36 protein-coding genes, 1 tRNA gene and 2 pseudogenes are annotated in these 46,029 nt (G+C 43.5%); 18 read left to right on the top strand and 21 right to left on the bottom strand.

The window, feature by feature from the left end:
* Nucleotides 1–20 precede the first annotated feature (20 nt).
* Nucleotides 21–1,097 carry a FecR family protein gene (locus tag WS34_RS06325; RefSeq protein ID WP_046403809.1) on the bottom strand — a complete coding sequence of 359 codons (1,077 nt, stop codon included), beginning with the start codon at nucleotides 1,095–1,097 and terminating at the stop codon, nucleotides 21–23.
* Nucleotides 1,098–1,229: 132 nt separating this feature from the next.
* Here WS34_RS06325 and WS34_RS06320 point away from each other — a divergent pair, with 132 nt between their 5' ends.
* On the top strand, nucleotides 1,230–2,264 hold the full coding sequence (locus WS34_RS06320; protein ID WP_286693656.1) for a BF3164 family lipoprotein: 1,035 nt from the start codon (nucleotides 1,230–1,232) through the stop codon (nucleotides 2,262–2,264).
* A 491-nt stretch (nucleotides 2,265–2,755) separates the two neighbouring features.
* On the opposite strand, the gene WS34_RS06315 is transcribed toward WS34_RS06320, so the two are convergent.
* The 4 genes from WS34_RS06315 to WS34_RS06300 form a co-directional block, all read right to left on the bottom strand.
* A complete protein-coding gene (locus WS34_RS06315; protein ID WP_046403804.1) occupies nucleotides 2,756–5,974 on the bottom strand; it encodes a S41 family peptidase in 3,219 nt (1,072 codons plus the stop codon).
* A gap of 452 nt (nucleotides 5,975–6,426) precedes the next feature.
* Nucleotides 6,427–7,251: a hypothetical protein gene (locus WS34_RS06310; RefSeq protein WP_046403801.1), complete on the bottom strand. Its 825-nt coding sequence runs from the start codon at nucleotides 7,249–7,251 to the stop codon at nucleotides 6,427–6,429.
* Between the two features lie 117 nt (nucleotides 7,252–7,368).
* The gene (locus tag WS34_RS06305; RefSeq protein WP_022159786.1) at nucleotides 7,369–8,097 is read right to left on the bottom strand and encodes a head GIN domain-containing protein; all 729 of its coding nucleotides are present in this window, start codon (nucleotides 8,095–8,097) and stop codon (nucleotides 7,369–7,371) included.
* A gap of 122 nt (nucleotides 8,098–8,219) precedes the next feature.
* The gene (locus tag WS34_RS06300) at nucleotides 8,220–9,725 is read right to left on the bottom strand and encodes a glutamine synthetase family protein (protein WP_013612976.1); all 1,506 of its coding nucleotides are present in this window, start codon (nucleotides 9,723–9,725) and stop codon (nucleotides 8,220–8,222) included.
* Between the two features lie 366 nt (nucleotides 9,726–10,091).
* Between WS34_RS06300 and WS34_RS06295 the strand changes: the two genes are divergently transcribed.
* The 8 genes from WS34_RS06295 (at nucleotide 10,092) to WS34_RS06260 (ending at nucleotide 17,937) form a co-directional block, all read left to right on the top strand.
* A complete protein-coding gene (locus WS34_RS06295) occupies nucleotides 10,092–10,703 on the top strand; it encodes a GNAT family N-acetyltransferase (RefSeq protein ID WP_046403798.1) in 612 nt (203 codons plus the stop codon).
* Nucleotides 10,704–10,719: 16 nt separating this feature from the next.
* A complete protein-coding gene (locus WS34_RS06290) occupies nucleotides 10,720–11,907 on the top strand; it encodes an argininosuccinate synthase (protein WP_046403796.1) in 1,188 nt (395 codons plus the stop codon).
* An 18-nt stretch (nucleotides 11,908–11,925) separates the two neighbouring features.
* Nucleotides 11,926–12,885: an N-acetyl-gamma-glutamyl-phosphate reductase gene (gene argC, locus WS34_RS06285; RefSeq protein ID WP_046403793.1), complete on the top strand. Its 960-nt coding sequence runs from the start codon at nucleotides 11,926–11,928 to the stop codon at nucleotides 12,883–12,885.
* Nucleotides 12,886–12,947: 62 nt separating this feature from the next.
* The gene (locus tag WS34_RS06280; protein WP_013612980.1) at nucleotides 12,948–14,120 is read left to right on the top strand and encodes an aspartate aminotransferase family protein; all 1,173 of its coding nucleotides are present in this window, start codon (nucleotides 12,948–12,950) and stop codon (nucleotides 14,118–14,120) included.
* A 63-nt stretch (nucleotides 14,121–14,183) separates the two neighbouring features.
* Complete coding sequence (gene argB, locus WS34_RS06275; RefSeq protein ID WP_046403791.1) at nucleotides 14,184–14,939, top strand: acetylglutamate kinase; 756 nt, start codon at nucleotides 14,184–14,186, stop codon at nucleotides 14,937–14,939.
* Nucleotides 14,940–14,949: 10 nt separating this feature from the next.
* Complete coding sequence (locus tag WS34_RS06270; RefSeq protein WP_046403790.1) at nucleotides 14,950–15,990, top strand: M20 family metallo-hydrolase; 1,041 nt, start codon at nucleotides 14,950–14,952, stop codon at nucleotides 15,988–15,990.
* 98 nt (nucleotides 15,991–16,088) lie between these two features.
* Nucleotides 16,089–17,426: an argininosuccinate lyase gene (argH, locus tag WS34_RS06265; RefSeq protein ID WP_013612983.1), complete on the top strand. Its 1,338-nt coding sequence runs from the start codon at nucleotides 16,089–16,091 to the stop codon at nucleotides 17,424–17,426.
* A 175-nt stretch (nucleotides 17,427–17,601) separates the two neighbouring features.
* Nucleotides 17,602–17,937 (top strand): hypothetical protein, encoded by a 336-nt coding sequence (locus tag WS34_RS06260; RefSeq protein WP_013612984.1) that lies wholly within the window; start codon nucleotides 17,602–17,604, stop codon nucleotides 17,935–17,937.
* Nucleotides 17,938–18,168: 231 nt separating this feature from the next.
* Here the strand turns inward: WS34_RS06260 and creD are convergent, their stop codons facing one another.
* The 3 genes from creD to WS34_RS06245 form a co-directional block, all read right to left on the bottom strand.
* Complete coding sequence (gene creD, locus WS34_RS06255; protein ID WP_013612985.1) at nucleotides 18,169–19,545, bottom strand: cell envelope integrity protein CreD; 1,377 nt, start codon at nucleotides 19,543–19,545, stop codon at nucleotides 18,169–18,171.
* A gap of 73 nt (nucleotides 19,546–19,618) precedes the next feature.
* Nucleotides 19,619–19,921, bottom strand: coding sequence for a winged helix-turn-helix domain-containing protein (locus WS34_RS06250; protein ID WP_013612986.1), 303 nt, complete (start codon nucleotides 19,919–19,921; stop codon nucleotides 19,619–19,621).
* Nucleotides 19,918–20,541, bottom strand: a complete 624-nt coding sequence (locus WS34_RS06245; protein WP_013612987.1) for a hypothetical protein — start codon at nucleotides 20,539–20,541, stop codon at nucleotides 19,918–19,920. Before WS34_RS06245 ends, WS34_RS06250 begins: the two co-directional genes overlap by 4 nt.
* Nucleotides 20,542–20,702: 161 nt before the next feature.
* Here WS34_RS06245 and WS34_RS06240 point away from each other — a divergent pair, with 161 nt between their 5' ends.
* Nucleotides 20,703–22,031: a sigma-54-dependent transcriptional regulator gene (locus WS34_RS06240; protein WP_013612988.1), complete on the top strand. Its 1,329-nt coding sequence runs from the start codon at nucleotides 20,703–20,705 to the stop codon at nucleotides 22,029–22,031.
* Nucleotides 22,032–22,081: 50 nt separating this feature from the next.
* Here the strand turns inward: WS34_RS06240 and WS34_RS15900 are convergent.
* From WS34_RS15900 to dprA, 12 genes and pseudogenes are all read right to left on the bottom strand, one after another.
* A pseudogene (locus WS34_RS15900) lies at nucleotides 22,082–23,644 on the bottom strand (beta-galactosidase small subunit-related protein); the annotation flags it as partial.
* A gap of 90 nt (nucleotides 23,645–23,734) precedes the next feature.
* Nucleotides 23,735–26,131, bottom strand: a pseudogene (locus WS34_RS15895) (glycoside hydrolase family 2 TIM barrel-domain containing protein); the annotation flags it as partial.
* 182 nt (nucleotides 26,132–26,313) lie between these two features.
* Nucleotides 26,314–28,815, bottom strand: coding sequence for a hybrid sensor histidine kinase/response regulator (locus WS34_RS06230; RefSeq protein ID WP_046403786.1), 2,502 nt, complete (start codon nucleotides 28,813–28,815; stop codon nucleotides 26,314–26,316).
* Between the two features lie 145 nt (nucleotides 28,816–28,960).
* Nucleotides 28,961–29,032: transfer RNA gene (locus tag WS34_RS06225), tRNA-Arg, on the bottom strand.
* Nucleotides 29,033–29,100: 68 nt separating this feature from the next.
* Nucleotides 29,101–29,568 carry an ExbD/TolR family protein gene (locus WS34_RS06220; protein WP_013612991.1) on the bottom strand — a complete coding sequence of 156 codons (468 nt, stop codon included), beginning with the start codon at nucleotides 29,566–29,568 and terminating at the stop codon, nucleotides 29,101–29,103.
* Nucleotides 29,568–30,140 (bottom strand): ExbD/TolR family protein, encoded by a 573-nt coding sequence (locus WS34_RS06215; RefSeq protein ID WP_013612992.1) that lies wholly within the window; start codon nucleotides 30,138–30,140, stop codon nucleotides 29,568–29,570. The genes WS34_RS06220 and WS34_RS06215 overlap by 1 nt, the downstream gene beginning before the upstream one ends.
* Before the next feature lie 39 nt (nucleotides 30,141–30,179).
* The gene (locus WS34_RS06210; RefSeq protein ID WP_046403784.1) at nucleotides 30,180–30,623 is read right to left on the bottom strand and encodes a hypothetical protein; all 444 of its coding nucleotides are present in this window, start codon (nucleotides 30,621–30,623) and stop codon (nucleotides 30,180–30,182) included.
* Between the two features lie 3 nt (nucleotides 30,624–30,626).
* A complete protein-coding gene (locus WS34_RS06205; protein WP_013612994.1) occupies nucleotides 30,627–31,409 on the bottom strand; it encodes a MotA/TolQ/ExbB proton channel family protein in 783 nt (260 codons plus the stop codon).
* Between the two features lie 127 nt (nucleotides 31,410–31,536).
* Nucleotides 31,537–32,577 carry an asparaginase gene (locus WS34_RS06200; RefSeq protein ID WP_118102553.1) on the bottom strand — a complete coding sequence of 347 codons (1,041 nt, stop codon included), beginning with the start codon at nucleotides 32,575–32,577 and terminating at the stop codon, nucleotides 31,537–31,539.
* Nucleotides 32,578–32,605: 28 nt separating this feature from the next.
* The gene (locus tag WS34_RS06195; RefSeq protein WP_046403782.1) at nucleotides 32,606–33,379 is read right to left on the bottom strand and encodes a TatD family hydrolase; all 774 of its coding nucleotides are present in this window, start codon (nucleotides 33,377–33,379) and stop codon (nucleotides 32,606–32,608) included.
* Between the two features lie 142 nt (nucleotides 33,380–33,521).
* The gene (gdhA, locus tag WS34_RS06190; RefSeq protein WP_013612997.1) at nucleotides 33,522–34,856 is read right to left on the bottom strand and encodes an NADP-specific glutamate dehydrogenase; all 1,335 of its coding nucleotides are present in this window, start codon (nucleotides 34,854–34,856) and stop codon (nucleotides 33,522–33,524) included.
* Nucleotides 34,857–35,064: 208 nt separating this feature from the next.
* Entirely contained in the window at nucleotides 35,065–36,180 is a 1,116-nt protein-coding gene (gene dprA / locus WS34_RS06185; protein WP_046403778.1) for a DNA-processing protein DprA, read from the bottom strand.
* A gap of 193 nt (nucleotides 36,181–36,373) precedes the next feature.
* Here dprA and aroB point away from each other — a divergent pair, with 193 nt between their 5' ends.
* Together aroB and WS34_RS06175 are read left to right on the top strand one after the other, a co-directional pair.
* Entirely contained in the window at nucleotides 36,374–37,405 is a 1,032-nt protein-coding gene (gene aroB / locus WS34_RS06180; RefSeq protein ID WP_022160422.1) for a 3-dehydroquinate synthase, read from the top strand.
* Nucleotides 37,406–37,416: 11 nt separating this feature from the next.
* Nucleotides 37,417–38,652, top strand: coding sequence for a 3-phosphoshikimate 1-carboxyvinyltransferase (locus WS34_RS06175; RefSeq protein WP_013613000.1), 1,236 nt, complete (start codon nucleotides 37,417–37,419; stop codon nucleotides 38,650–38,652).
* Here the strand turns inward: WS34_RS06175 and WS34_RS06170 are convergent.
* Complete coding sequence (locus WS34_RS06170; RefSeq protein ID WP_013613001.1) at nucleotides 38,649–39,086, bottom strand: nucleoside deaminase; 438 nt, start codon at nucleotides 39,084–39,086, stop codon at nucleotides 38,649–38,651. The genes WS34_RS06175 and WS34_RS06170 overlap by 4 nt on opposite strands.
* Nucleotides 39,087–39,328: 242 nt before the next feature.
* On the opposite strand from WS34_RS06170, the gene WS34_RS06165 reads away from it, so the two are divergent.
* The 6 genes from WS34_RS06165 to WS34_RS06140 form a co-directional block, all read left to right on the top strand.
* Nucleotides 39,329–40,588 (top strand): phosphoglycerate kinase, encoded by a 1,260-nt coding sequence (locus WS34_RS06165; RefSeq protein ID WP_013613002.1) that lies wholly within the window; start codon nucleotides 39,329–39,331, stop codon nucleotides 40,586–40,588.
* A 119-nt stretch (nucleotides 40,589–40,707) separates the two neighbouring features.
* Nucleotides 40,708–41,808, top strand: coding sequence for an alanine racemase (locus WS34_RS06160; RefSeq protein ID WP_013613003.1), 1,101 nt, complete (start codon nucleotides 40,708–40,710; stop codon nucleotides 41,806–41,808).
* A gap of 6 nt (nucleotides 41,809–41,814) precedes the next feature.
* Nucleotides 41,815–42,396: a Crp/Fnr family transcriptional regulator gene (locus tag WS34_RS06155; RefSeq protein WP_022160423.1), complete on the top strand. Its 582-nt coding sequence runs from the start codon at nucleotides 41,815–41,817 to the stop codon at nucleotides 42,394–42,396.
* Between the two features lie 100 nt (nucleotides 42,397–42,496).
* Entirely contained in the window at nucleotides 42,497–44,833 is a 2,337-nt protein-coding gene (locus WS34_RS06150) for a beta-glucosidase (protein ID WP_286693655.1), read from the top strand.
* Between the two features lie 65 nt (nucleotides 44,834–44,898).
* Nucleotides 44,899–45,486 (top strand): RNA polymerase sigma-70 factor, encoded by a 588-nt coding sequence (locus WS34_RS06145; RefSeq protein WP_147350605.1) that lies wholly within the window; start codon nucleotides 44,899–44,901, stop codon nucleotides 45,484–45,486.
* Between the two features lie 66 nt (nucleotides 45,487–45,552).
* Nucleotides 45,553–46,029, top strand: a 477-nt coding sequence (locus WS34_RS06140; RefSeq protein WP_046403774.1) for a hypothetical protein, incomplete at its 3' end; no start/stop codon positions are given.

Genomic DNA, 46,029 nt, shown 5'->3' with positions numbered 1-46,029 from the left:
GTTAGGTTATTAATTAAACATCATTTCATTCTTTCTTTTTTTATAATAACAGGCGAAGCTCCTTCTGCATTATCGAAAGAAATTTTCCCGGTTGCTTCAAGTGCCCGGAAAAGATCTTCTATCGGTTTTTCCCTCCGCATACGCACATAGACTTTCATTTCCTTTAACTCCTCCTCTGCAAACTTAAATTCTACCTGATACCATCGTCCGACAGTTTTCAGTACAACATCAAGGGGCTGGTCTTCGAAAAAGAAAAAACCATCCATCCAGGCCATTACTTCTTCCGGATTAAAGACGGATTTCTTCATTTCCTGTATCCCTGTAATTACTGTCACCTGTTCTCCGGGCATCAATTCCATCTGCTGTCCCATCGCTATAGTCTCTACACATCCTTCCAACAGAGAAACGGTTTCTTGTTCATCACCGGCATAAGCAGCAACATTGAACTGTGTACCTACCACACAAACTGTACTATTTTCAGTAGTCACTACAAAAGGACAGGCTGTATCACGGGCTACATCAAAAAATGCCTCTCCGGTGAGTTCAACCGACCGCTTATCGCCAACAAACTCCGAAGGAAAACGTAACTCACTCATTGAATTTAGCCGAACCACCGTTCCGTCACAAAGCCGGACAGAAAATACTTTACCACGAGGCACAATCAAACGATTAAATTGCTGATGATCACTTGGTACGATTTGTAGTAATTGTTGTTGCTCAACCACCTTTTCTGTCGCCGAATCAGCAGTAATTGTATAAGTCAGCCCAGCAGATATTAACCTGATTTCATCCTCTGCCGTTGCTACGGTCGAAACTCTATCATTTTCCCGTCCAATTAACGTATATAATCCCCATATCGCCAAAGAAAATCCGATACAGGCTGCAGCTATCCTCCACCATTCCCTGTGACGAGCCCTCGATACAGCCTTCTTGGCATTCAACGCTACCGTCAATGCCTGTACATCACGGACTGCTGCATACATTCGTTTATGATCATCATTCTCATCCAGCCACACCAATAATTCTATTTTCTCTTCTTTGGTCAATTCTTCTGTCAAAGATTTCTGAATAAGTCGGTCTATTTCTATCTGATTCATAATCTCTCCATTTATTTAATATATTTATAATACGCATCAATCTCTTTCAACCCTACAGAAATTGCTTATGAAAATTTTGATTTTAAGGGGTGTCAAATTTTTTTGATCACCCCCTTATTTATTTGTATCTCTATGAGAAATCTGTTTTGTCTGTTTTTGGGTGTGGTGCTGGTCATAGCTTGTACGCATAAAGAGTTTTATTCTTTTACAAATGAGAAGAATTTAGAAATGATATCGGTTAAGATCGACGAGATTCTTTTGGCCGATTTTATGATAAAGAAAGGGGATTATTTGTTCATGATCAGTACCCGATCGGATTCTATGGTTTATTTGTATGCTTTATCTGATTTGCAGCACTGTAAAAGTTTTGGGATAAAAGGAAAAGGTCCCGGTGAGTTTATCTTGCCTATGTTTGTAGAAGCTCCGGGAAATGATGTTTATATATGGGGATATTCCGACGTTAGATTGATTCGTTGTTTTTCAGTAGATTCTAATGCACATATTACTGTAAAGCAAGATTATCATTTGGATAAATACGAAACTTTTAATTTTATGCATTTGATCCGGGATTCTATATGTGTATATAGTTTAATGCCTACACAGCCTTTGGTAAAATTATACGATTTGAAAAATGGGAAAAATATGGGGGAATTGAAAATTGGATCTAAAAATAGGGTAAATTCCTATTTGTCCGATGGAGATGGGGTGATGGCTGCCAATGATTCGGTGATTATTGTCGCTTATCATTATAAAAAGCAGATCGATATTTATGATGTCAGTACTTTGAAACTGAAAAAGCGATTGATCGGGGATTACCGCCCTCAAAAATTAACAGACGATTTTACAGAAAATGAATATCATTATGTAGATATAGTTGCCGGAAAGAAAAGATTCTATGCTCTATACCGGGGATGCAGAAATAAAGATGCCAAAGAAAATAGTGATATTCTGGAGTCTTTTGATTATGATGGAAATCCTGTTATTAAATATAAATTCAATGATTTAAGTCCCGATATTTTTTATGTAGATGATGAAGCTGCTGTTTTATATGGTTATAAGTCCGCATACCCGGACTTAATGCTAAAATATGAATTAGAAGAAAGACTTCCGACTTATCAGGTCGATATTGATGAAAAACAAAGCTTTCGTTCCGTGTGCCGAAACTGACGTTTGGCGATTACTGGTTGGAACTGCCCACGCGCTTCAGTAAAGGGCAGTTGACTTATTTACTATATGGCAAAGAACTGTCTTCCTCAGGCTCTTACCTGAAGCTGTGGGTGAAAAAAACGATTAAAAATAAGTTTTGACGGCAAAAAAACTAGAGAATTTCGATGTCCTGGGACATGTCAATAAGTTCTGTCGGCTCAAAATTAGCAATTATTTATGAAGGGGGTACTTTAAACCTAACCGGATGTATGGATAGCTGAATTACTTGATCGGAATAGTTTTCTGTAAGAAATTGATTTTAAATCTGATTCTAATATAAGAGATCAGGAAACCTTCTTTCATTGAAATTTATGGTTTTCAGCTCCGGTTTAGCTTGCCATGCAATGATAACACCGGAGACGAATAGGTACAAAAATCTCCTGCAGAGTTCTGTATTTGAGGGGGATAAATAGAACATCTGCAGGAGATATTTTAATTTGAAATCCGATGTTTTATTTTACGGGAAATTCCGGTATTGCCGGGACTTCTTTCTTTTCGGTTTTCAGTTTTTCCAGGATCACTTCGATGGCTTTGTTCAATTGTTGGTCTTCGCCGTTGAACTCCAGGTAAGGATCGTTTTCCAACAGAATATCCGGATCTACCCCGTGACCTTCGATGATAAAGCCGCTACCGTCAGCTGCAAAAGGAGCATAGGAGGGGGTGACGATAGAACCTCCGTCGACTACCGGAATGGTGCCGCTGTAACCGACTACTCCTCCCCATGTCCGGTGGCCGATGACCGTACCCAGTTTATTGAATTTAAAACGATAGGGGAACAGGTCTCCGTCGGATGCCGAGTATTCGTTTACCAATAACACTTTCGGTCCGAGGAAAGTGCCTACCGGACTTACCGAACCCGAAGTCTGGTTGGTATGCATCGTATAAAAATGAGGGGTACGCATCAGGCGCTCGGTAATCATCGGAGATACATTTCCGCCGCCATTGCCCCGATCGTCGATGATCAGGGCTTTTTTACCCAATTGCGGGTAATAATGCTTGACGAATTCGTTCAGCCCGTCGACACCCATGTCCGGAATATGGATGTAACCTACTTCTCCGTTGGTGGCTTCACTCACTTTCCTGATGTTATTTTGTACCCAATTGTAATAATAAAGTTGCGATTCGTCGCTGAGTGGGGTTACTAATACCTGGCGGGCCCCTGCTGTTTCAGGCCGGGTATTCACTGTGAGTTCTACCGTTTTGCCAGCTTTGCCGATCAGTTCGCTAAAGAGATTCTCGGTTTCTTTCAGCGATTTGCCGTTGATGGCCAAAATATAATGACCTTCTTTTACCTCCACGCCGGGCATAGTCAGGGGCGAACGAGTCGCTTCGTTCCAGTTGGCTCCTTCTATGATTTTGGTCACTTTAAAATAACCCGAAGGATCTTTTTTGAAACGGGCGCCTAACAAGCCCATCGGGATTCTTGCGGGTGTCGGATGTTCACCGTTGGCAGAATAAGCATGGCCGACACTCAGTTCTCCGATCATTTCTCCGATGACATAAGTGAGGTCTGTCCGGTGATTGACATGAGGAATCAGGACTTTGTATTTTTCATACACTCCTTGCCAATCTACTCCATGCATATTTTTAGCGTAGAAGAAATCTCGCATTTGCCGCCAACTTTCATTGTAGATTTGCATCCATTCCTGATGATAGTCGATGTATTTTTTCAGGTCCGAAGTAGAAATCGGGTGATTTACACTTACCGGGGCATTAGGGATGTCGATGACCTGAAAAGCCCTGCCTGATTGTGCAATTGCTTTTTCATAACCCGGACCGAAAATGATCCGGCTATTCAGATCTGTTTCCTTCCGGTCTTTCAGGTTATATATACTGGTATTACCATAACGGTTGAAATAAACCTGATTACCGATCATATGCAGATCGTGGTAATTTCCTGCTGAGACTGGTAGTTCGATAATCCGGTTGGCGATATTCGTATAGTCGTATTCATTTTTCGGATGCTCTTTCGTTGCTTCGGATTTCTTGGTCTCCCTGGTGGTCGGTGTTTGTTGGGGAGCTTTCGGATTGTCGTTTTCCGGAGCAAAGGGAATGGTGGCATCTTGGGTAAGAGGCAAAATGTATATTTTATTCATATTGTTGTACACATGGTTCCATTCCGTACTACTGTAGGTCGGGTTGAAGGTACGGGCAGATACGAAAACCAGGTATTTACCGTCTTTACTGAAATTCGGTGAACTGACATTATACCAACCGTCGGTCATTTGATGTTTTTCTTTGCTATTCCGGTCATAAATGATGATATTATCCATCTCTTTTTCCGGTTGGATGTAGGTGATATACCGGCTATCTTGTGACCAGTTGAACGAGTTGATCGGTCCGACACCGGAACTGGCGATAACTTCGGTTTTCCCATCGCTTACCTGAGTCAGATTAAGGGTATTCTTTTTTTCACTCCAAAGAATGGAGCGGGAATCGGGAGCCCATTTCAGATCGAAGATATAGGTTTTCAAATCTTTCGTCAGCATTTTTTCTTCTCCGGTAAAAGCATCTCTCAGCCAGATATTGAATTCTCCGTTTTTGTCCGAGATATAGGCGATCCATTTTCCATCCGGCGACCATTGCGGATTGCGGTCGTTGGCATTTGAGGAATTGGTCAGATTATAGGTAATACCGGATTTTGCCGGTAGGGTGAAAATATCTCCCCGGGCGGCGACGACAACCCGTTCTCCGTTGGGGGCAACGTCCATTCTGCTGATTTGTCCGCTGACATCCTTCCATTCCGGTCGCGCCCAATTTTGGTCGTTATCGATCTCGACAGGAATCGGGGAAGCCTTTTCGGTCCGGGTGTCGAATTTATAGAGGATACCGCCTTGTTCATATACGATCTGATCTCCTCCCAGGGCTGGGAATTTGATGTCGTAGTCTTTGTTGAAGGTTAATTGGCGGGTAGTCTTATCCGATAAGTTATAAACATAGAGATTCATGATATCGTCCCGGTCGGAAATGAAGTATATTTTATTCCCGTCTGCGGACCACATGGGAATGATATCCTGGCGGATTTCGTCTGTTATTTTCTGTGATTGGTGTGTGTCGAAATCATAAATCCGAATGTCGTCGGCCATACCTCCCTGATATCTTTTCCAGGTACGGAATTCTCTGAATACATAATTGTAAGCCAGTTTTTTCCCATCCGGGGAATAAGATGCGAAGCCTCCGTTTTTGAGGGGGATTTCGACAGCTTCTCCTCCCTCGGCGGGAACAGTCATTAATTGTCCGGTAAAGTCGTTGAAAGTGAATTGCCGGGTGCGGAACAGGATATGTTTGCTGTCCGGGGTCCAGCCGATGACGATGTTGTTAGGGCCCATCCGGTCGCCTAAATCATCCCGGTTCAGGGTTGCGGTATAGGTCAGACGCCGGGGAATACCACCTGCCGAAGGGATCACAAATACTTCTGTATTTCCGTCGTATTGCCCGGTGAATGCAATGTATTTTCCATCCGGTGAAATACGTGGAAACATTTCGTATCCGATATCCGAAGTTAATTTGCGGGCTGTTCCTCCTTGATCGCTTACCGTGTATAAATCGCCGGCATACGAAAAAACGATCTGTTTACCGTTGATATGGGGAAAGCGGATTAAACGTGCTTCTTCTGCTTTGCCGATCGATACGATCAGAAAACAAATGAATGTGAATATAAAAGTTCTCATGTGTGATGAATTATAGGTTTGAACACAAAGATAACAATGAATATTTAATATAAAGAAATAAAAACTGCAGAGTCATAATAAATAATTACAAAGAGAAAAAAAAGCTTGGTGAGAATATCCCTGTAATTTTATGCTCTGCAGAAAACGAAAGGTTCGTTTTTTGGTCGGTTTACGACTTGGGAGGGTCAACCGACAAATCCTATGATTATGATCGTTCGATAACTAAATTTTTGTTGTATCCGTAGAATGGTTTGTAACCTGACAAAGGTAAGGTGAAATCTATTTTTTTTTGAATATCGGTTTCGGACATTGTGGTGGACAAATAGAGAAATAATGTTTAGTTAAATAATTGATAAATATGTGTTTGATGTTTTTGAAATGGGTGGACACTCCATTTCAATTTGCTTTTTGTCTACCCAATTTTAATCTTTTTATCGGTTAGAAAATCCAGTTTATAAATTTTTCAGAAACTCATCCAGATCGATTTCTTTTTGAAGTTTCGTCGAGATTTTATGCGCCAGTCGGTTTTTTCTCTTTCGCAGGGCTTCGGGGCTTGCGTGGAAAATGGTGGTCATGTCTGTCATCCTCCACTGGTGGTGAATCATACTGGCTAATAATAATTCGTCTGTATTACATTCGGGAAACATGCGTTGAAACCGGATACTGAAGTTACCGTCAAAATTCGTCAACCGGTAGATTAGTCGCCCGGAAGAATTTGCTTTTTGCTGGATTAAAGCTTCGTAAAGTCTTTTGTAACTTTCCGAAGATAAATGATGGAGGCTTTTTTCCCGATTTAGCAGGCGTTCCAGTTCATCATAGGCAATATGATTTTCGGTGATGAATTCTTTTGTCATCATAAAACTCCATTCCCGGTGTTTGATTGTTTCGGATAATTTTTCATACTGGACTTTCAATTTCCGGTGGCGGAAGTAAAGGAAAAGAGAGATAAGGGAAAAAGTAAATAGGCAAATGATGATGAGTAACAGGATTTGCGAGTAGTTTATCATCGGGGTATGGGAGATGCCGGATGAATTCCGGACTGAAAGGAGGGTGTCTTTCAATCGGAGGGTTTCGTCTTTCCAATAAAGGGCTTCGGCATAATTTCCATGTTGTATTTCGATATTGGCTTGGGTTTGACAATAGCTGATGAGACGGCAGATCGAATCCTGAGTTACCGGTGTAGATCGCTTGTCTAGCCATGAAGACGGGTTAGGGGTGTGGGTTGCACATGAAATTATCAGTGTCAGTATAAAAGTGAGAAAGATAGGTTTGCTCATGCGACTCCGTATTTTGTTTGCAAACATATACTATCTTTAACGGATTATCAATGTTTTTCCGGTTCACTTTTTTAAAGACAATAATTTTTAAGCAAAATACACAACTTTCTAGGTTAACTATTTTTCTTTTATGATTCTGCTTCCTGAATAATTATGTGAATTTTCGATTTGTGGATTCCCTTTTATAACCAAGCGGGAATGCCCGTATAAATCATAGGTCAACCGTTGGTTTACTTGTATCTCGGCTTTGGCTCCGATGGATAATTGGATGTCCGCATTTTGAGTTTCCAATTCCCGGGCTTCCAGACGGGCTGCTGTTTTCAAAATGGCTTGTAAGTTTTGGGCTTCTCCTTTGATCTCCAGGATTCCGGAGGTGCGTGCCTCTGCCTGAATATCTTCGGCTTTTAGTCTGATCCGGATCTGGCCTCCGGTTGTTGCTTCCAGACGGATTGTCCGGAGGTTCCAGATTTGAGGCCAGGCATCTATTCTGGAATGGTTGGAGGCTTTCAGACTCCCGAGGGTCGGCATACTGATCAATACATTCATCGAAGCGTATTTGACGATATTTACGCTGTCCGGAATATAAATTTTTAATACCTTGTTTTTGACCGTAGTTTTAATATAAGAAAACAGGTTATCGTCAGCCTCTACGGTGATCGGTTCCATTTCTCCCCGGACGATAGCGACATCGATTCCCCGGGAAATTTCGATACTGGTGAAATCTGCTGTTTCACGCTGTTGTGTCAGGACATATCCCGAACCTTTTACATTTTTCTGCCCCCAGACAGCAGAAATAGTCAGATAGAAAACTAAAAGTAATAATCCCGGTCGTTTATAAATTTTCATAGCGTTGAATTTTTCTCTGTTTAACGCTTTTATCCGGATCCGGGTTCGGTGAGAATAAAAAAACTGCCGTTGCCGGCAGTCTCTCAAGTTTGTGGTATAGATAGTAGTAATTGGTTATAAGTTTATCCGGCATTGATAAATTTCTTCACCAGTGCCTGAATATTTTCAGGATGGTTACTGATGTCTTGCCGTAAGGTTTTATCGTGATATGAATTTAGTTTGTCGATCATTCCATCGATTAAGCTGGCACTGAAAACGCCCTGAGCTTCATATATGGCTCTTTGGTTAGCGAGGCATTCGGCCGATTCTGCACAAGAAGTCGGTAGATGGCTCAATCGTTCTGCTATATGCTTATGGGCATCGTCGAAAATGTTGACATTGACATACCGTTCCTCTGCATATGGGAGGGCATCGGGCATCTCGAAACCATGCCGTGCGGCTACTGCAAGTCCGGCTAATAACAAATACACATCGGCCGATCCGTCCGGACAACGAAATTCTATGGTTTGTTTAGTACTCAGGTCTGCATGGCCTGCTTGCTCGAGAGGATTGGCATCGGTGATCATTTCATTGGCTCCCTGTGTCCAACCCAGAGGTACACGTACCAGCACCGAACGGTTACGGTCGCCCCAGCAGATATTGGTCGGAGCTTCCTGATGCGGTACCAGACGAAAATAAGATGTCGGATTTGTATTACCGAAAGCTGTCAAAGAAGGAGCTATTTCCAATATACCGGCAATAGCTTTTTTGGCCGCTTCCGTAAGTTGACCGTTTTCGATATACATGTTTTTTCCTTCTTTCATCAGACGGGTATGGATATGTAATCCGCTTCCGGCTTTTCCTGTCGTGATCTTGGGTGCGAAGGTCAGGTCTACCCCATATTGATAAGCAAGTGTCCGGAGTATCCATTTGGCGATAACCAACTGGTCGGCAGCTTCTTCTATATCGACCGGCAAAAATTCGATCTCATTCTGTTCGTATTGCAAGTTACCGATCGTGAAATTCCCGACTTCAGAATGGCCGTATTTGATTTGTCCTCCCGCTTGTGCGATGGCACGCATTGCTTCCTTTCGGAGATTGGCCCATTTGCAGAAAGGCATAGATTCATGGTATCCTCGCTGATCCGGTGTCTCGAATAAGTCTTCTTTCTCGCTGATGACATAATATTCCAGTTCCCCCATAGCCTGAAATTCCATACCGGTAACTTTCTTAAACTCTTCGTGGGCCTTGCGAAGGGTATACTCCGGAGCGCTCTCCAAAGGTTTACCGTCTTTCGTATAGTAACTGCAAAGAATGTCTAGTGCAGGAATATCACTGAAAGGGTTCAAAAAAGCAGTCCGGTAACGGGGTATCACGTATAAATCGCTTGAACCGGCCTGTATATAAGGAAATAAACTGGATCCATCCACCCGTTCACCATAGGTCAGAATGCTATCCAGGTGTTCCAGGCTGTTAATAATGAAGTTCAGTGTTTTCAATCGTCCGTCTGCTCCGGCATAACGAAAATTGATCATTTCAATATCGTTTTTCGTCACATATCGGATAATATCCGCTTTGGTGAACTCTTTTTGAGGCTTATTCAAGAATTTCACCAGTGGATTGGGATTAAGTATCGTATTTCCTTCCATAAATCCTTTGTTAACGGTTACGGAGCAAAACTATGAAAATTTTTCTAAATCGAGAACGTTTGCGTAACAAATTATAAGTTAAAATTCTTTTATTTTTAGGTATTGTTAGTTTTTGTCGCTCTTCTTCTCGGCAAATGACGAGAAAAAAAAGAAGGTATAAATCTGATTTGTGGATAATTATGCATTTATTTTAAATAATAATTCGATTATATTCAAGTGTTTTTCCGGGATGGTGATGAAATAATTGCATAAATATTTGTTTGTAATAAATATTTATGCATATCTTTGTCCTGTTGTTTGAATGAAGAGGTTCGTTCAGGCACAATTTAGAAATATCAATATAAATCATTAAAATTTTCAGGTGAGATGAAAATAGATGTTATGGTTGCTTCGGTCGGGCATTTGAAGTATGTAAAAGTAATAAACGATACCATTGATGAGGCTGCAAAAGCCCGGGGGACGGGTATTGCACGAAGAACCGACGAATACATCGCCGATAAAATCAATCAGGGAAAAGCGATTATTGCTCTAAACCGGGAAGAGTTTGTAGGATTTTGTTATATCGAATCCTGGGGTCATGAAAAGTTTGTGGCTAATTCAGGATTGATTGTAAAGCCGTCTTACCGGGGAATGGGAGTCGCTAAGCGGATCAAAAAAGCTGCTTTCGATTTGTCCAGAAAAAAGTTCCCCCATGCAAAATTATTCGGTTTGACGACCGGTGAACAAGTGATGCGTATCAATACCGAATTGGGATATGTACCGGTGACCTTTGCTAAACTGACGGACGACGAACAGTTTTGGGCGGGATGTAAATCCTGTGTCAATTATGATATCCTGCTCCGGACGAATATGACGAAATGCTTGTGTACCGGTATGGTGTACGATCCCGAAGTTGTTGCAAAAAGAGAAGCGGATAAAAAGCTGGAAGAGAAAAAACAAAGCAACAGGATTGTAAAATTGTTGAAAAAAGTGATTTAATAGTCAGGATAAAACCATGAAAGAAAAAGTAGTACTGGCCTATAGCGGAGGATTGGATACCTCTTATTGTGTAAAATACCTGAGCGAAGAATTGGGCCTGGAAGTATATACCGCTTTGGCAAATACCGGAGGATTTACCGAAGCCGAGCTGAAAACTGTCGAAGAAAAAGCTTATGAATTGGGGGCGAAGGAACATGTTAACCTGGATGTGACAGAGGATTATTATGAGAAGTGTATCCGTTATATGGTGTTCGGTAATGTTTTGCGGAATAAAACCTACCCTGTATCGGTGAGCTCCGAACGGATTTTCCAGGCATTGGCTATCGTGAACTATGCAAAAAAAGTGGGAGCACAATATATCGCTCACGGGAGTACAGGAGCAGGAAACGATCAAGTGCGTTTCGATTTGTGTTTTGCTGTTTTTGCCCCGGAGATGAAAGTAATTACTCCTACACGTGATCTGAGACTTTCCCGGGAAACGGAGATCGGGTACCTGAAAGCCCATGGTGTCCATTCCGATTGGAAGAAAATGGAATATTCGGTAAACAAAGGTATATGGGGAACTTCTGTCGGGGGAAAAGAAACTTTACATTCCAATACGAATTTACCGGATAAGGCTTATCCTTCTCCTCTCGTGAAAGAAGGTTGCGAATCACTTGAGCTGGAATTCGGGCAGGGAGAGATCGTAGGAGTAAACGGGGAGAAAATTTCCCGGATCGCTGCCATTCGTAAAATAGAAGAGATCGGTGCCGCTTGGGCGATCGGTAGGGATACCCATGTGGGAGATACCCTGGTCGGGATTAAAGGACGGGTAGGGTTTGAGGCTGCTGCTCCGATGCTGATCATTAAAGCACACGAATTGCTCGAAAAACATACACTGACGAAATGGCAACAATATTGGAAAGAACAACTGGGTAATTGGTACGGGATGTTCCTCCACGAAGCGATGTACTCAGAGCCTGTGATGAGGGATATTGAAAGATTTTTAGAAAATAGTCAGCAAAAAGTAAGCGGCAAAGTATTCATTCGCCTTCGGCCTTATCATTTCGATCTGATCGGTATCGAGTCGGAACATGATCTCATGAATTCGGGATTTGCCGAGTATGGTGAAATGAATAAGGCCTGGACAGCAGACGATGTGAAAGGCTTTACTAAAATATTGTCGATGCCTTTGCGGATATACAATGTAGTAAATGGATTATAACCCTGAAAATAAATTGCAATGAGAGTAGGAATTGCCGGAGCTGCCGGTTATACAGCGGGGGAATTGATCCGGATACTGATCGGCCACCCCGGAGCAGAACTCAGATATATTCAGAGTGAATCCCACCAGGGATTGCCGGTATATAAAGTACATCAAGATTTGTTGTATTCCCGGCTTGTTTTCTCGGATATCGATTTTTCAGATATTGACGTACTCTTTCTCTGTATGGGACATGGGGTGTCGGGAAAATTTCTGAATGTTCATCCGATCCCTGCAAATGTGAAGATTATCGACCTTGGGAATGATTTTCGTTTGGAAAAGGAGTCCAACGGTTTTATTTATGGCCTGCCTGAGTTGTCCCGTGAAGAGATTAGAAAGGGGCGATATGTAGCTAACCCGGGATGTTTCGCTACAGCCATCGAGCTGGGACTTATTCCGTTGGCTTCGATCGGGCGCTTACCGGAAGAGATTACTGTTGTGGGGATTACCGGATCGACCGGTGCCGGCCAAAAGCCGACAGCAGATACTCATTTCAGTAATCGTTGTAATAATCTCTCCAATTATAAGGTTTTCACCCACCAGCATTTGGATGAAATCCGGGAGACTTTGGTGAGAGCAGGAGCAAAAGGCTTCCCCGATTTGGCTTTTGTACCGGTGAGGGGGTGCCATACCCGGGGAATACTGGTCAATACGGTGATTCGTACGGATATTACGATCGAAGGCATTACAGCCCTTTATAAAGCTTATTATAATACACATCCTTTTGTATATGTCTCTGACGAACCGTTGTATCTGAAACAAGTAGTGAATACGAACTACTGCTATATTCATATCTCTAAGCAAGGCGAACAAATGCTGATCACTTCAGTGATCGACAACCTGCTGAAGGGGGCTTCCGGCCAGGCAGTTCAAAATATGAACTTGCTTTTTGGCCTGGAAGAAACAACCGGTCTCCGTCTGAAGGCCAACTATTTTTGACTGAAAGCCTGGAAGCGATGTTTCTTTCAGCTTTTTACCTTTACCTTTTTACCTTTTTTATTATGGGATTATTCGAAGTTTATAGTTTATTGGATTTGGAACCGGTAAAAGCCAAAGGAGCTTACCTCTGGGATAAAAATGGGGATAAATATCTTGATTTTTATGGAGGACATGCCGTGATTTCCATCGGTCACAGCCATCCGGTATATGTGGAGAAAATGACTCGCCAGCTGAATCGGATCGGTTTTTATTCGAATGCGGTGAGGAATCCTTTACAGGATGAATTGGCTTTGCTATTGGGAAAAGTTTCCGGTTATCCGGAATACAACTTATTCCTTTGCAATAGTGGAGCCGAAGCGAACGAAAATGCGTTGAAGCTGGCCTCTTTCATTACAGACCGGTCCAAAATACTGGCTATGAGAGCTGCGTTTCACGGTAGGACGAGTGTGGCGGTGGCGGTGACGGATAATCCGGCCATTCAAGCACCCTTGAACCGATGTCATGAGGTGACTTTTATTGGATTGAACGATCGGAAGGCATTGGAAAGTGAACTGGAGACCGGTGCTTATGCTGCTGTGATTGTCGAAGGTATACAGGGAGTCGGTGGTATACAAATGCCTGATACCGGTTTCTTGCAGTCGATGCGCGAACTTTGCACCTCTACAGGTACTCTGATGATTGTAGACGAAGTACAATCCGGATATGGGCGTACAGGTAAATTCTTCGCTCATCAGCATGCCGGTGTTTTACCGGATATCATCACGATGGCTAAAGGGATGGGCAACGGCTTTCCGATAGGTGGTTTGTTGATTTCGCCTAAGATTAAAGCCCGTAAAGGAATGCTCGGGACTACTTTCGGCGGAAATCATCTGGCTTGTGCCGCTGCTCTGGCAGTATTGGAGGTTATACAACAAGAATATTTGGTCAATAATGCTGCCGGCTTGGGGAAATATCTGATTCAGGAATTGAAGAATATGCCGGGGGTGAAGGAAGTACGGGGAAAAGGCTTGATGATAGGAGTAGACGTGAAAATTTCACAGGAAGAGGTCCGGAAGAGATTGATCTCCGAACACCGGATAATGACAGGATATAGTGGAAATTATACCCTTCGTTTACTTCCGCCTTTGATCATTACCCGGAAAGAAGTGGATGAATTTTTGAAGGCTTTCCGGCAAACGATGGACAATGGGATGGCTCGGTTACAGGAGAAGGTCGGCGAGACCTGTAGTCGCTGATCGGTACCTGGCAGCCTGGTGTCTTCGGGGTACGGATCACTTTATAAACTTAATAAATTCTTTATGATCAGAATAATAAAAATCGGTGGTAAACTGATCGAGAACGATGCTGTATTGAACGGCTTGTGTGATGAATTATCCGCCTGCTACCGGGATAGTGTATTGGTACATGGAGGGGGAAGTATGGCCGGACAATTGTCTGCGCGTTTGGGGATCAGGACCCGTATGATCGATGGCCGGCGGATTACCGACCGGGAAACCCTGGAGGTTGCCGTGATGGCCTATGCCGGATGGGCGAATAAAAAACTGGTCGCAGCTTTACAGGTACGGAATGTGAATGCCTGCGGCCTGTCAGGATGTGACCAAAAAGTGATTCTGGCACATAAGCGGGAGGTGAAAGAAATCGATTGGGGATTTGTCGGAGATATCGATCGCGTGGATACCGGGGTTTTGGCCGGTCTGTTGCATCGGCAGGTGATGCCGGTCATTTCTCCGATTACATACGATGGAGCGGGACAACTCTTAAATACCAATGCCGATAGTGTTGCCGGAGCTGTGGCGGTTGCTCTGAGCCGGATCGATGATACCGAATTGATATTTTGTTTCGATAAACCCGGCGTATTGCTGGATGTAAACGATGCGGATTCGGTGATCCCGGTGCTCGATAAAGAAAAGTATGCCGGATATTTGGAACAAGGGGCGATTCATGCAGGGATGATCCCTAAACTCGATAATGCTTTTAAAACTATAAAGGCCGGAGTAAAATCGGTGCGTTTGACGGATCTCTGCCATTTGGACGGGGGAACGGTTTTAAGATAAAAGACGAAATATGGAGACCATAGAACTTTTAAAGAAAATGATTTCTATTCCTTCGTTCAGCGGGAATGAAGAACGGGTAGCCGATTTGATGGTAGCTACGTGGGCAGAACATGGATATTCCGCAGAACGAAGTGGAAATAACGTATGGGTAAAATCCCGGAATTTCGATCCGGTAAAACCGACGATTCTGCTGGATGCTCATTTGGATACCGTTCGGCCGAATGGAAACTGGGAGAAAGATCCGTTTACTGCCGTAGTGGAAGATGGAAAATTATACGGCTTAGGGAGTAACGATACCGGTGGTAGTGTAGTTGCCATGATGGCCGCTTTTCTACAATTGGCAGAAAAGAAACAGGCCTATAATCTGGTTTGTCTCGAGTCGGCAGAGGAGGAGAATACCGGAAAAAATGGCATACAGCGTATTGTCGGCAACTTAGGTAAAATCGATTTGGCCCTGATCGGTGAGCCCACAGGCATGCAGGCAGCTATTGCTGAAAAAGGTTTGATGGTCGTCGATTGTGTCGCGAAAGGAAAATCCGGACATGCGGCAAGAAATGAAGGACTGAATGCTATTTACGAAGCGATATCCGATATCGAATGGTTCAGGTCCTACCGCTTCGGGAAGGAATCTCCTTTATTAGGTAAAGTAAAAATGACTGTGACCGGAATCGAAGCCGGAACCTTACACAATGTTGTACCGGCTGAATGCCGGTTTATGGTAGACATCCGGGTAAATGAATATTATACGAATTCCGATATTTACGAGACGATTCGCAGAAATGTGAAAAGTGAAGTCCGGCCCCGTTCTTTTTCTCTCAACTCTTCGGCTATTCCTATCGATCACCCGATCGTATTGCGGTGTAAGGATTTAGGCTTGAAAACCTACGGATCGCCTACAACTTCCAATCAGGCCGTTATCCCTTATCCATCGCTGAAGATCGGACCGGGGGACAGTGACCGTAGCCATACGGCCGATGAATATATCGGATTGGATGAAATAGAGGAAGGAATCATGCTCTTTGTTAAATTGTTGGATGGCTTTTGTTTTTAAGCCTATGTATAATCGGTCGGTTACCCTACTGGTATCCTCCGGAAAATGATCTGGGAGGGAGGCTGACAGGGGATCGTTAAAATTAAAATGATACTCATATGAAACTTTGGGATAAAGGATACGACATCGATCGTTTCACCGAAGAATTTACGATCGGTAAAGATAGAGAGTTGGATGTAATGTTGGCGAAAGCCGATGTATTAGGTAATATGGCTCATTTAAAAATGCTGCATCATATCGGGCTGATTTCCGATGGTGAATTGAAAGATTTGGCGCAAGGGTTGAAAGATATCTTCGCTGAAATAGAACAGGGAAAATTTCATATTGAGGCGGGGATAGAGGACATCCATTCGCAAATAGAATGCCTCCTCACCCGAAAGTGTGGGGAAGCCGGTAAAAAGATTCATACAGGGCGTTCCCGTAATGATCAGGTACTGACCGATCTGAAACTGTTTACCCGTACTGCCTTGATCGATGTGCTGCAACAGGTGACCTCCTTGTTTCATTTGCTTATGGAAAAGGCAGAAGCCAACAAAGATATTCTGATGCCGGGGTATACCCATCTGCAAATCGCTATGCCTTCTTCATTCGGCATGTGGTTTAGCGCTTATGCGGAGTCTTTGGCAGACGACCTGTTGATGTTGAAAGCTGCTTACGATATGGTCAATACCAATCCCTTGGGATCGGGAGCCGGTTATGGTTCTTCTGTACCTTTAAACCGGACGATGACGACCCGGTTATTGGGATTCGGCGATCTGGCTTATAATTCAGTTTACGCCCAGATGCAAAGAGGGAAAATGGAGAAAAATGTACTCTTTGCTTTGGCTACTGTTGCGACGACACTGGGGAAACTGGCTGCAGACGTGTGTTTGTTTGCTTGTGGAAATTTTGGTTTTCTCAGACTTCCCGATCGGTTTACCACCGGTTCCAGTATTATGCCTCATAAGAAAAACCCGGATATCTTCGAGTTGATCCGGGCGAAGACCAACCGGATTCAGTCTCTGCCTACACAGATGGCTATGCTTTGTGCGAACCTGACTTCCGGGTATTTCAGGGATATGCAGTTGAGTAAGGAGATATATTTGCCGGCATTTAAAGAACTGACCGATTGTCTGTTTATGACAGAGATGGTGTTGAAAGAAATCGAATTGAATCCGCTGATTCTTCAGGATAAAAAATACAGTTATCTCTTTACGGTTGAAGAAGTAAATGACAGAGTCGCTGCGGGGATTCCTTTTCGCGAAGCTTACCGGATGGTCGCTGAAAAAGTGCAGCTCGGAGAATATAGGGGGGATACTTCCCGGCCTTTACATCATACCCATGAAGGAAGTATCGGCAATCTGTGTTTGCAGCAGATTCGGGAGAAATTTGAACGCCATAGTTCGGAATGGAAGCCGGAGCAGGTGTGGCGGGCAGAAGCAGAATTAATGGAATAGTTCCACACTTTTCCACACTGTTGGGGAATCGATTCCCCATTTTTTGAAATATATCGTTTGGGATAATGATTTGATTTTTAGGCTTTTGTATCCGCTCTGACCATTGCTGTTTTTTGTGGCATATATTTTTCTTGTCTTCTATATAAAACAGAAAAAACTTTAAAAGACAAGGAGCATGAAAAATATAAAGAGAACATTATGGATCGCTATTGTGGTTGGGGCGTTTACATTATCTGCATTTGCCGTAGATCTGGTCCCTACTTCAGAATCCTTACTCCAGAAAGTGGAAAAAAAGAACGAAGTACGGACAGAATTGCCCCAGGCTGTCAAGTCGGCTGTGATTTCAAAATATGTCGCTTACGCTATTGAACAGTTTTCTTTTGAAGAGAATTCGGTTTATAAACTGATTCTGAAAGGCGATCGCAATAAATTGATCGTTTATTACACGGCGGATGGGGAATATCTGAGTCAGGAAACCGTTAAAACCGTACAAATGGTTGCCTTGATATAGTTTCTGATACCTAAAATGTAGAATTATTCCGGTCCTTGTTCGTCTTCGGTGTTCGTGTTCGGGGACGCGGTCGCTTCTGTCGGTTATCTAGCTTTTTCTTTCACTGACCGGTGGTGTCTGAGCGAAGCGAGTTCCGCCGGTCAGTGAAGGAAAGCCTTACCGGACCGTTCCAGGCGAACCGGTCTGACGGCACAAAACCCGGAATCGGAATAGAAAGAAAAAATAAACCTACTATTTCATTCCTCCGTTCCAGTTGATCTTTTGTGAATAATACATGATGACCGCCAGGATGATGAATAATCCGAGGCTACCGGCTAATAAAGCGTAAGTCTCCATTTGAATCAATACAAAGATATAGAGATATAATAGAGCCAGCAATCCGCCTATTGTAAAGGCTGTTTTCCGGATTTTGAGAATTCCCCGCATATATAGTGTCAATAGAATAATAGTCATGATCGCTGAAATAAGATAGGCTAAATTAAACCCCAGATGTTCCGAAATGGCGATCAATAACGTATAAAATAAACATAAGCCAAGTCCTATCAGTAAATATTGGAAAGGATGGATATTCTTTTTTTGCATCACTTCCACAAAAAAACTGATCACAAAAGTAAGAATGATAATCAGGGAGGCATACTTCACGGAGCGCATAGATTGCTGGTATTGTTGTACGGGTAATAAGAGGTTGACTCCGAAAGAAGAGAGTTCTTCTTCATTGTGGTACTGGTTACTGGTGAATACCTGGGGGTAATTTCGGTTGAGGTTCAATACCTTCCAGTCGGCAGTGAAACCGCTGTTCGTAATCTCACGGTTCTCCGGTAAAAAGGCTCCCGTAAAACTCGGGGTAGTGCAATTGGAGGTTAGGTGGATTTGTGTCGTTTTACCGAAGGGACTGAATTGAATCGATTCTGAGCCTTTAAGCTGTAGTTGGATCGAAAATTCAATCGAATCTCCGGCCTGAAGTTTTTGGTGTTGAGGTAGTACGGAGGAAACACCCGAAGATAAAATAAAATCCGAAGGTAATCCTGGGTTGAATTGAAGCGTTTCTTTACCCCAGTCGACAGTTATTTGTTCGCTGATTCCCCGAAGATCGGAAATCCCCAGATTCAAGGTCGCATGCTGAAGCGCTATGTCTTCGGGCAAAATGGTGGTTTCGAAATGTTCCGGGATGATAAATTTGCCTTTTAATACTAACGGCGTTTTATATACGACAATATCGTATAAACCACGACTCAGTTCTTCGGTTTCTACATTTCCTGTAATATCCAGAAGCTCGGGAAGAATATGGATATAGTTTTTGACTTTCTTTACCCTGATTTTCGTGGCTCCGTTTTCATAATAAGTCTCTTCGTAGTTTTCATAGCAGGGAATACTGATGAAAGGGCCTGTTACCAATTGTGAGCTGCTCCATTTGTTTTGTACTTCCGTTGTTGCTTCCGAGGCGGTTTCGGAACGTTCCGAGATTAATCCCCGGATCATTGCAAGCGGAATCAGGAGAATGAGAATTAAAACTCCGATTAAAATAATTTTGACAGACAAGGCATTCCGTTGCATAAACCCTTGGCGTGGGTATTTTTCCTGGTTGGAAAAAGAGATTTGTGTTTCCATAATCAGAAGAGTTTAAATTTATTTAATAAAGAACTTTGTATTTCAAAGTATAAGTGTAAAAAAATAGATATTATTATTCCAGTTGATTTTTTAGAAAATTTTCCAGGGCATTCAGGTGTTTTTTAAAAGCTTCTTTTCCTTCGGGGGTGACAGAAAAGGTGGTGTTGGGTTTACGGCCGATAAATTGTTTGTAGCTTCGGATATACCCCAATTCCTCCAGATTCCGGGTATGGCTGGCCAGATTACCATCGGTTAGTTCAAGCAAATTTTTCAAGGATACAAAATCGATGGATTCATTGACCAGGAGTACCGACATGATTCCTAACCGGGCTTTACTTTCAAAGGCCTTATTAATATCTTCCAGGTTTAGTTTCATTTGTTCTTTTTTTCGTATTTCAAATGAAAAAAGATACCGTAGACGATATGAAAGAGGCCGAAGCCGACGACCCAAAACAACAGAGCATAATTTTCTACAAAACTATCGGCCAGGCCGAGAGCGATTTCCGCATAACCCAGATAGCGGGTATTGGAAAACGTATAATTCGACGCACTGATCAGAGCGACGCCATAGAATATCAGCATGATCGAAGAAGTAAGGCCATAATGGCTTTGCCAGATCAATGATATACAAAGTATTCCGCCTACAACCAAAGGCAGGAAGAAATTCCACAGTAGCCTTTTGGTATTGAAATCGAATAAAAGAGATTGGTTGTTTTGGTGGGCTTTGTGCCTGCACATCAGGATGACCGTAACGATACAAACGATAATCAGTAAAGAAGCGAAGACGATCAAAAGTTGTAGTTTCGCAGGCGTGTCGACATCCAGTCTGGGTACCGGTGTTGTATTTCCCAGGATAGAATAAGCAATTATCGCGGCGATACAGGCGTATATACCGATAACGATAGAGGACAATCCGCTGAATGAGACAAACCGGGTGGACTTTTCCATCATGTTCCGGATGTCGTTTAAAGTGTTTAAAGCTTCCTGATTATTCATATTTCAAATTACTTTGTGATGCAAAGTTAAATATTTTTTGAAAAATTCGCCTTTGAATTGACTTTTTTTGCGAAAAAAAAGATAAATGCTTCGTTTCGTGGAGTTAGTTTCCTAATTTTGTAAAACAGTTCAGTCGGTTCGACTGTTTTATAAATTGGTATATGGCTAAAATTTTATTGGTAGATGACGATACCACTTTTTGTCTGATGTTGAAAACATGGTTGACAAAAAGAGGGTTTGAAGTAGAGAATGCTTTTTCTTGCCGTGAAGCTTTGGCGAAGCTGAAAGGGACGAAATATGATGTCGTGTTGACAGATTTGCGTTTACCGGATGAGGACGGAATTTATTTGTTGAAAAATATCAAGGCATCGACTCCTGAGGTTCAGGTGATTTTGATGACCGGTTATGCTGATATACAAACTGCGGTATTGGCGATGAAATTAGGGGCTTTCGATTATGTGGCGAAGCCCGTCATTCCGGACGAGATTTTGAAAAAGATCCAGGACACTTTGGAACAGACTGCTGTTCCCGAACAAAAAAAGCGGACAAAAAAGCCCCAATCGGTGCCATACATCAAAGGTACGAGTCTGGAAGCCGACAAACTTTACGAATATATTCGATTGGTAGCTCCGACTATGATGACTGTATTGATTACCGGAGAAAGTGGTTCCGGTAAAGAGTACATAGCCCGTTTGATTCATGCTCAGAGCAATCGTAAGGAGGCGCCTTTTATTGCCGTCGATTGTGGGGCGATCCCCAAGGATTTGGCAGCCAGTGAATTTTTTGGACATGTGAAGGGGGCTTTTACGGGAGCTGTGAACGATAAGACGGGTTATTTTGTGGCTGCTTCGGGAGGGACGATTTTCCTCGATGAAATCGGAAATCTGAGTTACGATGTGCAGGTACAGTTGCTACGGGCCTTGGAAGAACGTAAAGTGAAGCCTGTGGGGAGTGATAAAGAGATCGCTTTTGATGTACGTATTATATCCGCTACGAACGAGAATCTGACAAAGGCTGTGGCCGAGGGGAATTTTCGGGAGGATCTTTATCATCGTCTGAATGAATTTTCTTTAAAAGCTTTAAGTTTGCGTGAAAGAAAGGAAGATATTCCGGTTTTTGCCAATCATTTTCTGGCTGCCTCGAATGAAGAACTAGGAAAAGATGTGATCGGTTTCGAGGATGAGGTAATGTCTGTCTTTAAAAACTATAACTGGCCCGGTAACCTTCGCGAAATGCGGAATGTGGTCAAGCGGGCGACATTATTGTGTCTCGGTGATTTTATCTCTTTGAAAGATATTCCGGCCGAATTGGCAGCTGTGGATCCTGTCCCTCAAATCGAAGATCTGGCTTTGAAGCGAGAAAAGAATGAAGTACAGCTTATCCGTGAAGCATTGGCGAAATGCCACAACAATAAAAGTGAGGCTGCACGCTTATTGAAAATAGACCGTAAAACCTTGTATAATAAAATGAAGCTTTATTCTATTGAATAAAGCTTCATCCCGGCAGTTGAATTTTCAATTATTATCGATAAATCCTGTTTTTATTCTGCCAGAATCGTTATTTCGGCACCGGAGGCAAAGTCCTGACCGTTCTGTTCGCTTAAAGCTGTGAAACGGATATAACGGGCTTGCACCGGTTTGGCAAACTCAACTTGCTTCTCTTTGCTGCTATTATCGAAAGTACCTTTCTGAACAGGAGTTCCCCAGTTTTTACCGTCCATGCTTACCTGGATGCTATAATCTTTGATCTTACCGTTATTGCCGTCTTGGCGGGGTAAGTAAATGAAACCTTTGATATTCTTCACTTCTCCGGCATCCAGATCCACCCAATGCGGGTATTTGGCAACTGTTACGGAATACATCGTATGCCAGATTGTATTGGGATCTCCGTCTGTGAGGTGTGAAGCATCTCCCTCTCCGGCTTCCTGGCTGCTGGCATAGATCACAACAGTTTGGATGTTTTCCTGCTTCTCAAAGGAAATCTTCGTTTTGATAGCAGGTCTGTCTTTGAACCAGGCAGTTACCAGACCTCCTTCACGAAGTGATATCGGGGTTGTGTATTCTTTTACTTTGCTTTTTCCAACGGTGTAGCAAATTGTTGCATTCTTACGGGCTGAGGTTATTTCTACAGTTCCCGACTTACTACGTGTGATAGACAATGGAATTTCTCCGGCAGGAGCGATATTGGCTATTTTACTCAGGTCTTTACCGGCAGGACGAATGATAAATCCGAAATTGTGATTGTTGGCGAAAACCCGGTCCGCTACCAAAGGACCACCCTGACCGCAACTGTTTCCTCCCAGTCCTGTCACTGCTGCATCCAGATGCAACCAGGTGTCGCCGGCTTGTGGCAACTGATAAGGATGGGAAGCCAGAATCAAATCCTGGGCCGAATATGGTAAAGCGGAGACGGATAACCGATCGGTGGCTATAAATACAGCCCCCTGATTTGCCTGATTGGTTAGGGCACACCAACGCACATCTTCATGATTTCCCATGTCCTGAGGTTTCGGGAAGTTGACAAATTCTCCGGCAACCGTATTCTTATGCTGTTCAATGAACTGTCCGCTTTTCCGGTCTGCATAATTGTCGATCGGACCACGTCCGTAGTAGGTAAAATTGGCATATTCCTGAGGGATTTTCATGGCATAACCCAAACGGGGTAATACCAGATCAGGCTGATTGGAAGTAACACTGGCCTGTAATTCAATGGAACCATCCGGATAAACCGTCCAAATCTGATTGGTAGTGAATTTGAAATCGTTCGGACCGAAAGGGGTGTCGGTTAATTCTTCGATCGTATTCTTACCGGAACTGGTACCACCCAGTATTTTTGCTGCATGAGGCGCCTGGGATTCTACTGTAAAAGCCAATACAATACTTCCGTCCGGTTTATTCATAATCGTTGTTTCTTTGGCTTTGTGTTGTAAATGGTGTAAACCACGGTCAAACCACGAAGAATAGAACCAGTTGTCATTGTTCGTAAAAGCACGGAGTACATCCAGTTTCGGTCCATTACCTGCTGCTATGATTGTTGTTGAATCATAAGTCAGACTGTAAATCGTTCCTGTGGATTCATCGAACTCGACTTTGAAATTATTCCCTTGGATCACAAGGCGGGCAGTCCTGCTTTTGTCGCAGGTCAGTTTTCCGCCTTGTCTTATCATCGTGCTGATGAGAGGCCGGTGGGCTTCTTTCACCTGAATTTGTTCTTCTGCAACCACGAATCCTTTTCTCGCCCAAGGCATATCGTTTTTCAGTAAAAACTGCACTTTTACGAAATATTCGGAATCTTTCTTCAGATTATTGTATTGATAAGGAATAACTACCTGTACCGTATGGCGGGCAGGAACAATGCCTGTAGTCACAGGACCGGATTGTATTTCCTTGCCATTTTCATATAAGGACCATTTTACATCATAATCCGAAAGGTCTTTAAAATAATATTTGTTGAATATTCCGAATTGACCTTTCTCGATGTCAATCGCTTTCACAGCCATATTCTGATAGACTTTCTTCACTTCATAATATTGTGGTTTAGGTTCAAGATCTCCAAATACAATACCATTCATTACAAACTGACCGTCATTGGGGATATCTCCGAAATCTCCTCCATAGGCCAGATAACGCTTACCGGTTTTCTTGTCATAATTATACATCGACTGATCCACCCAATCCCAAATGGCACCGCCACAGAAGAAATTAGTAGATTCGATAGCTTCCCAGTAGTCGATCAGATTTCCACAGGCATTACCCATGGAATGGGCATATTCCGAGATATGGAACGGATATTTAATATCATAATTTCCTTTTACAGCTCCCCGTACCCAACCGATAGAAGGATATTGGTTGGAACCCATATCCACAATCGAATTGTTCCGTTCGTATTGTACCGGACGGGATAAATCGAATTGTTTTAAAGCTTCGTAGGCAGCGACAAAGTTTTGGCCGGGGCCTGCCTCATTTCCCAGCGACCAGATGACGATAGAAGGATTGTTTACATTGCTGTGTACCATTTCCATTACCCGGGCGACATGTGCATTTTTCCATTCAACGGGATGAGAAAGAGAAGCCGCCCCGTAATAGTATTCATGTGATTCGATGTTGGCTTCATCTTCCAGATAAATGCCGTATTTATTACAGAGATAATACCAGTAAGGATCGTCGGTATAATGTGAGTTACGTACATGATTGATATTACCTTGCTTCATCAGCATAACCTCTTTTTCCATCATCTCACGGGTTATAGCGTGACCTACAGCCGGGTTGGTTTCATGCCGGTTCACCCCTTTTAATTTTATCGTCTTGCCGTTGACATAGTAATAACGGCCGGCCAGGCCGAACTCATCCTGATCAGCCGGAGTGTCTTTGATTTCCACTTTCCGGAAACCGACAATCGTAGATACTGTCTCGATACTCCGGTTTTTATGATCTTTCAGTTCCGCGATCAGGGTATAACGATAAGGAGTTTCTGCCGACCATTTATTCGGATTTTTTACTTTCAGAACCACTTTTTCCGCTTCCTGGGTATTTCCTGTGGTAATAGGTTCTACCTGGGCAACGACACTGTTCCGGATAGCCGCTCCCTTAGTATCTCTAGCCAGAATAACCGGTTCATTCTCGTCAGAATACAATTTGTTGGCATACAAACTATAGCATACTTTATATCCTTTGGCCGTTTTCTTTCCAAAATTACGGATATCGGCCTGAATTGTCAGAGAACCGTCGGTGTGGTTATTATCCAAATCCGGAGTTGCAACCAGATCACGTATCTGTACTTTAGGGGTGGAATAAAGTGCTACGGTGCGGAAAATACCTGGCAAACGGAACATATCCTGAGCTTCCAGGAAAGAACCGTCGGAATTTCGGTAAACCTCTGCTGCGACTATGTTTTTCCCGGAACGCAAATAGTTGGTAATATTGAAATTAGCCGTATTGCGTGAGTTTTTCGAAAAACCTACATACATTCCGTTGATCCATAGATAGAAAAATGAATCGACTCCGTCAAAACTGATAAATACTTCACGTCCGTCCCAGTGTTCGGGAATCTCGAATTCCCGACGGAAAGAACCCACTTCATTGCGATATTTGTAAGTTGTCCAGTTCGTTGGAGGCGTACGCATTACGCCACCCCGCCAGTCGTCTGCTTTTACGCTATGCATAAAAATGACAGGTTGATTGACATAGATGGGTACTCCGTATTTCAAACTGCCATCTTGCTGAACTCCATAAATATTCCAGCTGGAAGGAACCGGAATATTGTCCCAAGCCGTCACGTCGAAATCGGTTTTATAAAAATCTTTGGGACGTGAATCCGGATCCGCTGCCCAGTTGAATTTCCAGTTACCGTTCAGCGATTGCCAATATATACTGTTTTCAGGCAGAACTTTTCGGGCACTTTTTATATCTTGAAAAGGAAAAAACCAAGCATGTGGCTGCTCTTTGTTTAGAGCCAGATTTTCCGGAGATTGCCACTCTTTTCCTGTTGGAGCCTGTTCCGAAGCATAGGTGTAACCTTTTAACGGCGGTCGTACACCGAAGCTTTGTATGACTAAACCACACAGTAATAGACTTAATGTGATTATACGCATGATGTGATTTCGTTTTATAAATATTTGTTGAGATCCGCACATTCTGTCTACAATATTCGTTAAAATCTGTCGGATTCCCAAATCATTTATAATGAATCTGATGATTTTTTCTCGATGCTGATACAACGAGAAGTAGTAACCTGTCTTTAAGGCTGATCAGCGAGCCCTGAAAGGGAGCCTGATCAGGAGATTTTGAAATCTTCTTTTAGTAACAGGATCGTTTTGTCGATTACTTCCTGAGTCAGGGATGAGATTTGATTTTCAGGGAGATCGTTTTTAGTCGCCTGTTCTAACTTTTCTAATAGGGGGATTTCTTCATCTATTTCCAGTTGACGGAACATCGGGAGCATTTTGTGGGCCAGTTGGACGATAGCTGTCCATTGTTTTTCTTCCTGATATTTTTTTAATAATTCTATATGTTCCCGGGTTGTCATTACAAATGAATCGAGGATTTTTTGTAGGGCTTCCCGATCGTTGTCGACAAACTGAAGGATATGTTTCAGGCTATATCCTCTGTGTTCTATGTCCTGGGCTGGATTTGAATAGGAAGTGGTTGCCGGTTCTGAGAGTGAAATACCTGTCAGTTGGGTGATTAAGGCTGTCAGTTGACCGGAGGTGAAAGGTTTGCTTAGAAAAGCACTGAAACCGGCATCGAGGTATTCTTTTTCCGTCCGTCCGGAATCTGCCGATAAGGCTACGATGCAGAGATCGGCAGCATTAGGTAGTGAGGAATTACGGATTTGTTTAACCAAATCGAAACCGTTCGTTTCCGGCATCTGGATATCGGAAAAAAGAAGATCGTATTTGGTAGAGGCCAGCTTGTTCAGGAGATGCTGTGGGCTGGTGGTGGCTTCTGCCTGAATACCATAATTAGCCAATAGACCGACCGCCATTTCCAGTTGAAGCGGATCATCGTCTATAAACAGAATTTTAGGTGAACCGCTCACCGGAATACCCGGTCGGGGGAGGAGGGGTGGCTCGTGGGAAGCCGTTGAGGATGAGGTGGTACACTGCCCGAGGGGAAGCAGGATCGTAAAACAACTTCCTTTACCCGGAGTGCTGTTCAGTTGAATTTCTCCCCCCAGAAGATGGATTAATTTCAATGTAATCGTTAATCCCAGGCCTGTACCTTCTATGGTTGCATGTGAAGTTAGGCGTGTAAATTCCTGGAAGATGATTTTTTGCTCCTCGGGAGTCATCCCTGAACCTGTATCCTGGATTTTTAGTCTGATCTTTTCCGGATTGACGGTTTCGGCAGAGAAGGAGATATGTCCTGTTGTCGTGTATTTTACTGCATTGGATAAGATATTGGTCAGGATCTGCCGGATGCGCAGGGCATCTCCTGAGTAGTCTTTATCGAGATCTTCGCTGAAACGGGCTTTTAATTCCAAATGTTTGGCTGCTGCCAGTGGCATAAAATTGTCCGTAATTTCCTGGAATAAATGATACGGATTGAACACGATATGCTCGACGGGCATTTTATTGTTTTCCAGTTTCGATAAGTCCAGCAAGTTACCGATCAGTTTCAGGATATGTTCCGAAGAACCCTGCATGTTTTTCAGGAAATAACGTTGCCGTTCGTTGATGGGGGTGTTATTGAGCAGTTCGATATAACCGATTACAGAGCTTAGCGGTGATTTGATGTCGTGTGTGACGGTCAGGATCATCTTTTCCCGGCTTTTCAATAGTTGATCGGCATAGCGGTTGGCTGCCTCGAGTTCTTTCCGATAGCGTTGGCTACGGGATAAATCGCGAAGAATGAAGAAGGTAAAGAACAAGATCAGCAGGAAGGCAATCACTGCCAGCCAGGCAAAAATCCGGATCATCGTGTTGAGGGTTTGTTCCCGGGTTTCTTGTTTGATTAGAGAATTCGTGATTTCTTCTTTTTCATAGGCTCCTAATATTCGTTTCAACTGATCCGTAATGTAGGTGCTCTGCTGAATTAAGGCATATTCTTTCCGGTTGATTTGACGGGTAATATCCTGGGTTTGTTTTTGTACATCTTCCCAGGCTGTTTTCAGAATATGAACGACACTGTCCGTATTTTGTAAGGCTGTTTGCCTGTTGAGCGTATCGATAACAGTATGATGAGAAACCGAAACTTTGAGTACGGAATCGGGCTCGGTCTTGGAAAAAAATAGCCAACGTCTTTTCTTTTTTTCTGATTTGGTGTACGAACTGTCCAGTGTCGTAATGTGTCTTTTCCGGATATCCGTCCCTTGCAGGCTGTCTCTTCCGGATTCTATACTGGCAATCGCTTTATTATAGAAATCATCCGGGACAAAGGATTGTTTTACCCGGACGATATCCTGCAAATTGCGTATTTTCTGATCGAGTAGATCATCGATCGTATCCAGACGAAGAATCTGGTCCAGACGGGTAGTTAAGTCTCTTAAAGAGTCTATATTCGATTCAACTTCCTCTATTAAATCCCGGTACTTTAGAAAATAGGATCTCGAACCGGTTTGTACAAAAGCATTTCCCAGCCCTTCCGATTCATAAAGCCCCGTGATCGTATTACCAATAATGAATAGTTTCCGGTTAGGATTATCACTATTTTCTTCGTTGACAATTAATTTCGTTATTTGCTTATAAATCAAAACAGCAGCCAGGATACTCAATAAGAACAGAAGACTATATCCTCCGATAACCTTCCATTGGGTATATTTTGAAAGTGAGGGCATGATCTCGTTTTTTATTACATTTCAATTTTTCACCAAATATAAAAAAATGCATCAAAATTTAGAGTATGTCGTACAAAATTTTGAAAGTTACAACAAAAAACAAACGCTAAATAAATGTTTTTCATTTATTTAGCGTTTTGCTCTGTGATCCCGTGGGGACTCGAACCCCAATCAAAGGAACCGGAATCCTTCATTCTATCCATTGAACTACGGAACCAAATGCGTTGCAAAGATAATAAAAAAAAGAAAAGGGGAACCATGTCCCCCTTTATTTTTTAGAATTAATTAATGGGGTTTTTTCGTACTACCGTAATTAATTCTCAATGAATTTGCTTTACGTAATTCCTGTTTGATATCGGTAACGACACCCATCGTTACATTTTTATCTACTTTCAGGTTATTGGTAATGCTATTTCTGTCTTCCTCTTTACGACTTTCACGTTCTGAAACCACAAAAGCTCCCAGTTCCTCTAAAGTTGCGAAACGATCGTTCAACTGGATTCGGGGTTCGGTTCCGTAAGCACCTTGATATTGAGGAGTTGGTTTACCTACATAAATATTACTTACGAGTGATTTCTTTTCCAGTTTTACGGTTTCTGTAGCCTGAGGCATCGCATTGGCAACCATTAGGGAAACTTCACGCATCGTGGTACTCACCATGAAGAAGAACAGCAACATAAACACGATGTCAGGTAAAGATGCCGTTGAAATTGCGGGCGTCTCTCTTTTACCGTCTTTTTTAAATTTTGCCATTATTTTTTCCCTCCTATGTTTTTAGGTTCTGCTTCAGAAATCTGCATCGGAACAACTTTTCTGACTGCTTCTTTTTGGTCTTCATTCAGTTCATCAAAGTTTTTACCCCATTTCTCGTTGGCTTTTCTGTTTCTCAATTCATTATAAGCGGATGTCAACTGATCTTGTACGGCGATGTACATTTCATATGACGTTCCTTTATCACTCTGAAGAGAAACAATACCCTTCGAAACTTCCACGGGACCGAAAAGATCGATCGTTTTAATTTCTTTTTGGGGTAAGTCTTCGCTATTATTCGGATTTAGAACAAATTCGATTGTCCTGTCTTTCAGGGTAGAAACATCTGCCAATTCTCCGTTGATCGCCAGCTGATTGTTCCGGTTTACCAAAACCTGCAAAATATTCCGTTTTGCATATTTCGGGGCTTCGGTATTATCCGGCTGATAGGGCGGAAGTCTTCTGTATATACCGGAATCCACATTCATCGTCGTCGTTGCCAGGAAGAATACAAGCAACAAGAATGCGATATCGGCAGTCGAAGTGGCATTAATTTCTGGTGTTTTCTTTGCCATATTCCTTAGTTTTATCTCTATTCCCCGAAGGGAATAGTATTATTTCATTCTTCTGTAAATTTCCGTTCCTAAGATAGCTAAAATAGCTGCTGCAAAAAGGAAATACATCGTATACAAAATCGTATCTGAGAAGATCAGCATGGATGGTACGTTATCAGGCCCCGTATAACCGACCAGTTTCATCGGGGTACCATCAGCCAGTGCATACCCGATCAGGATGACTACGACTACTCCGGCTAATCCGATAAAGCTTTTCATCGCTTGTTTCGGGCGGGTAAACAGACGAATCACCGGGAAGATAATAGCTGCAATGATTGCAATACCACACAGGATATATGCCCAATTCAATAATGTCGATGTATATACAGGAGTAGTGTACGGCTGATTCGGTACTTCACCTCCGAACATAAACAGCCCTAACAATACTACTGTAATGACGAACATTACGATTGTTACAAGGTTGAGTATTTTTTTACTATCCATGGTTTATTTGTTTTTTTGCTCGTATTTAACCAAAATGTCTAACATGCTTACAGAAGCATCTTCCATATTGTTTACGATACCTTCTACTTTCGATACACAATAGTTATAGAATACCTGCAGGATCATAGCTACGATCAAACCGCCTACGGTCGTAATCAATGCCACTTTAATACCTCCTGCTACCAGTGCCGGGCTCATATCACCTGCTGCCTGAATCTGGTCGAAGGCCTCGATCATACCGATTACAGTTCCCAAGAACCCCAACATAGGAGCCAATGCGATGAACAATCCGATCCAGGTCAATCCTTTTTCCATCAATCCCATCTGTACCGATCCGTAAGAAACAACTGATTTCTCAACCATGTCGATTCCCTGATCGTAACGGGAAAGTCCCTGATAGAAAATACTTGCTACAGGTCCGCGGGTATTGCGGCAATATTCTTTTGCTGCTTCAATACCACCGTTGTTCAGCGCGTCTTCAAAACCAGCGATGAATTTTTTGGTGTTCGTATCGGAAAGGTTTAAATAAATAACCCTTTCAATTGCGATGGCCAAACCGAAAATCAAACACAATACAACACAAGCCATAAATCCGGCACCACCTTCGATGAATTTCTGTTTGATCGCTGCATGCATTGAAGTGCTTTCAATTTGTTCGTCATCGATAGAAACTGTTGTTTGCTCGGTTTGAGCTGCTGGTGCTGCTTCGTCTTCCTGAGCCATTAGTTTTGATGCTCCAATAGTAAGCATTCCTAAAACTGCTATTAGTGCAAATAATTTTCTCATGATCTCTTTAACTGATTTTTAGTTTATAAATAATTAAAATTTAACTCTCAAACTTCAGGCGTACCCTTGCAAACCTTTGTATTCCCACAGGACGCACCAAAAGACGCGGCAAGGTACAAAAAAAATGTTAAAACCCAATATGATTCATGGTTATTTCTCCTTTTATTGATGAATTTAAGTATTTTTTTATTTCGTTAGCGTCACGGTATTTCTCCAGCAGATACATCATTTTGCAGACAGCAGCTTCCATCGTAATGTCATATCCACTTGAAACCCCGTAGTTTAATAACTCTCTGCTGGTCTCATAACGGCCCATTTCTACCGTTCCTCCCTGGCATTGGGTGACGTTGTATATGATGATGCCTTTTTGGGAGGCTTCTTTAATTTTTTCTAAAAAACAACGGTCGGTCGGAGCATTCCCCGAACCATAAGTCTCCAAAATCAGTCCTCTTAGACCGGGAGTTTGAATAACGGCATCTATTAATTCTGGACGAATGCCTGGAAATAATTGCAATATGGCGATATTGGTATTCATTTCCGTAAATGCACCAATCGGCTCTGTCCGGGGAGTATAATCGATGGCTCCGTAATTATAGTGAATATGAATACCGATTTCTGCTAAAGGCGGATAGTTGAACGATTGGAAAGCATCGAAACTCTCTGCATTGATTTTGGTGGTTCGGTTACCCCGGAAGAGTTTGGCTCCGAATAAAATACAGACTTCAGGTACAACTGCCTTGCCTTCGATGGTCGCCGCTGCAATTTCTAAGGCTGCAATCAGATTTTCCCGGCCATCGGTACGTATGGTGCCGATCGGAAGCTGTGAACCTGTGAAAACAACCGGTTTGGTCAGGTTGTTCAGCATGAAGCTCAGGGCTGCGGCCGAATAAGCCATCGTATCTGTCCCGTGCAGAATGACGAATCCGGAGTACTGATCGTATTTGTCCAGAATGATTTGGCACAGGTCGGCCCAAAGTGCCGGTTTCAAATCGGACGAATCGATGATCTCCGGTAAAGTATAACTGTTGATAGAAAAACCGAATTCTCTGATCTCAGGAACTGCTTTCGCTATCTGCTCGAAATCGAAAGGACACAATGCCCCTGTCGCCGGATCGTTGACCATTCCGATGGTTCCGCCTGTATATATTATCAATACCGATTTTGTCATTGTCATATCAAAGTTTATCGATGACCCCTCACACGTTTTCGCACTGCAAATTAAACAAATTCAAAGCATTTTGTGTCGTTATTTCTTCAATTTTTTTTGTCCCGAGACCCGTTAATTCTGCAATTTTTTGAGCTATTAACGGAATATAACTACTTTCATTTCTTTTTCCCCGGAAAGGGACTGGAGTCAGGTAAGGAGAATCGGTCTCCAGCACGATGTTTGCCGGGCCGATTTCGCGTAGGGTATCTGCCATCTGACTCTTTTTGAAGGTAACGACTCCTCCGATTCCTAATAAATACCCCATGTCGATTGCTTGCCGGGCTTCTGCTGCATTACCCGGAAAACAATGCAGAATGCCACGGGTATAAGGATGTTTTTTCAGCACTTCGAAAATCACCTCCAGAGAGTCACGGGAATGAATGATTACCGGCAAACCGGTTTCTTTTGCTATTCCAAGCTGATGTTCGAATGCTTTGATTTGTTCCCGGTAATAACTTTTATCCCAATATAAGTCTATACCACATTCTCCGATGCCGTAAAAGGTATGGTTACCCAAAGCTTTTTCTACCTGGGCCAGTTCTGTTTTATAGTTCTCGTACACAGAAGTGGGATGTAGCCCTGCCAAAGGAAATAACATCTCCGGGTGTCGGGCTGCCAGATCGAGCATCCGGTTGCGCGATTCACTATCGATGTCCGGAAGAACGATGTAATTCACTCCCGCCTCTCTGGCACGTTGTACGACAGCTTCCCGGTCTTCTCTGAATTCCTCTTCGTAGATATGTGAATGAGTGTCGATGTACATAAATTTGAAGCTAAAAATGATTAGCTGAAAACTGAATGATTTTGCGGAAACGAAGATAATAAAAAAAGCGCACACCCTCGAAGTGTACGCTTTAATTTTCAGGTAATCGTTTTTTCAGCTTTTAACTTTTACCTTTAACTTTCTATACGTGTCCCTGAGCACACATTGCTTCAGCTACTTTTATAAAGCCGCCGATGTTAGCACCTTTCACGTAGTCGATCTTGTCTCCCTCCTTACCGAATTTAACACAAGTATCGTGGATATCTTTCATGATCTGAGACAGTTTCTGGTCAACTTCTTCAGCTGTCCAGCTATATCTCATTGAGTTCTGGCTCATTTCCAGACCTGATACGGCAACACCACCTGCGTTAGCTGCTTTACCCGGAGCGAAAGTGATATGAGAATTCAAATATTTAACAGCTTCAGCTGTACAACCCATATTGGAAGTTTCTACAACCATCTGGCAACCGTTAGCAACCAATTGTTTTGCATCTTCTTCGTTCAATTCGTTCTGAATAGCACACGGGAAAGCGATATCACATTTTACTTCCCATGGTTTTTTCTTAGCGAAGAATTTAGCTCCGAATTTAGCTGCATACGGTTCTACAACGTCGTTGTTGCTTGCACGTAATTCCAGCATATAGTCGACACCTTCCTGAGTCAGACCTTTTTCGTCATAGATATATCCGTCCGGTCCGGAGATGGTTACCAATTTGGCACCCAATTGAACGAGTTTCTGTGCAGCACCCCAGGCAACGTTACCGAATCCCGAGATAGCGACAGTTTTACCCTTGATGTCCTGGCCTTTTTCTTTCAGCATGTGCTGAGCGAAATATACCGTACCGTAACCGGTAGCTTCCGGACGTACACGTGATCCACCGAATTCTCTTGGTTTACCGGTCAGTACACCTACGAATTCGTTCCGGATTCTCTTATATTGTCCGAACAGATAACCGATTTCACGGGCTCCTACACCGATATCACCGGCAGGAACGTCTGTGTCGGCGCCGATATATTTGCAAAGTTCAGTCATAAAGCTCTGGCAAAAACGCATTACTTCATTGTCTGATTTTCCTTTCGGGTTGAAGTCCGAACCTCCTTTACCACCACCCATAGGCAGCGTAGTCAGAGAGTTTTTGAAAGTCTGCTCGAAACCTAAGAATTTCAATCCGCCCAAAGTTACCGACGGGTGGAAACGTAAACCTCCTTTGTACGGTCCGATAGCACTATTGAATTGAACGCGGTAGCCGCGGTTGATTTGTACTTCACCTTTGTCGTCGATCCATGGAACACGGAACATGATTACTCTTTCAGGTTCTACCATTTTTTCGAGGATCTTATTGGCCTTGTATTTCGGGTTTGCCTGATAGGTATCCCATACAGTTTCAATAACTTCTTCTACAGCCTGGTGGAACTCTGCTTCACCTACTGTTTTTGCCTTTAAGGCTTCCATGAATTCTTTAATTTCTGGTCTCATGTGTATAATTTTTAGTATGAGTTAATTCAAACGTTTTCGGATGTCAAAATTATCTAATTATTTACGATATCAAAACTTTTTGCAGTTAATTTTTTATTAACAAACCTTGATTTTGCTTTCGGATTGATAGTTGGAGATATATCCCTGCTGATAATCTGTTACTAAAACTGAAATTAGTACTTCGGCGGGCCCTCTCGGAGTGATAAAATTACCGGAGAGAATACTTTTTGCCTGCCAGACCGATTATTTTCCCTTCCAGTTCGAGTTGCAATAGGATAGCCGCTAGTTCACTACTTGGACGCTGGGTCAACTGGCATAATTCATCGATATGCAGGGCTCCATTTTCACTTAAGAGCTGAATGAGTGTATTCCCTTGTTCGTCGTCGCTGAAATTCGGTAAGATCGTTTGTTGTAGTGTCGTTTTTTTTATCGGGTAACCTAAGAGGTGGGCCACGTCGGTGGCATTTTCGGTTAATGCGGCAATGTTTTCTTTAATCAGAAAATTGCAGCCTGCCGAATATTTATCTTCCGGACGTCCAGGGAAAGCCATGACTTCCCGGTCGTATGACATGGCCAGGCGCGCTGTGGCCATAGCTCCTCCCTTTATGGCCGATTCGGCTACCAGGGTTGCATGACAGAGACCCGCAATAATCCGGTTGCGGCGTAAGAAATTGCTCGGATGTATATTCGCCGTGCAAGGAAATTCGCTGATCCAGGCCCCGCCGGTCTCCAGAATCTGATGTGCCATGCTTTTATGGGTCGCCGGATAAATCATGTGTAATCCATGTCCCAATACGGCTAAAGTCGTCAAGCCGAACTTCAGGGAAGCCCGGTGGGCCGAGGCGTCGATGCCATAAGCCAATCCGCTGACCAGGACAGGACGACAACCCAGATTCACCAGGTCTTCGACCAATGCCGTCACTCTGGCTTCACACCGGGACGATGCATGTCTTGTCCCTACGATGGCCAGATATTTATTTGCCGGAGAGGACTTTAACTTCCCTTTATAAAAAAAGACCAGGGGAGCATCGGCACATTGCCGGAGCAATTCCGGATAACACCCGTCTTCGATTGTGCAGATTTGTATCTCGTGTTTGTCCAACTGTTCTATCTCCGCTTCTGAATTTTGTATAGCCGTTTTCCGGTTAAAAGTGTCCGTGGGTATATTCAACTCCCGATAGAGCTGATTCAGCGCTTGGTCGCTTTCGAGAAAAAAACCTTCCAGACCTCCGCATCTTTCGATCAACGGGAGGTATATGCAGCTATTCAGCTTGGGTAATAAACTGATCGCAATGCGGGCTTTCACAGAGCTATTTCGATTCATGGCTAAAGAAGATTTAAATGGATCCGTATTTAACAAAGTTATGAAATATTATTGAATTATACTTCTTAAAAACAAGATATTATTCCGTAGCTTCGATGGGCAGAGAAGCTGATTTCTTTACTTTTGCCGTTTTCTCCGATTAATATTGGAGTTTTGCTTTTTCCTTTTTATTTTTGGCAAAATTTGCAGGTATATGAACAATATAATTTTTACCCGTGATATCCGGGCGGATTTACAATTGAAGCTGGCGGACTTCGGTATTGCAGATATTTTCGTACTGGTCGATAATAATTCCCGTAATTTTTGTCAGAGAAGTTTCGAGGATTTCGGTATTCCTGAAGAACATATTATTACAATTCCTGAAGGTGAACATCACAAATCTTTAGAGAGTGTGGCTGAGATTTGGCAGGTATTGTCCGATCAGGGGGCCCGGCGAAATGCTGTTTTGGTGAATGTGGGAGGAGGAGTGATTACCGATCTCGGTGGGTTTGCTGCTTCTTGCTTCAAACGGGGAATACATTGTGTGAATATACCGACGACACTTCTGGCTCAGATCGATGCGTCGGTGGGAGGAAAGACCGGCTTTGATTTCAATGGATTGAAAAACGAAATCGGTAGTTTCGCTATCCCCGATTGGGTACTTATCGATAATCATTTTTTAGCTACTTTGCCCGAACGGCAGATTATGTCAGGATTTGCCGAAATGCTGAAACACGCTTTATTAGCCGATGAAGAACATTTGGCTGAAGCGATGCAGGTAGATTTTGCCGGAGTGGCGGAAGAAGATTTTTTGAAGCTGATACGTAAATCCGTTGCGGTGAAAGCGGCTATTGTACAAAGTGATCCCCGGGAAAAAGGATTGCGCAAAGCATTGAATTTCGGACATACGGTGGGGCATGCTATCGAAAGTGTCGCTATCCGCCGTGGACTCGATATTTTCCATGGAGATGCTGTTGCGTACGGCATGATTGCCGAATTGTTCCTCTCCGTGCAAAAACTTGGTTTCGATGAAAAACATTTCGAGGCGGTAAGGAAGTTTATCCGCGAAAAATACCCGGTCTACCATCCTGTAGCCGAAGCGGACGAATTATATGAGCTGATGCTGCACGATAAGAAAAACGAACAGGCAGGGGTTAATTTTACACTCATACATAAACCCGGCGAATTTGACATCGATAATTATTGTAGCCGGGATGAAATTTTCGAAGCCCTTAAACAAATTTAATGGGAAGGGGAATGGATATAACTTTGGATTTCAAGTCGAAACGGGTACAAGGTACGGTTACTTTGCCTGCCTCGAAAAGTATTTCCAATCGGGTGCTCATCGTCAATGCCTTGGCCGATAGTGAACTACCGATAGAAAATCTCGCCGATTGTGACGATACGCAAAGTATGGTGCGGATACTGTGTAGTGAAAATAGCTATTTTGATGTGGGGCATGCCGGGACAGCGATGCGTTTTCTGACGGCTTATCTTTCAAGGATTATCGGGAAGTGGGTACTGACGGGATCCGAGCGGATGAAACAAAGACCCATTCGGGTGTTGGTAGAAGCTTTGAACCGATTGGGAGCACGGATCGGGTATCTTGAAAACGAAGGTTTTCCGCCATTGGAGATTTACGGTTCCCGCTTGGTGGGTGGAAGTATAGATATTCCGGCTTCTGTCAGTAGCCAGTATATCTCTGCTTTATTGATGATCGCTCCTTATATGGAAAAAGGATTGGAAATCCGGCTTACCGGCAAGGTAGTTTCGAGTTCCTATATCGATATGACTTTGCAGATCATGCGGGAGTTTGGAGCCGAAGTCGGTCGGGAGGATACTGTGATCGGAGTGAAGCCGGGAGAATACCGGTCTGTTCCTTACCGGGTAGAATCGGATTGGAGTGCTGCTTCTTATTTTTATGAATTGCTGGCTATCGCCGGAGAAGGAGAGATTATCCTGACCGGCTTGAAAGAAAAAAGCATGCAGGGAGATTCCCGTCAGACTGTTGTGTGGAGGAAATTAGGGGTTCGAACCTGCTATGAGGGAGATTTAGTGAGATTATCGGCCGCAAAGCCTGAAATCGATCGGTTGGATTATGATTTTGTGGAAATGCCCGATCTCGTCCAATCGTTTGCTGTGGCTTGTTGTATGCGGCGTATTCCATTTCTGTTCCGGGGAGTGGAGACCTTGCGGATTAAAGAAACCGATCGGATCCAGGCGCTGATAGAGGAATTGGGCAAATTGGGTTATCTGTTGAAAGCTGAAGGAGATGGAGCCTTGATTTGGGAAGGGGAACGGACCGGGGGGCAGCCATGTCCCCGGATTGCGACTTATCACGATCATCGCATGGCCATGGCATTTGCTCCTGCAGCCCTGAAACATCCGGGATTAGTTATTGTGGATAAAGAAGTCGTTTCCAAATCTTTTCCCCGTTATTGGGAAGCACTGGCCGGATGTTTTGGGACGAAATCCGGATATTCGGACTCTTAAGATCTTTTAGCTTTGAAAAATTGTTTCACTATTTCACTGCATTCCCCGGTTAAAATGCCTGAGGTGATTCGGGTTTTCGGATGCAATACGGGAGGGGTCAGACGCGAGTATCCCCGATGAGGGTCGGGGGCTCCGGTCACTAATTCGCCGAGTTGTGCCCATGATAATGCACCGGCACACATGGTGCAAGGTTCCATCGTTACGTACAGCGTGCATTCATTCAGGTATTTACCTCCCAGATAAGAGGTTGCCATCGTGATGGCGAGCATTTCTGCATGAGCGGTGACGTCATTCAGTTTTTCGGTTTCATTATGGGCCCGGGCGATAATTTTTCCTTTACATACGACGACGGCTCCTACAGGGATTTCTCCCTCCTCTGCGGCTTGTCGGGCTTCCTGCAGGGCTTTATGCATATAATATTCATGTGTCGTCATCGGCTACGTCGGATCTGTTCGGTCGGAAAAATTTACCATTCAGCAACTTTTACCCGGCAAAGTTAAGGATTTTTCCCGGATCACCGCCCGGAAAGCCGGTCTTTTATATCAATCGTTTGAGTATGATATTGAGTGGATTGTAATCAAAATATTTGGGTAGCAGATAAATTATTCCTAATTTTATCATCCCGAAACAATGGGACATATGAATTGCTAGTTCATTAATCATTAATAATAATTTTATGCAGACGATTGACACTTACAATTTTCAAGGGAAAAAAGCATTGATCCGTGTGGATTTCAATGTACCCTTAAATGATAAATTCGAGATCACCGACGACACCCGTATGCGGGCGGCTATTCCTACGATCAGGAAGGTGCTTGCCGGCGGCGGTGCTGTTATTCTGATGTCTCATCTGGGACGTCCGAAAGGGGTTGACAGTAAATATTCGCTGAAACATATTCAGAAACATTTAGAAGAATTACTGGGACAACCGGTCAGATTTGCGGATGATTGCATAGGTGAAAGTGCCAAAAAACAAGCTGCTGAATTGAAACCGGGAGAAGTATTACTGCTCGAAAATCTGCGTTATTATGCAGAAGAAGAAGGTAAACCCCGTGGTTTGGCTGACGATGCCTCCGATGAAGAAAAAAAAGCTGCAAAGGCAGCGGTCAAAGAATCTCAGAAGAAATTTGTCGCCGACCTGGCTTCTTTAGGTGATGTTTGGATCAACGATGCATTCGGTACCGCCCACCGGGCTCATGCTTCTACCGCTTTGATCGCAAAATATTTCCCCAACGATAAATTATTCGGTTATGTGATGGAAGGTGAACTGAAGGCGGTCGACAGTGTGATGAAAGATCCGAAACGTCCTTTTACCGCTATCATGGGGGGATCTAAAGTTTCTTCTAAAATCGACATCATCATGAACCTGATGGATAAGGTGGACAACCTGATCCTGGGTGGAGGGATGACCTATACCTTCAAGGCTGCTTTGGGGGGACATGTCGGAAGTTCTATTTGTGAAGCCGATAAGCTCGATCTGGCGCTCGATATCATGCGTATTGCCAAAGAAAAAGGGGTTAATCTGGTATTGTCCGATCAGGCTGTCATCGCCGATGGTTTCAGCAATGATGCGAATACCAAATTGGCTGATCCCATGAATATTCCGGATGGCTGGGAAGGATTGGATATCGGTCCGGAGACTCGCGAACGTTTTGCTAAAGTAATCGAAGAATCCAAAACGATTCTTTGGAACGGTCCGGTCGGGGTATTCGAAATGCCCAAATTCGCCGAAGGTACCAGGGCTATTGCCGAGGCTATTGTGAAAGCTACTGAAAAAGGTGCTTTCTCTCTGATCGGTGGTGGCGACTCTGTCGCTGCTATCAACCAGTTCGGACTGGCCGACAAGGTCAGCTACGTATCTACCGGTGGAGGTGCCCTTCTCGAATACATCGAAGGAAAAGAATTACCCGGAATCACTGCTATCCGCGGAGAATAATCGTGATTTCGATAAAATAAATGAGCGTCCGTTGAAGTGCGGACGCTTTTTTTTATGTCATTAAGGTCGGATTTTTCAATTATATATTTTTACTTTTGTAGGAGTAAAACTAGTTTGTTATGAGCACGATGATTCAGGTAACAGAGCCGACGATGGTCCTCAATGAGGAAGTGTGTAAAAGTAATATTGCCCGGATGGCGGCCAAAGCGAAAGCAGCCAATGTGGTATTCCGGCCACATTTTAAAACTCATCAGTCCCGGGAAATCGGTGAGTGGTTCAGAGCGAGCGGAGTGGATAAGATTACCGTTTCTTCATTGAACATGGCTATGAAATTCGCCGAATGGGGATGGAACGATATTACGGTCGCTTTTCCGGTAAATTGTCTGGAACACGAGAAAATCAACGCTTTAGCAGCTAAGATTCGTTTGAATTTGTTATTGGTCCATTCCGAAGGAGCCCGGCAATTGTCCGAATGCCTGAAATATCCGGTAGGCGTATATCTGGGAGTAGATACCGGATACCATCGGGATGGGGTAGACGCCGGTAACTATGAAAAAATCGAACGGATCATGAATATTGTTGCTCCCGATGTGAATATCAAATTCGAGGGTTTCCTTACCCATGCCGGACATACGTATAACGCCCGTTCTAAAGAAGAAATTTTGCAGATTCATAAAGACAATCTGCGCATGCTTAAAAATATCAAAGAAAGATATATTGATCGCTATCCTCAGCTCAAGATTTCTTTAGGGGATACGCCTTCCTGTTCATTGGCCGATCGTTTTGGTGTGGCCGATGAAATTCGCCCCGGAAACTTTGTTTTTTATGATGTAACACAATTGAAAATCGGTTCCTGCGACTGGTATAATATCGCTTTGGCAGTGAAATGCCCGGTGGTGGATATCAACCGGCACCGGAATGAGGCGGTGATTTATGGGGGGGGAGTACATTTTTCTAAGGATAGGATCGATCGTCCCGGTAATCGTCCGCTTTATGGGATGGTTGCTGAAAACCATAACGATTATTGGGGAAATATTATTTCGGGTGTGGAATTGGTGTCCTTGTCCCAGGAACATGGCGTAATGCATTGTACGGACGATTTTCTCGATCGGCTTCATGTCGGGGATGTTGTCACCGTATTGCCTGTGCATTCCTGTATGACGGCCGATCTGATGAAAATTTACCACATGAACGACGGGAAAACTGCCGCCCATATTTAAAGCATCATGGAGGATAAAATTAAAGTTGCCGGTGAAATAGCAGCTCATACTTATCCTTTGAGTGAAAAAAGCCTTTGCCGTTTGGCTGCTATCTTAGAACCACGGAAATTATTGAAGAATGAATTATTTCTGAAAGAAGGCGATGTCGCACGTTCGATGGGAGTCGTCGAACAAGGGATGGTGAGGCAGTTTTACCGGAAAAAAAATCTGGAGATTACGGAGCATTTTACATACGAAGGCCATCTTTTCGTATGTCTGGAAAGTTTTATTCGTCAGATCCCGGGACAATTTTATGTTGAGGCACTCGAGCCTACTCTGATCTATGAAATACCTTACGGGCCTTTTCATGAACTCATGCAACAGGATCCCGAAATTTTGCGGGTATATTGTACCATCCTCGAAAGTTCGTTAATCATTTCCCAACATAAAGCGGATGCCCGCAACCGGCATTCTGCTTTCGAACGTTATCGGCGTCTGGAGTTCGAACACCCTCAGATCGTCCGGAGGGCTCCTCAGATTCATGTGGCTTCTTTTTTGGGGATGAGTCCTGAAACCTTAAGCCGGATACGGGCTGGTAAGATTTCTTGATACAGATCAAGAAATGTCCTGCCGGAAAGTATTTCAATATCGAAAACGTTGTAAATCGGATCGAAATACAGAATTTTGCACTGTTTTTAAATCTTGTGCTATGATAAAATACTGTATTTTTTCTATTTTTTGTTTTCTTCCCTTTTTGATTTGGGCGGATGAGTTACCCCAACTGGGTAAGGCTCCTTTGGAAAAAGTGATTCAGGCCATGACGGTCGACGAAAAGGTCCGGTTGTTGACCGGAACGGGTGAGGTGGCCGAAGATATTTTGGTTGCCGTGGGCGAAACCGATAAAATTGTGCCCGGTGCTGCCGGTACCACCTATCCCATTCTCCGGCTGGGTATTCCGGCGATGGTAATGGCCGACGGTCCTGCCGGACTTCGGATTTCTGCCCGGCGTGATAGTTGTCCGCGAACATTTTATTGTACTGCTTTCCCTGTAGCTACTTTGCTGGCTTCGACCTGGAATACGGATTTGGTACAACAGGTCGGGCAGGCCATGGGTAACGAAGTGCTCGAATATGGTTGTGATATTTTATTGGCACCTGCTCTTAATATCCACCGGAATCCTCTGTGTGGCCGGAATTTCGAGTATTATTCCGAAGATCCTTTCCTGACAGGTAAAATCGCAGTAGCTATGGTAAAAGGTATTCAACAAAACGGCGTAGGCACGTCTGTGAAACATTTTGCCGTCAATAATCAGGAGACGAACCGGATTGCTAATGATGTGATTCTCTCTCCCCGTGCGATGAGGGAGATTTATCTCAAAGGCTTTGAAATGGTGGTGAAGGAAGCGAATCCCTGGACGGTAATGTCGTCGTATAATAAGATCAACGGCGTTTATACCTCCGAGAGTTATGATTTACTGACGACGATTTTGCGTAAAGAGTGGGGATATCAGGGGATGGTGGTCACCGACTGGTTCGGTGGACGCGATGCCGTCGGGCAGGTCCAGGCTGGAAACGACCTGCTGATGCCCGGGAAAATTCGCCAGCAAGATAGTATCCGCCAGGCATTGAAGACAGGAAAACTATCTATGGCCGACGTCGACCGGAATGTACGCCGGGTGTTGGAGTTGATCCTGAAAACGCCCCGTTTTAAAGGATATCCCTATTCCGAACAGCCTGATCTGAAAGCACATGCTTCGGTTACCCGTGAAGCTGCTGCCGAAGGAATGATTTTGTTGAAAAATGATGGAAAAACGTTACCGTTGGCCGCTGATGTGCGTGATATTGCCGTTTTTGGAAATACTTCTTACCAGTTTATTGCCGGAGGTACCGGTAGCGGTGATGTCGAAGAAGCTTATTCTGTCTCTTTGGAAGAAGGATTGACCGGAGCCGGTTTTATCCTCGATAAGGGCTTGAAACAGCATTATTTGGATTATATCCGGGCTGAAGAGGCTAAAATCGATTGGAAGAAATACAACCACGTCACTCCTCCCCGTATCGTGGAATGTACTTTAGACGAAGGGTTGATCCGGCGAAAAGCCGAAGAAACGGATATGGCTATGATTACCATCGGCCGGAATGCCGGAGAATACAGTGACCGGAAAGTGAAAGACGATTTCGAGCTTTGTGCCGACGAACGGGAAATGCTGGAAAAGGTAACCCGAATCTTTCATCAGGAGGGTAAAAAGGTAGTCGTCATCCTGAATATCGGGGGAGTGATCGAAACGGCTTCCTGGAAAGACCGGCCCGATGCAATCCTGTTGGCTTGGCAGGGGGGACAGGAAGGTGGAAACTCGGTAGCCGATATTTTATCGGGCAAGGTGAATCCCTCCGGTAAGTTACCGATGACTTTCCCTGTCCGTTATGAAGATGCCGCTTCCTCTGAAAATTTTCCCCTAATCGGCGATGAGGAAGCTCTCGATATTTACCGGGAGTTTTATACCGGGCCTAAAGGTACCGACCGGCCGAATATCGACTTTACCCGATATGAAGAGGGGATCTATGTCGGTTACCGTTATTTCGATAAATATCGGGTAGATGTTTCCTATCCCTTCGGTTTCGGCTTGTCGTATACCGGATTTACTTATAGCAAACCTCGGTATTTGCGTACAGAACAAGGATATGAATTTTCCTGTACAGTAACCAATACCGGAAAGATACCGGGAAAAGAAGTGGTACAGTTATATATCGCCGCTCCCGGAAAAACAATGGTTAAACCACAGAAAGAACTGAAAGCCTTTGCCAAAACGAAAATATTGGCTCCCGGAGAGAGTGAGGTCGTTCGGTTGGTTGTCGGTTTGTCCGAACTGGCGTCCTTCGACGAGCAAGCTTCCTGTTGGGCAGTTGAATCCGGTCGCTATCTGGCTATTTGGGGGAGTTCTTCCCGGGATTGCCGTTTAAAACAATCTTTTACGCTTCGGCAAGCCGTGACGGGTGAAGAGGTGCATCGGGTTTTATTACCCGTACGACAACTCGAAGAGTTGTATTGAGTTCGACGGAGAAACGGGCCTGCCGTTTTTGGTTTTTCGTTTACTTTATTACCTTTGCTGTGATAATGAACGATTTGACAGGATATATTAAATCCGGACAGTTAATCAAAGAGCTGAAAGCAGGCGAAGAGTCAGCCTTTGATTTTCTGTTTCGCAGCCGGTATAAAAAATTATGTCGGTTTGCCTGGGCCTTTGTCGGCGATTATTCCGTAGCTGAAGATATCGTTCAGGAGCTTTTTTCGAATATATGGCGCAAAAAGGAAACTATCGATGAACGACAAGCTATCGATAACTATTTGTATGTTTCGGTACGGAATGCCTGTTATACTCATCTTCGTGTCAAAAAACAGAACGTAGAACTGTCTGCATTATTAAATGAAGCGATTGTTCCGGATTGGGAGTGTGACTTTGAATCTCCGGTATTACGGACAATCTGGAATGCTGTAGAAGCACTTCCGCTTCAATGTAAAGGAGTCTTCAAATTAGTGGTCCTGGAAGATATGAAATATCGGGAAGTGGCCGATTGTATGGGGATTTCGGTAAATAGTGTGAAAACCCAGATGAAAATAGCATATAAAGAATTACGGGCCAAGCTGGATCGGAATCAAATGCTCTTATTATTCTTTCTTTATAGATATCTTGATAAAAAATAAAAAAAATGTTTTTTTTCTTCACCCTGTTTTTCCTTTTTTTAGTACTATACTTAAAAAGATAAAAATATGGGTACTATTCCGGATCGGATTTTTGAATTGATCGTGCTTCAACTGGATCATGAACAGACAGCAGACGAAGAAAAAGAATTAGCGGCCTGGTTGGCAGAGAAGAAAGAACACCGGCAGTGGTGGGAGAGTTATCTTCAGATACGTGCTCAGGCTAAATTACTGGACCGGCCTTTTTCTGCCGATACGGAGAAGGCTTTGACAAAAGTGAAGGCTTCCCGGCGTTTTCTCCGGGGAAGTAAAAAAGCTATCGCTTGGGCTGCTGTCCTGGCTTTGCCTTTGTGTTTGGGATTATGGTTGCTTTTGCAGGCAATGCCTGGGGAGGAAAATCGGTTATTCAGCGAGGTAGCCCGTCCCGGAAAAGAAAAAGCTATTTTAAAAATAGCTGCTCAGCGGCCCATTCGCCTGGATGGAGAAATAGATACGCTGATTATTACAGAAAATGGTACGAAGATTAAAACAGATGCCGGTAATATG

The sequence above is a fragment of the Odoribacter sp. N15.MGS-14 genome (assembly GCF_000980245.1).
Lineage (GTDB): Bacteria > Bacteroidota > Bacteroidia > Bacteroidales > Marinifilaceae > Odoribacter > Odoribacter splanchnicus.
This window is presented reverse-complemented; position numbering and strand designations above follow the sequence as displayed.

Excerpts from the sequence above, each read along its gene's own strand:
- WS34_RS06325 (WP_046403809.1), bottom strand. The coding sequence starts at position 1,097 with ATGAATCAGATAGAAATAGACCGACTTATTCAGAAATCTTTGACAGAA.
- WS34_RS06320 (WP_286693656.1), top strand. The coding sequence starts at position 1,230 with ATGAGAAATCTGTTTTGTCTGTTTTTGGGTGTGGTGCTGGTCATAGCT.
- WS34_RS06315 (WP_046403804.1), bottom strand. The coding sequence starts at position 5,974 with ATGAGAACTTTTATATTCACATTCATTTGTTTTCTGATCGTATCGATC.
- WS34_RS06310 (WP_046403801.1), bottom strand. The coding sequence starts at position 7,251 with ATGAGCAAACCTATCTTTCTCACTTTTATACTGACACTGATAATTTCA.
- WS34_RS06305 (WP_022159786.1), bottom strand. The coding sequence starts at position 8,097 with ATGAAAATTTATAAACGACCGGGATTATTACTTTTAGTTTTCTATCTG.
- WS34_RS06300 (WP_013612976.1), bottom strand. The coding sequence starts at position 9,725 with ATGGAAGGAAATACGATACTTAATCCCAATCCACTGGTGAAATTCTTG.
- WS34_RS06295 (WP_046403798.1), top strand. The coding sequence starts at position 10,092 with ATGAAAATAGATGTTATGGTTGCTTCGGTCGGGCATTTGAAGTATGTA.
- WS34_RS06290 (WP_046403796.1), top strand. The coding sequence starts at position 10,720 with ATGAAAGAAAAAGTAGTACTGGCCTATAGCGGAGGATTGGATACCTCT.
- argC (WP_046403793.1), top strand. The coding sequence starts at position 11,926 with ATGAGAGTAGGAATTGCCGGAGCTGCCGGTTATACAGCGGGGGAATTG.
- WS34_RS06280 (WP_013612980.1), top strand. The coding sequence starts at position 12,948 with ATGGGATTATTCGAAGTTTATAGTTTATTGGATTTGGAACCGGTAAAA.
- argB (WP_046403791.1), top strand. The coding sequence starts at position 14,184 with ATGATCAGAATAATAAAAATCGGTGGTAAACTGATCGAGAACGATGCT.
- WS34_RS06270 (WP_046403790.1), top strand. The coding sequence starts at position 14,950 with ATGGAGACCATAGAACTTTTAAAGAAAATGATTTCTATTCCTTCGTTC.
- argH (WP_013612983.1), top strand. The coding sequence starts at position 16,089 with ATGAAACTTTGGGATAAAGGATACGACATCGATCGTTTCACCGAAGAA.
- WS34_RS06260 (WP_013612984.1), top strand. The coding sequence starts at position 17,602 with ATGAAAAATATAAAGAGAACATTATGGATCGCTATTGTGGTTGGGGCG.
- creD (WP_013612985.1), bottom strand. The coding sequence starts at position 19,545 with ATGGAAACACAAATCTCTTTTTCCAACCAGGAAAAATACCCACGCCAA.
- WS34_RS06250 (WP_013612986.1), bottom strand. The coding sequence starts at position 19,921 with ATGAAACTAAACCTGGAAGATATTAATAAGGCCTTTGAAAGTAAAGCC.
- WS34_RS06245 (WP_013612987.1), bottom strand. The coding sequence starts at position 20,541 with ATGAATAATCAGGAAGCTTTAAACACTTTAAACGACATCCGGAACATG.
- WS34_RS06240 (WP_013612988.1), top strand. The coding sequence starts at position 20,703 with ATGGCTAAAATTTTATTGGTAGATGACGATACCACTTTTTGTCTGATG.
- WS34_RS06230 (WP_046403786.1), bottom strand. The coding sequence starts at position 28,815 with ATGCCCTCACTTTCAAAATATACCCAATGGAAGGTTATCGGAGGATAT.
- WS34_RS06220 (WP_013612991.1), bottom strand. The coding sequence starts at position 29,568 with ATGGCAAAATTTAAAAAAGACGGTAAAAGAGAGACGCCCGCAATTTCA.
- WS34_RS06215 (WP_013612992.1), bottom strand. The coding sequence starts at position 30,140 with ATGGCAAAGAAAACACCAGAAATTAATGCCACTTCGACTGCCGATATC.
- WS34_RS06210 (WP_046403784.1), bottom strand. The coding sequence starts at position 30,623 with ATGGATAGTAAAAAAATACTCAACCTTGTAACAATCGTAATGTTCGTC.
- WS34_RS06205 (WP_013612994.1), bottom strand. The coding sequence starts at position 31,409 with ATGAGAAAATTATTTGCACTAATAGCAGTTTTAGGAATGCTTACTATT.
- WS34_RS06200 (WP_118102553.1), bottom strand. The coding sequence starts at position 32,577 with ATGACAAAATCGGTATTGATAATATATACAGGCGGAACCATCGGAATG.
- WS34_RS06195 (WP_046403782.1), bottom strand. The coding sequence starts at position 33,379 with ATGTACATCGACACTCATTCACATATCTACGAAGAGGAATTCAGAGAA.
- gdhA (WP_013612997.1), bottom strand. The coding sequence starts at position 34,856 with ATGAGACCAGAAATTAAAGAATTCATGGAAGCCTTAAAGGCAAAAACA.
- dprA (WP_046403778.1), bottom strand. The coding sequence starts at position 36,180 with ATGAATCGAAATAGCTCTGTGAAAGCCCGCATTGCGATCAGTTTATTA.
- aroB (WP_022160422.1), top strand. The coding sequence starts at position 36,374 with ATGAACAATATAATTTTTACCCGTGATATCCGGGCGGATTTACAATTG.
- WS34_RS06175 (WP_013613000.1), top strand. The coding sequence starts at position 37,417 with ATGGATATAACTTTGGATTTCAAGTCGAAACGGGTACAAGGTACGGTT.
- WS34_RS06170 (WP_013613001.1), bottom strand. The coding sequence starts at position 39,086 with ATGACGACACATGAATATTATATGCATAAAGCCCTGCAGGAAGCCCGA.
- WS34_RS06165 (WP_013613002.1), top strand. The coding sequence starts at position 39,329 with ATGCAGACGATTGACACTTACAATTTTCAAGGGAAAAAAGCATTGATC.
- WS34_RS06160 (WP_013613003.1), top strand. The coding sequence starts at position 40,708 with ATGAGCACGATGATTCAGGTAACAGAGCCGACGATGGTCCTCAATGAG.
- WS34_RS06155 (WP_022160423.1), top strand. The coding sequence starts at position 41,815 with ATGGAGGATAAAATTAAAGTTGCCGGTGAAATAGCAGCTCATACTTAT.
- WS34_RS06150 (WP_286693655.1), top strand. The coding sequence starts at position 42,497 with ATGATAAAATACTGTATTTTTTCTATTTTTTGTTTTCTTCCCTTTTTG.
- WS34_RS06145 (WP_147350605.1), top strand. The coding sequence starts at position 44,899 with ATGAACGATTTGACAGGATATATTAAATCCGGACAGTTAATCAAAGAG.